Annotated in this window: 48 protein-coding genes and 1 riboswitch; of the genes, 42 read left to right on the top strand and 6 right to left on the bottom strand. The window is 71.7% G+C overall.

Annotated features, from left to right (window positions below; translation table 11 throughout):
- The 8 genes from pyrF to VFZ39_RS15880 form a co-directional block, all read left to right on the top strand.
- On the top strand, positions 1-456 hold a 456-nt coding region (gene pyrF, locus VFZ39_RS15915), incomplete at its 5' end, for an orotidine-5'-phosphate decarboxylase (RefSeq protein WP_330866765.1).
- Positions 453-905, top strand: a complete 453-nt coding sequence (locus VFZ39_RS15910) for a hypothetical protein (protein ID WP_330866764.1) — start codon at positions 453-455, stop codon at positions 903-905. The genes pyrF and VFZ39_RS15910, both read left to right, overlap by 4 nt.
- 125 nt (positions 906-1030) lie before the next feature.
- Positions 1031-1360: an integration host factor, actinobacterial type gene (gene mihF, locus VFZ39_RS15905; protein ID WP_330866763.1), complete on the top strand. Its 330-nt coding sequence runs from the start codon at positions 1031-1033 to the stop codon at positions 1358-1360.
- A gap of 21 nt (positions 1361-1381) precedes the next feature.
- Positions 1382-1975 carry a guanylate kinase gene (gmk, locus tag VFZ39_RS15900; protein WP_330866762.1) on the top strand — a complete coding sequence of 198 codons (594 nt, stop codon included), beginning with the start codon at positions 1382-1384 and terminating at the stop codon, positions 1973-1975.
- A gap of 27 nt (positions 1976-2002) precedes the next feature.
- Positions 2003-2335, top strand: a complete 333-nt coding sequence (rpoZ, locus tag VFZ39_RS15895) for a DNA-directed RNA polymerase subunit omega (RefSeq protein WP_330866761.1) — start codon at positions 2003-2005, stop codon at positions 2333-2335.
- Between the two features lie 111 nt (positions 2336-2446).
- On the top strand, positions 2447-3661 hold the full coding sequence (coaBC, locus tag VFZ39_RS15890) for a bifunctional phosphopantothenoylcysteine decarboxylase/phosphopantothenate--cysteine ligase CoaBC (protein ID WP_330866760.1): 1215 nt from the start codon (positions 2447-2449) through the stop codon (positions 3659-3661).
- 85 nt (positions 3662-3746) lie between these two features.
- On the top strand, positions 3747-4949 hold the full coding sequence (gene metK, locus VFZ39_RS15885) for a methionine adenosyltransferase (RefSeq protein ID WP_330866759.1): 1203 nt from the start codon (positions 3747-3749) through the stop codon (positions 4947-4949).
- A gap of 53 nt (positions 4950-5002) precedes the next feature.
- Complete coding sequence (locus tag VFZ39_RS15880) at positions 5003-7009, top strand: primosomal protein N' (RefSeq protein ID WP_330866758.1); 2007 nt, start codon at positions 5003-5005, stop codon at positions 7007-7009.
- A 22-nt stretch (positions 7010-7031) separates the two neighbouring features.
- Here the strand turns inward: VFZ39_RS15880 and VFZ39_RS15875 are convergent, their stop codons facing one another.
- Positions 7032-7868: an ABC transporter permease gene (locus VFZ39_RS15875; RefSeq protein ID WP_330866757.1), complete on the bottom strand. Its 837-nt coding sequence runs from the start codon at positions 7866-7868 to the stop codon at positions 7032-7034.
- On the bottom strand, positions 7865-8875 hold the full coding sequence (locus VFZ39_RS15870; protein ID WP_330866756.1) for an ATP-binding cassette domain-containing protein: 1011 nt from the start codon (positions 8873-8875) through the stop codon (positions 7865-7867). Before VFZ39_RS15870 ends, VFZ39_RS15875 begins: the two co-directional genes overlap by 4 nt.
- An 88-nt stretch (positions 8876-8963) precedes the next feature.
- On the opposite strand from VFZ39_RS15870, the gene VFZ39_RS15865 reads away from it, so the two are divergent.
- The 15 genes from VFZ39_RS15865 to VFZ39_RS15795 all read left to right on the top strand — a co-directional run bounded on the left by VFZ39_RS15865 (position 8964) and on the right by VFZ39_RS15795 (position 21485).
- Complete coding sequence (locus tag VFZ39_RS15865) at positions 8964-9716, top strand: TetR/AcrR family transcriptional regulator (protein WP_330866755.1); 753 nt, start codon at positions 8964-8966, stop codon at positions 9714-9716.
- A gap of 23 nt (positions 9717-9739) precedes the next feature.
- Positions 9740-10285 (top strand): peptide deformylase, encoded by a 546-nt coding sequence (gene def, locus VFZ39_RS15860; protein ID WP_330866754.1) that lies wholly within the window; start codon positions 9740-9742, stop codon positions 10283-10285.
- Between the two features lie 10 nt (positions 10286-10295).
- Positions 10296-11228, top strand: coding sequence for a methionyl-tRNA formyltransferase (fmt, locus tag VFZ39_RS15855; protein WP_330866753.1), 933 nt, complete (start codon positions 10296-10298; stop codon positions 11226-11228).
- Positions 11221-12543: an RsmB/NOP family class I SAM-dependent RNA methyltransferase gene (locus VFZ39_RS15850; protein WP_330866752.1), complete on the top strand. Its 1323-nt coding sequence runs from the start codon at positions 11221-11223 to the stop codon at positions 12541-12543. Before fmt ends, VFZ39_RS15850 begins: the two co-directional genes overlap by 8 nt.
- Positions 12544-12674: 131 nt before the next feature.
- Positions 12675-13640 carry a hypothetical protein gene (locus tag VFZ39_RS15845; RefSeq protein ID WP_330866751.1) on the top strand — a complete coding sequence of 322 codons (966 nt, stop codon included), beginning with the start codon at positions 12675-12677 and terminating at the stop codon, positions 13638-13640.
- 17 nt (positions 13641-13657) lie between these two features.
- Positions 13658-14620 (top strand): non-homologous end-joining DNA ligase, encoded by a 963-nt coding sequence (ligD, locus tag VFZ39_RS15840; RefSeq protein WP_330866750.1) that lies wholly within the window; start codon positions 13658-13660, stop codon positions 14618-14620.
- A gap of 9 nt (positions 14621-14629) precedes the next feature.
- Positions 14630-15289 (top strand): ribulose-phosphate 3-epimerase, encoded by a 660-nt coding sequence (rpe, locus tag VFZ39_RS15835; RefSeq protein ID WP_330866749.1) that lies wholly within the window; start codon positions 14630-14632, stop codon positions 15287-15289.
- Positions 15290-15438: 149 nt separating this feature from the next.
- A riboswitch (FMN riboswitch) is annotated at positions 15439-15583 on the top strand.
- Between the two features lie 78 nt (positions 15584-15661).
- On the top strand, positions 15662-16729 hold the full coding sequence (ribD, locus tag VFZ39_RS15830) for a bifunctional diaminohydroxyphosphoribosylaminopyrimidine deaminase/5-amino-6-(5-phosphoribosylamino)uracil reductase RibD (protein WP_330866748.1): 1068 nt from the start codon (positions 15662-15664) through the stop codon (positions 16727-16729).
- Between the two features lie 108 nt (positions 16730-16837).
- Entirely contained in the window at positions 16838-17467 is a 630-nt protein-coding gene (locus VFZ39_RS15825; protein WP_330866747.1) for a riboflavin synthase, read from the top strand.
- Positions 17464-18153 carry a nicotinamide mononucleotide transporter family protein gene (locus tag VFZ39_RS15820; RefSeq protein WP_330866746.1) on the top strand — a complete coding sequence of 230 codons (690 nt, stop codon included), beginning with the start codon at positions 17464-17466 and terminating at the stop codon, positions 18151-18153. Before VFZ39_RS15825 ends, VFZ39_RS15820 begins: the two co-directional genes overlap by 4 nt.
- Positions 18150-19394 (top strand): bifunctional 3,4-dihydroxy-2-butanone-4-phosphate synthase/GTP cyclohydrolase II, encoded by a 1245-nt coding sequence (locus VFZ39_RS15815; RefSeq protein ID WP_330866745.1) that lies wholly within the window; start codon positions 18150-18152, stop codon positions 19392-19394. The genes VFZ39_RS15820 and VFZ39_RS15815 overlap by 4 nt, the downstream gene beginning before the upstream one ends.
- Entirely contained in the window at positions 19391-19876 is a 486-nt protein-coding gene (ribH, locus tag VFZ39_RS15810) for a 6,7-dimethyl-8-ribityllumazine synthase (protein WP_330866744.1), read from the top strand. The genes VFZ39_RS15815 and ribH overlap by 4 nt, the downstream gene beginning before the upstream one ends.
- Positions 19877-19887: 11 nt before the next feature.
- Positions 19888-20151 (top strand): phosphoribosyl-ATP diphosphatase, encoded by a 264-nt coding sequence (locus tag VFZ39_RS15805; protein WP_330866743.1) that lies wholly within the window; start codon positions 19888-19890, stop codon positions 20149-20151.
- A 7-nt stretch (positions 20152-20158) separates the two neighbouring features.
- A complete protein-coding gene (gene hisG / locus VFZ39_RS15800; RefSeq protein ID WP_330866742.1) occupies positions 20159-21046 on the top strand; it encodes an ATP phosphoribosyltransferase in 888 nt (295 codons plus the stop codon).
- A complete protein-coding gene (locus tag VFZ39_RS15795; RefSeq protein WP_330866741.1) occupies positions 21030-21485 on the top strand; it encodes a PH domain-containing protein in 456 nt (151 codons plus the stop codon). The genes hisG and VFZ39_RS15795 overlap by 17 nt, the downstream gene beginning before the upstream one ends.
- On the opposite strand, the gene VFZ39_RS15790 is transcribed toward VFZ39_RS15795, so the two are convergent.
- The 3 genes from VFZ39_RS15790 to VFZ39_RS15780 are packed head-to-tail and all read right to left on the bottom strand — an operon-like array spanning position 21477 to position 23764.
- Complete coding sequence (locus tag VFZ39_RS15790; RefSeq protein ID WP_330866740.1) at positions 21477-22040, bottom strand: 4-amino-4-deoxy-L-arabinose transferase; 564 nt, start codon at positions 22038-22040, stop codon at positions 21477-21479. The genes VFZ39_RS15795 and VFZ39_RS15790 overlap by 9 nt on opposite strands.
- Positions 22041-22085: 45 nt before the next feature.
- Positions 22086-23315, bottom strand: a complete 1230-nt coding sequence (locus VFZ39_RS15785) for an amino acid deaminase/aldolase (protein WP_330866739.1) — start codon at positions 23313-23315, stop codon at positions 22086-22088.
- Positions 23315-23764: a hypothetical protein gene (locus VFZ39_RS15780; protein WP_330866738.1), complete on the bottom strand. Its 450-nt coding sequence runs from the start codon at positions 23762-23764 to the stop codon at positions 23315-23317. Before VFZ39_RS15780 ends, VFZ39_RS15785 begins: the two co-directional genes overlap by 1 nt.
- A 55-nt stretch (positions 23765-23819) precedes the next feature.
- Here VFZ39_RS15780 and VFZ39_RS15775 point away from each other — a divergent pair, with 55 nt between their 5' ends.
- From VFZ39_RS15775 to pheT, 10 genes are all read left to right on the top strand, one after another.
- On the top strand, positions 23820-24344 hold the full coding sequence (locus tag VFZ39_RS15775; protein ID WP_330866737.1) for an SseB family protein: 525 nt from the start codon (positions 23820-23822) through the stop codon (positions 24342-24344).
- Between the two features lie 273 nt (positions 24345-24617).
- On the top strand, positions 24618-25289 hold the full coding sequence (gene infC, locus VFZ39_RS15770) for a translation initiation factor IF-3 (protein ID WP_330866766.1): 672 nt from the start codon (positions 24618-24620) through the stop codon (positions 25287-25289).
- 89 nt (positions 25290-25378) lie between these two features.
- Positions 25379-25591, top strand: a complete 213-nt coding sequence (locus tag VFZ39_RS15765) for a bL35 family ribosomal protein (protein WP_330866736.1) — start codon at positions 25379-25381, stop codon at positions 25589-25591.
- 37 nt (positions 25592-25628) lie between these two features.
- A complete protein-coding gene (rplT, locus tag VFZ39_RS15760; RefSeq protein WP_330866735.1) occupies positions 25629-26012 on the top strand; it encodes a 50S ribosomal protein L20 in 384 nt (127 codons plus the stop codon).
- A gap of 17 nt (positions 26013-26029) precedes the next feature.
- The gene (locus tag VFZ39_RS15755; RefSeq protein ID WP_330866734.1) at positions 26030-26851 is read left to right on the top strand and encodes an RNA methyltransferase; all 822 of its coding nucleotides are present in this window, start codon (positions 26030-26032) and stop codon (positions 26849-26851) included.
- A 62-nt stretch (positions 26852-26913) separates the two neighbouring features.
- The gene (locus VFZ39_RS15750; protein WP_330866733.1) at positions 26914-27966 is read left to right on the top strand and encodes an ATP-binding protein; all 1053 of its coding nucleotides are present in this window, start codon (positions 26914-26916) and stop codon (positions 27964-27966) included.
- 62 nt (positions 27967-28028) lie between these two features.
- Positions 28029-28718, top strand: a complete 690-nt coding sequence (locus VFZ39_RS15745; protein ID WP_330866732.1) for a response regulator transcription factor — start codon at positions 28029-28031, stop codon at positions 28716-28718.
- A complete protein-coding gene (locus VFZ39_RS15740; RefSeq protein WP_330866731.1) occupies positions 28715-31354 on the top strand; it encodes a DUF4153 domain-containing protein in 2640 nt (879 codons plus the stop codon). Before VFZ39_RS15745 ends, VFZ39_RS15740 begins: the two co-directional genes overlap by 4 nt.
- 85 nt (positions 31355-31439) lie before the next feature.
- On the top strand, positions 31440-32543 hold the full coding sequence (gene pheS / locus VFZ39_RS15735) for a phenylalanine--tRNA ligase subunit alpha (RefSeq protein ID WP_330866730.1): 1104 nt from the start codon (positions 31440-31442) through the stop codon (positions 32541-32543).
- 4 nt (positions 32544-32547) lie between these two features.
- Entirely contained in the window at positions 32548-35028 is a 2481-nt protein-coding gene (gene pheT / locus VFZ39_RS15730; protein WP_330866729.1) for a phenylalanine--tRNA ligase subunit beta, read from the top strand.
- A 77-nt stretch (positions 35029-35105) separates the two neighbouring features.
- On the opposite strand, the gene VFZ39_RS15725 is transcribed toward pheT, so the two are convergent.
- Positions 35106-35894 (bottom strand): maleylpyruvate isomerase family mycothiol-dependent enzyme, encoded by a 789-nt coding sequence (locus tag VFZ39_RS15725; protein ID WP_330866728.1) that lies wholly within the window; start codon positions 35892-35894, stop codon positions 35106-35108.
- A gap of 119 nt (positions 35895-36013) precedes the next feature.
- On the opposite strand from VFZ39_RS15725, the gene argC reads away from it, so the two are divergent.
- From argC to VFZ39_RS15680, 9 genes are read left to right on the top strand one after another with little or no spacing between them, the layout of a single operon-like run.
- On the top strand, positions 36014-37042 hold the full coding sequence (gene argC / locus VFZ39_RS15720; protein WP_330866727.1) for an N-acetyl-gamma-glutamyl-phosphate reductase: 1029 nt from the start codon (positions 36014-36016) through the stop codon (positions 37040-37042).
- Positions 37039-38190, top strand: coding sequence for a bifunctional glutamate N-acetyltransferase/amino-acid acetyltransferase ArgJ (argJ, locus tag VFZ39_RS15715; RefSeq protein WP_330866726.1), 1152 nt, complete (start codon positions 37039-37041; stop codon positions 38188-38190). Before argC ends, argJ begins: the two co-directional genes overlap by 4 nt.
- Positions 38187-39116, top strand: a complete 930-nt coding sequence (gene argB / locus VFZ39_RS15710) for an acetylglutamate kinase (protein ID WP_330866725.1) — start codon at positions 38187-38189, stop codon at positions 39114-39116. Before argJ ends, argB begins: the two co-directional genes overlap by 4 nt.
- Complete coding sequence (locus VFZ39_RS15705) at positions 39113-40291, top strand: acetylornithine transaminase (RefSeq protein WP_330866724.1); 1179 nt, start codon at positions 39113-39115, stop codon at positions 40289-40291. The genes argB and VFZ39_RS15705 overlap by 4 nt, the downstream gene beginning before the upstream one ends.
- The gene (argF, locus tag VFZ39_RS15700; RefSeq protein WP_330866723.1) at positions 40288-41223 is read left to right on the top strand and encodes an ornithine carbamoyltransferase; all 936 of its coding nucleotides are present in this window, start codon (positions 40288-40290) and stop codon (positions 41221-41223) included. The genes VFZ39_RS15705 and argF overlap by 4 nt, the downstream gene beginning before the upstream one ends.
- Positions 41216-41779, top strand: a complete 564-nt coding sequence (locus VFZ39_RS15695) for an arginine repressor (RefSeq protein WP_330866722.1) — start codon at positions 41216-41218, stop codon at positions 41777-41779. The genes argF and VFZ39_RS15695 overlap by 8 nt, the downstream gene beginning before the upstream one ends.
- Complete coding sequence (gene argG / locus VFZ39_RS15690) at positions 41776-43206, top strand: argininosuccinate synthase (protein WP_330866721.1); 1431 nt, start codon at positions 41776-41778, stop codon at positions 43204-43206. The genes VFZ39_RS15695 and argG overlap by 4 nt, the downstream gene beginning before the upstream one ends.
- Positions 43206-44642, top strand: a complete 1437-nt coding sequence (gene argH / locus VFZ39_RS15685) for an argininosuccinate lyase (protein WP_330866720.1) — start codon at positions 43206-43208, stop codon at positions 44640-44642. Before argG ends, argH begins: the two co-directional genes overlap by 1 nt.
- A complete protein-coding gene (locus VFZ39_RS15680; RefSeq protein WP_330866719.1) occupies positions 44635-45210 on the top strand; it encodes a DNA-3-methyladenine glycosylase in 576 nt (191 codons plus the stop codon). The genes argH and VFZ39_RS15680 overlap by 8 nt, the downstream gene beginning before the upstream one ends.
- The last annotated feature ends 372 nt before the right edge of the window (positions 45211-45582 follow it).

Genomic DNA, 45582 nt, shown 5'->3' with positions numbered 1-45582 from the left:
GCGAGCCCGTTCCTCGGCTTCGGCTCGCTCGACCCGATGATCGAGACCGCGCGTCGCCACGGCGCCGGCGTGTTCGTGCTCGCCCTCACCTCCAACAAGGAAGGACCCGAGGTGCAGCACGCCATCGGTCCCGACGGTGGCACCGTGGCCGGTGGCGTGCTGGCCCGACTCGCGTCTCTCAACTCCGACGACGAGCCGCTCGGGTCGTTCGGCGCCGTCGTCGGCGCGACCGTCGGGGAGACGGGGGAGCGGCTCGCCATCAACGGCCCGCTGCTGGCCCCCGGGTACGGCGAGCAGGGCGGCGGTCCGGCCGACATCCCCCGCATCTTCGGCGCTGCGGCGCGCCACGTGCTCGCCAGCTCCTCGCGCGGCGTGCTGCGGCTCGGGCCGGACCCCGCCGCGATGACTGACGCCGTGCACCGTGCCAACGACGACCTCGCCGCGGCGCTGGCGTGAGGTTCCTCTTGACGGCACTGGTGCCCCTCCTGCTCACGCCAGGTCTCGCCGGCTGCGGCGAGAGCCCCGAGGACGTGCGCGCCGACTACTGCGAGCAGGTCGCCGAGCAGCAGGTCGAGCTCACCGAGCTGATGGCGCAGGAGGGGCCCGACACCTTGTTGCGGGCGCGGTCGGTACTCGGCGAGCTCGCCGAGGAGGCACCGCGCGACATCGCGGACGAGTGGGACCGGCTGCTCGACGCGCTCGACGGTCTCGGTACAGCCCTGGACGCGGCCGGGGTCGACGCGTCGACGTACGACGCCGACCAACCCCCAAAGGGCGTCACCGAGGACCAGCAGCAGGCGATCGCTCGCGCCGCGGACGAGCTCGCGGCCCGGGAGACGGTCGCGGCGTGGGAGGGCGTCAAGCAGCATGCGAAGGACGTCTGCCAGACGCCGCTGTACCAATGAGCGGCCGGTGACAGGTCGGGAGGGAAGCGGGCGACCCGGCGCCACATTGCCGCCCTCATCCGGAAATGACTAGATTGACCCGACACCCGCACCCACCCACCACCTGCCGAAGGAGTCCGCGACCCGTGGCCCTGCCTCCTCTGACTCCGGAACAGCGAGCCGCGGCGCTCGAGAAGGCCGCCGCCTCCCGGCGGGAGCGGGCCGAGGTGAAGAACCGCCTCAAGCACGCCGGAGCCTCGATCACCGACGTGCTCCGGGAGGGTGAGACCAACGAGGTGATCGGCAAGATGCGGGTCCTCGACCTGCTCCAGGCGTTGCCGGGGCTGGGCAAGGTCCGGGCGCGTCAGGTCATGGAGCGGCTCGGCATCGCCGAGAGCCGCCGGGTGCGGGGTCTGGGCGCGAAGCAGGTCGCCGCGCTGGAGCGGGAGTTCGGTCCCCGGGGCTCCGGCGCGTGACGGCTCCCGCCTCCGGGCACCGTGGCTGACGCCGGCGTACGCCGGAACCGGCTGGTCGTGCTCGCCGGCCCCACCGCAGTGGGCAAGGGCACCGTCGCGGCCGAGATCCGTGAGCACCACCCGGAGATCTGGATCTCCGTGTCAGTGACCACCCGTCGACCACGCCCTGGCGAGGTGGACGGGGTCCACTACTGGTTCGTGTCGGACGAGGAGTTCGACCGGATGGTGGAGGCCGATGAGCTGCTCGAGTGGGCGGTGGTGCACCGGGCCGCGCGGTACGGCACGCCGCGGCGGGCGGTGGAGGAGCGGCTCGCGACCGGGATCCCGTCCCTGCTCGAGATCGACCTCCAGGGAGCACGCCAGGTGCGCGAGACGATGCCGGACGCGCTGTTCGTCTTCTTGAAGCCACCGTCGTGGGAGGAGCTGGTCCGCCGGCTCACCGGGCGCGGTACCGAGAGCCTCGAGGAGCAGCGCCGCAGGCTCGAGACCGCGCAGCAGGAGATGGCCGCCGAGGCGGAGTTCGACGTCACCATCGTCAACCACGAAGTTCACGCTGCTGCGGAGGACTTGGTAGCCTTGATGAAGCACGATCAGCGGGAGTCCGCCGACTCCTGAATCCCCACTCTTCTGCGAGGCATACGCGTGTCCGGACCCACCATCGCCGCCGAGGGCGTCACGAACCCCCCGATCGACGAGCTGCTCACCAAGACCGACAGCAAGTACCAGCTGGTGCTCTACGCCGCCAAGCGTGCCCGCCAGATCAACGCCTACTACTCGCAGCTCGGTGAGGGCCTGCTGGAGTACGTCGGACCCCTCGTGGACACCCACGTGCAGGAGAAGCCGCTCTCGATCGCGCTGCGCGAGATCAACGCCGACCTCTTCACCTGCGAGGACGTCGACCCGGCCGAGCTGGCCGCGGAGGAGGAGGCCCGCAAGCAGGCCGCCCTCGAGGCGAACTTCGACGCGTCCGAGTGACCTGGCCGCTGCGCCATGACGCCCACGCCCCCGTCTGATGCCGAGGCCGCTCCCCCGGGTGGGGAGCGGCACTCTGCTCTCGGGGGGACAGAGCCCCTGCCATCTCAGGGCGTGAAGCCCCGGGTCGTGCTCGGAGTCTCGGGTGGCATCGCGGCGTACAAGGCAAGTGAGCTGCTGCGCCTGCTCACCGAGTCGGGCCACGACGTCACGGTCGTCCCGACCGAGGCTGCCCTGAGGTTCGTCGGTGCCCCGACCTGGGCAGCTCTGTCGGGCAAGCCGGTCCACACCGGCGTGTGGGACGACGTGCACGAGGTGCCGCACGTGCGGAAAGGCCAGGCCGCTGACCTGGTGGTGGTCGCGCCCGCGACTGCCGACCTGCTCGCAAAGGCCGCCCACGGGCTGGCCGACGACCTGCTCACCAACACGCTGCTGACGGCGCGGTGCCCGGTGGTGTTCGCCCCGGCGATGCACACCGAGATGTGGGAGCACGCTGCGACCGTGGCCAACGTCGCCACGCTGCGTGACCGCGGGTCGGTCGTGATCGAGCCGGCCGAGGGTCGGCTGGCCGGCGCCGACACGGGCAAGGGGCGGCTGCCCGACCCCGAGGAGATCTTCGAGGTGTGCCTCGACCTGCTCGACCGAGGCGCAGTGGAGCCCGACCTTGCCGGTCGGCACGTCGTCGTGTCGGCGGGTGGCACCCGAGAACCGCTCGACCCGGTCCGCTACCTCGGCAACCGGTCGTCCGGCCGGCAGGGCTACGCGCTCGCCCGCACCGCCGCCGCTCGGGGATCCGAGGTCACCCTCGTCAGCGCGAACGTGTCGCTGCCCGACCCGGCCGGCGTCAAGGTGGTCCGGGTGGAGACCACCGGGCAGCTGCGCGACGCTGTCGTCTCGGCGACGGCGACCGCCGACGCCGTGGTGATGGCGGCTGCTCCGGCGGACTTCCGACCGGTGACAACCAGTGACGGCAAGATCAAGAAGCCGGCCGACGGGTCTGCCCCGAGCCTCGAGCTGGTGCAGACTCCGGACGTGCTCGCCGAGATCTCGCACGACCGGGCCCGGCCCGGGTCGGTCATCGTGGGGTTCGCCGCCGAGACCGGTGACGAGACGGGCTCCGTGCTCGACCTGGCACGGGCCAAGCTCGCCCGCAAGGGCTGCGACCTGCTCGTCGTCAACGACGTCAGTGGGGGAGCGGTGTTCGGCAGCACGCACAACCAGGGCGTGATCCTCGCGAGGGACGGCGAGCCGGTCGAGGTGCCCCTGGGATCGAAGACCGCGCTCGCCCACCTGGTGTGGGACGAGGTCGTCCGCCGATTCGGCGCCTGAGACGTCGCTCTTGCATGCTGGACCCTCGATAGTCTTGATCGACACCACAGCAGGGCCCCTGCCCTCGACGGAGAGTGAGCGAGAAGTGGACGGACGCCTCTTCACGTCGGAGTCGGTGACCGAAGGTCACCCCGACAAGATCGCCGACCGGATCAGCGACACCGTGCTGGACTACCTCATGGAGCACGACCCCGATCCCGAGAACCTACGCACGGCCGTTGAGACGTTGCTCACGACCGGCCTGGTCGTGGTGGCGGGCGAGGTCCGCACCAACGCCTACGCACCGGTCGCGGAGCTGGTCCGCCAGGCGATCCTCGCCATCGGGTACGACTCGTCCCTCAAGGGCTTCGACGGCGCGACCTGCGGCGTGCAGGTGGCGATCGGCGGGCAGTCCCTCGACATCGCGGCCGGCGTCGACGCCGGCCACGAGTCCCGGGTGGGCGCCTCGGAGGACGACCTCGACAAGCGGGGCGCGGGCGACCAGGGCCTGATGTTCGGGTACGCCTGCGACGACACGCCCGAGCTGATGCCACTGCCGATCATGATCGCGCAGCGGCTCGCGCAGCGGCTGACCGAGGTCCGCAAGGACGGCACGCTCGCCTACCTTCGTCCCGACGGCAAGACCCAGGTCACCATCGAGTACGACGTCGACGACCGGCCGGTCCGGATCGACACCGTGGTGCTGTCCACCCAGCACGCCGAGGAGATCGACCACGCCACCCTCGAGAGCGACGTGAAGAAGCACGTGATCGATGCCGTCCTCGAGAGCTTCGACATCCCCTCGGAGGACTACCGGCTGCTGGTCAACCCCACCGGGAAGTTCGTGGTGGGCGGGCCGATGGGCGACGCCGGCGTCACCGGCCGGAAGATCATCGTCGACACCTACGGCGGCATGGCTCGGCACGGCGGTGGCGCCTTCTCGGGCAAGGACCCCTCGAAGGTCGACCGCAGCGCGGCGTACGCGATGCGCTGGGTCGCCAAGAACGTGGTCGCTGCGGGCCTGGCCCGCCGGTGCGAGGTGCAGGTCGCCTACGCGATCGGCAAGGCCGCGCCGGTCGGGGTGTTCGTCGAGACGTTCGGCACCGGCGTGATCCCCGACGTCGACATCCAGCAGGCCGTCCTGAAGTGCTTCGACCTGCGTCCGGCGGCGATCATCCGCGACCTCGAGCTGCTGCGCCCGATCTACGCGCTCACCTCGGCGTACGGCCACTTCGGCCGCGAGCTCCCCGAGTTCACCTGGGAGCGGACCGACCGCGCCACCGACCTCAAGGCGGCTGCGGGCGTCTGACCGGCTCCGGGGCGCGGGGTCGGCACGTCGGATCCCGCTGGTAGAAACACCACGTGAGCGACCAGTCCGAGATGCTGCCCGGCCTCCGAGCAGCGGTCGCGGACTCCAAGGCGAAGGCGGCCGCCACCCGTGCCCGCAAGGCGACCGTGGTCGAGCCGGCAGCCACCGACCCGGTCGCGCAGGTGCTGGTCGACGTCCCGCTCGCGCACCTCGACCGGCCGTTCGACTACCTCGTCCCGGCCACGGCGGCCGACTCGGCCGTGCCCGGGGCCCGGGTCAAGGTGCGCTTCGCCGGGCAGGACGTCGACGGGTTCCTGCTCGCCCGGACCGCCGCCTCCGAGCACCCTGGTCGACTCGCCCCGTTGCGCCGGGTGGTCAGTCCCGAGCCGGTGCTCGCCCCCGAGATCGTCACGCTCGCCGGCGCGGTCGCGGAGCGGTACGCCGGCAGCCGTGCGGACGTGCTCCGGCTGGCCGTCCCGCCGCGGCACGCCACAACCGAGCGCCAGTCGTCGGTTCCCCGCGACGAGCCGGTGACCGCCGACCCCGACGCGGCGGCCCGGGCCTGGGCCGGCCACGAGCCGGCGTCGGCGTACCTCGCGCACCTGGCCGACGGCGGCTCCCCTCGGGCGGTGTGGAGCGCGGCACCCGGCACCGACTGGCCCGCCGCGCTCGCCCAGGCCGCCGCCCACACGCTCGCGTCCGGCCGCGGCGCGCTGCTCGTGGTTCCCGACCACCGCGACGTCGCCCGGGTCGACGCCGCCCTCATCGACGCGCTGGGCGACGGCCACCACGTGACGCTCACCGCTGAGGTCGGTCCCTCGGCCCGATACCGGGACTTCCTGGCGGTGGCGCGCGGCCACCGGCGGATCGTCCTCGGCACGCGGGCGGCCGCGTTCGCCCCGGTCCACGACCTCGGACTGGTCGCGATCTGGGATGACGGCGACGACCTGCATGCCGAGCCGCGCGCTCCCTATCCGCACGCTCGTGAGGTGCTGCTCCTCCGTGCCGAGCAGCAGCAGACGGCACTGCTGGTGGGCGGGTTCGCACGCACCGTCGAGGCGCAACAGCTGGTGCGCACCGGATGGGCGCACGAGATCGTGGCGCCGCGCGCGGTGCTGCGCGAGCGGGTCACGGTGACGATCGCCGAGTCCGGGGAGCGAGAGCGCGGCGCACGCGTGCCGCGAGCGGCGTACGACGTGCTGCGCTCGGCCCTGGCGACCGAGCCGGTACTGGTGCAGACACCGCGAGGGGGCTACGCGCCGAGCCTCGCCTGCGAGCGCTGCCGCACCCCGGCCCGCTGTACCCATTGCTCAGGGCCGTTGGAGCTCGCCGGGCCCGCCGACCCTCCACACTGCCGCTGGTGCGGCACCCAGGAACCGGCCTGGACCTGCCCCGAGTGCGGTCATCGCGGCCTGCGCGCCCCCGTCGTCGGCGGTGGGCGCACCGCAGAGGAGCTCGGCCGGATGTTCCCCGGCGTACCGGTGCTCAGCTCCGGTGGCGACCGGGTGCGCGCCACGGCGTCCGGTGGCCCCGGACTGGTCGTGGCCACTCCGGGAGCCGAGCCGGTCGCGCCCGACGGCTACGGCGCCGTGCTGCTGCTCGACACCTGGCTGGCCCTGGGGCGCGCCGATCTGCGGGCCGAGGAGGAGGCGTTGCGCCGCTGGTGCAACGCGGCTGCCCTGGTCCGCCCGGGAGGCCGGGTGGTGGCGGTCGGTCCGCCCGAGCACCCGGCGCTGCAGGCGCTCGTCCGGTGGGACCCGGCCGGGTTCGCGGAACGTGAGGCGGCCCAGCGTGCCGAGGCGCAGCTGCCACCGGCGTACCGGCTCGCGACGATGACCGGCGAACCGGGGGCGCTCGACGACGCCCTCACGCTCCTCGGCGCACCCGAGGGCGTCGACGTGCTCGGCCCGGTACCCGTCGGCGACGAGGTGCGGGCGGTGCTGCGCACACCGCGGGCGGGCGGAGCAGCCCTCTCGCGGGCGCTCGGCGAGCTGCAGCGGGTCCGGTCGGCCCGCAAGCTCGACGCCGTGCGGGTGCAGGTGGACCCGCCGACGCTCTAGGCGATAAGCCCTGGCGAGCGGCTCACTTCGACAGTCGCTGGTACTTCCGCACGGCCAGCGGCAGGAAGATCGCGGTGATGATGATGGGCCAGACGACCGCCATCATCATGGCGTTCTGCTCGATCCAGCTGTCACCGAGCGGGACCGGGTTGCCGAACAGGTCGCGGGTGGCGTTGGCCGTCGAGGAGACGGGGTTCCACATCGCGATGAAGCCCAGCCAGTCCGGCATCAGCGACGGGGGAGTGAAGACGCTCGACAGCATGCCGAACGGGAACGCGACGGCGAACAGGTTCCCGGCCTGCTCCTGGGTAGGCACCATCAGCCCGAGGTAGACCCCGATCCAGATCAGGGCGAACCGCAGCCACAGCAGCAGCACGAAGGCGAGCAACGTGCCGAGGACGCCGCCATCGGACCGCCAGCCCACGAACAACGCGATCACGGCCAGCACGGCCAGGTCGATCGCGGCGCCGAGCACGTCACCGACCCCGCGGCCGGTCACGACCGCGGACCGCGCGATCGGCATTGACCGGAACCGGTCGGTGACGCCCTTCTCCTTGTCGATCACCATCGCGTACGCCGTGTTCATGAACCCGAAGGCCATGGTCATGGCGAACATGCCGGGCATGGCGAAGTCCTTGTAGTCCGCGCCGCCTCCGATGTCCATCGCCGAGCCGAAGACGTAGACGAAGAGCAGGACCGACACGATCGGGAAGCCGAGCTGCCACAAGATGATGGTCGGCTGCTGCCGGTAGTACAGGAGCTGGCGCCAGACCAGGCTCCAGCAGTCGACGACCGCCCACCGCATCCGGGACGTCATGCCCTGCGTGACGTCGGGGACGTGGATGCTGTCCGTGCTCATGCCGTCGCCTCCTGCCGCTCGGTGCTCGGGGTGCTGTCGGGGTCGACGGGGGAGGACTCCTCCGCCCGGTGGCCGGTGAGCTGGAGGAAGACGTCGTCGAGCGTGGGACGGCGCAGGCTGAGGTCGTCGACGGCCAGGCCTTCCGTGCTGAGGCGGGAGGCGAGCGCAGTGAGTGCCGCCACCCGATCGCCCACCGGCGCCACGACCCGCCTCAGGTCGGGGAACACCTCCGGCGCAGCGGTCGTGATCCCGTCGAACGCTGCCGCCACGCGGGCGAGGTCGGTGCCCGCGGCCGCCTGCACCTCGATCTGGTCGGCGCCGACCGTGTTCTTGAGCTCCGAGGGTGTGCCGGTCACGATCGTGCGTCCGCGGTCGATCACGGAGACCCGGTCGGCCAGCTGGTCGGCCTCGTCGAGGTACTGGGTCGTCAGCAGCACCGTCGTACCGCCTCGGACGAGCTCGCGGATCGCCGCCCACACCTCGTTGCGGCCGCGCGGATCGAGGCCGGTCGTCGGCTCGTCGAGGAACATGATGTGGGGCGCGAGGATCATGCTGGCGGCGAGGTCGAGCCTGCGGCGCATGCCGCCGCTGTAGGCCTTGACGGCCTTGTCGGCCGCGTCGGCCAGCTGGAACTGCTCGAGCAGCTCGTCGGCGCGGCGCCGCGACCCGCGCGCCCCGAGGTGGAACAGCCGTCCGAACAGCGACAGGTTCTGGCGACCGGTGAGGACCTCGTCGACCGCTGCGTACTGGCCGGCGAGCCCGATCCGGGCGCGGACCGCCTGCGGCTCGGTCACGACGTCGAGCCCCGCCACGCGCGCGGTGCCGCCGTCGGGGCGGATCAGGGTCGTCAGCACCCGGACGGCGGTCGTCTTGCCCGCCCCGTTGGGGCCGAGCAGGCCGTGGACGCTGCCGGAGGGCACCTCGAGGTCGAACCCGTCCAGCGCCGTCACCTCCCGGAACCGCTTGACCAGTCCGGCCGCCTCGATGGCGTGTCCAGTGGTGCTCATCCGACCCTCCCCGCTAAACTGCGTACGACGTACGAGCGATCAGCGTACATGCTACGCAGATCAGGCACCACCCATTTCCGGAGGCTCCGTGAGCGACCAGCAGCGCAGCGGCGAGGGCGACGTCCATCGCAGCCTCGCAATCATGTGGGCGTTCGCCGGGGGCACCGCCACGCGCGGCCCCAAGCCGCAGCTGAGCGTGCGGCTGATCGTCGACACGGCGATCCGGGTCGCGGACGCCGACGGCCTCGAGGCGCTCTCGATGCGCAGGGTCGCCTCCGAGCTGGGGGTGGGAACGATGTCGCTCTACCGCTACGTCCCCGGCAAGGCCGAGCTGTTGGACCTGATGCTCGACCGGGTCAACGAGCCGCCGGAGGACTGCACCTCACTGGGTGACGACTGGCGCACGGCGATGGAGACCATGGCACGCGGCCTCTGGACGCTCTACACCGAGCACAAGTGGCTGCCGTGGGTCGACCAGTCTCGGCCGGTGCTGGGCCCGAACGCCATGGCCTCGTTCGAGCTCGCCCTGGCCGCGCTCGCCGGCACCGGGTTCTCCGACCAGGAACGGGTGGCGGTCATCAGCCTGATCGACTCCTTCGTCCAGGGCGCTGCCCGGATGGTCAATGCGCCGGTCCTCGCCGAACGGCGGACCGGGGTCACCGACCAGGAGTTCTGGGCGGCCCAGGCTCCGGTGATGGAGGCGGCGATGCGGACCGGTGCGTTCCCGGAGATGCAGGGCCTGTCCGAGACGGCGTTCGCGCAGCCGCCGGAGGAGTTCTTCGAGTTCGGGCTGACCTGGCTGCTCGACGGCCTCGACGTCCAGGTCCGCAACCGCGGCTGAGGTCGCCCTCCTAGACTCACCGCGTGGCCATCCAACCGATCCGGCTCTTCGGAGACCCGGTGCTGCGGCAGCGCGCGATCGAGGTCGTGGACTTCGACCGCGAGCTGCACACCCTGGTCTCCGACCTCACCGACACCATGCTCGACGCCCCGGGTGCCGGGCTCGCCGCTCCGCAGATCGGAGTCGGGCTGCGGGTCTTCACCTGGTACGTCGACGGGGAGGTGGGTCACCTGGTCAATCCAGTCCTCGACCTTTCGGAGGAGGAGCAGTACGGCGAGGAGGGCTGCCTGTCGATCCCCGAGCTGAGCTTCGACTGCACCAGGGCGCTCTCCGTGGTCGCCCGCGGGTTCGACATGCACGGCGAGCCGGTGACGATCGAGGGCAGTGACCTGCTCGCCCGGGCGATCCAGCACGAGACCGACCACCTCGACGGCGTGCTGTTCATCGACCGGCTCGACGCCGAGGCCCGCAAGGTCGCGATGAAGGCGATCCGCGAGTCGGACTGGTTCGGGATGGACCAGCCCACCGTCAAGGTGAGCCCGCATCCCACCAACGGCCTCGGCCTGTGACCTCACGCTGATGCGCGTCGTCTTCGCCGGGACGCCCGAGGTGGCGCTTCCCTCCCTCGAGGCGATCGCTGCGAGCGGCCACGAGCTGGTCGCGGTCCTCACCCGTCCCGACGCGCCCGCGGGCCGGGGGCGGCAGCTGGTCTCCAGCCCGGTGGCGCAGCGTGGCGAGGAGCTCGGCGTTCCGGTGCTGAAGCCCGAGCACCCACGCGACCCCGCTTTCCAGGACGAGCTCCGGGCGCTCGCGCCCGACTGCTGTGCGGTCGTCGCCTACGGGGCGCTGCTGCCGCAGAGCGCGCTCGACATCGCGCCGCTCGGCTGGGTCAACCTCCACTTCTCGGTGCTGCCGGCCTGGCGTGGTGCTGCACCGGTCCAGCACGCGATCCTGGCCGGCGACGAGGTCACCGGCGCGACCACGTTCCGGATCGTGCGCGAGCTGGACGCCGGGCCGGTCTTCGGGGTGATGACGGAGACGATCCGCCCGCGCGACACCGCCGGTGAGCTGCTCGCGCGGCTCGCCGAGGGCGGCGCCGGCCTGCTGGTCGCCACGCTCGACGGTCTCGCCGATGGCACCCTCGACCCGCGCGAGCAGCAGCCGGACGGGGTGACGGTGGCGCCCAAGATCACGGTCGAGGACGCACGGATCGACTGGTCGGCCCCAGCGCCCGCGGTGGACCGACTGGTCCGGGCGTGCACACCGTCCCCCGGGGCCTGGTCGACGTACGACGGAGAGCGGCTGAAGCTGGGCCCGGTCTCCATCGCCGGCGACCACGACCCACTGCCACCAGGTGGGCTCGAGGTCACCAAGCACGCCGTGCACGTGGGGACGGCCACCGCTCCGGTACTGCTCGGTGACGTCAAGGCGTTCGGCAAGAACTGGATGCCGGCGGCCGACTGGGCGCGCGGGCTGCGCCCCCGGGCGGACGCTCGGCTCGGGGATGGCTGACGCGCCCCGGCTCGCCGCCTACGAGGTGCTGCGGGCGGTCCGGGTCGATGACGCCTACGCGAATCTGGCGCTCGCGCAGGTGCTGCGCGACCAGCGGCTGACGGGCCGCGACGCCGGCTTCGCCACCGAGCTCGCAGCGGGGACGCTGCGCGGCCTCGGCCTGTACGACGCCGTGATCGACGCGTGCCTCGACCGGGGCAAGGTCAAGCCCCGGGTCCGCGACGTGCTGCGGCTCGGCGCTCATCAGCTGCTCGCCATGCGGGTTCCCGCCCACGCGGCGGTCAGCGCCACGGTCGACCTCGCGCGGACCCGCACCGGGGCCCCGTCCGCAGGCCTGGTCAACGCGGTGCTGCGCCGGGTCGGTGAGCACGACCTCGCCGGCTGGGTCGACCGGGTCGCGCCGGACGCCGCCGCGGACCCGATCGGCCACCTCGCGGTCGCCCACAGCCACCCGCGCTGGGTCGTGGCCGAGCTGGCGAGCTCGCTCGGCGACCGGGCCGAGGAGCTGTCCGACCTGCTGGCCGCGGACAACGACCCGCCGGAGGTGGTGCTGGTGGCTCGCCCCGGCCGGTCGGACCCCAGCGAGCTGCCCGGCGAGCCCACCGCGTTCTCGCCGTACGGCGTGCGGATGAGCGAGGGCGACCCGCGGGCCGTGCCGGCGGTGGCCGAGGGACGCGCGGGAGTGCAGGACGAGGGTTCCCAGCTGGTCGCCGTGGCGGCTGCGGCCGCGCCGCTGGAAGGGCGCGACGAGCGCTGGTTGGACCTGTGCGCCGGCCCAGGTGGCAAGGCCGCGCTGCTGGCGGCGCTGGCCGCCCAGCGCGGGGCGCGGCTGGTGGCGAACGAGGTGCAGCCACACCGGGCCGACCTGGTCCGCCGCGCCCTGGCCGCCGCCGAAGGGGTCGAGGAGGTCACGACGTACGACGGGCGGCGACCGCCCTGGGCGGCGGGCTCCTTCGACCGGGTACTGGTGGACGCGCCGTGCTCGGGCCTCGGCGCGCTGCGTCGGCGACCCGAGGCCCGCTGGCGCCGGCAACGGGCCGACCTGGCCGATCTCGTGCCGCTCCAGCGCGCCCTGCTCGACTCCGCCCTCGACCTGGTCCGTCCGGGCGGAGTGGTGCTCTACGCGACCTGCTCGCCCGTCCTCGCCGAGACCGCCGAGGTGGTCGCCGACCTGACCGGACGGGGCGAGCTCGAGCCGGTCTCGCTCGAGGTCCCGGACGCAGCCGGGCCGATCCCGGACACGATCCAGCTGTGGCCGCACCGGCACGCGACCGACGCCATGTTCGCGGCCCAGGTGCGTCGTTCCGCCGGGTGAGCGTCACGGGAGCGTCAAACGTTGCCTATTTCGTTACGTAGATCCGAGGTCCGGCATGGACGCGCTGGGGCGCGTGCCGTTCAATGGACACAGTGGCCCGACTCGGCGGGCCACCAGGGGGAGGAAGGTAGATGCGACGCTGGACCGCCATCGCGGTGCTGGCCCTGGTTCTCGGGCTGGCACCCACTTCGGCGTGGGCGGACGAGACGGTCGTGGTCCCCGGCACGAGCCTTCCCGCATCCGGCACCTCGCTGACCTACTTCGGTTGCGTCGACCTGTTCCACGTCGACCAGCGGGGCCCTCAGGCGATGCTCAGGCGAGACGACGCGGCGCCGCTCGGCAGTCGCGCGGTCGACCTGACGTTGCCGGGCACGCAGACCGCCGCCGGCTCGGCCAGTCTCTTCTCCTCGGTGTCCACGGCCGTCTCCACCCTGGCCGTGCGCGGCGCTGACGGCGGCAGCACAGGCGTCGCGTACGTCTGGTACCTCGCACCCGGCATGGCCCGGGGCCAGGTGTGGTCGGGTCAGGCGAATCTGACCGCGGCACCCGGCTGGCAGCAGGTCGACACCTCGACGCTGACCTACCGGTGGACCCGGTACGACTCCGCCTCCGGCGCAGTCCGCGGCCGCGGAGGCTCGGCCACGATCGACGCCTTCACGGCCGCGCACGGGGACGGCCCGGGGTACGTGCTGGTCGGCTTCGGCTGCGACGGTCAGACCTTCAGCGTCGACGCGATCCGGACCGGGCTCCCCGGTTCCGTCACGACGTACGACCTCGACGGCTGGTCCGTGACCACCACGATCGAAGCAACCAAGGGTCATGTTCAGCCGGGCGAGCAGGTCGCGATCAGCGGCGTCTCGGAGGGGCTGGGCAGGGCCATGGGTGCGACGCTGACGTTGCAGGCCCGCCCCGAGGGAGCGGCGGAGTTCCACACCGTCGCCGAGACCGTCGCGGCCGCGGCTGACGGCACCGTCACGGCCACCGTCACTCCTGAGGTGACGACCGAGTACCGCTGGTTCTTCGCCGGGCGGAGCTACGCGAACGAGCACTTCTCCGGGATCGTGCGGGTCGAGGTGACGCCTGCCCCGGGCGGCTGACCGCTAACGTCGCGGGCATGGCTTCGCCGTTCATCGAGGTAGACGTCGACGACCGGGTCGTCAAGGTCACCAACCCCGACCGCGTCTACTTCCCGGAGTCCGGCGCGACCAAGCTGGACCTCGTCGAGTACTACCTCGCCGTCGGCGACGGCATCGTCAACGCCCTGTTCGAGCGGCCGTGCATGCTCCACCGCTTCCCCAAGGGTCTGGCCGGGGACAAGGTCCACCAGAAGCGGCTGCCCTCCGGTGCGCCGCCCTGGGTCGAGACGGTGCGACTTCACTTCCCCCGCTGGAACCGCACCGCCGACGAGCTGTGCGTGACCGAGCTCGGGGCGGTGATCTGGGCGGTCCAGATGTCGACCGTCGAGTTCCACCCGTGGAACAGCCGCCGAGCCGACACCGAGAAGCCCGACGAGTGGCGGATCGACCTCGACCCCGGCCCGCTGTCCGACTTCGCCCAGGTGCAGCGCGTGGCAGGCGTGGTGCACGAGGTGCTCGACGAGCTCGGCGCGGTCGGCTTCCCCAAGACCAGCGGCAGCAAGGGGCTGCACGTCTACGTCCGGATCACGCCCGACCACGGCTTCGCCGACGTTCGGCGGGCGGCACACGCCTTCGCCCGCGAGATCGAGCGGCGAGCGCCGGACGACGTGACCACCGAGTGGTGGAAGAAGAACCGCGACCCGCACCACCTGTTCGTCGACTACAACCAGAACACCCGCGACCACACCATCGCGGCGGCGTACTCCGTGCGCGGGCTTCCCGACGCGCGGGTCTCCGCCCCGGTGCGGTGGGACGAGGTACCCGACTGCGACCCGCACGACTTCACGATGTTCACGATGCCCGCGAGATACGCCGAGCTCGGAGACCTGCACCACGACATCGACGACCACGTCTTCGACATCGCGCCGCTGCTGGAGTGGGCGGCACGCGACGAGGCGGAAGGCGCCGAGACTCCGGCCGTGCCCGAGGAGGAGCCCTAGGATCGGGCCGTGGCCATCCAGATCACCCCGAGCATCCTGAACGCCGACTTTGCCGCGCTCGGAGCCGAGGTGGCGCGGATCCCCAGCGCCGACTGGGTGCACGTGGACGTCATGGACAACCACTTCGTCCCCAACCTCACGTTCGGCCCGACCATGGTCGAGGCGCTGACACGGGCTACCGACGTGCCGCTGGACGCCCACCTCATGATCGAGGAACCCGACCGAGAGGCGATGGCGTACGTCGAGGCGGGTTGTGGCTCGGTGACGTTCCACGTCGAGGCCGCGGCCGCTCCCGTCCGACTGGCGCGCGAGCTCCGCTCCCACGGGGCGCGGGCCAGCATGGCGCTCAAGCCGGCGACCCCGATCGACCCGTACGAGGACCTGCTGCCCGAGCTCGACATGGTGCTGCTGATGACGGTCGAGCCGGGCTTCGGCGGTCAGCGGTTCCTCGACCTGGTGCTGCCCAAGGTGCGGCGCGCCCGCGAGCTGATGGACAAGCATGGCGTCGAGACCTGGCTGCAGGTCGACGGCGGGGTCTCGCTCGACACCATCGGGCGCTGCGCCGAGGCCGGCGCGGACGTCTTCGTCGCCGGGTCGGCGGTCTACAAGGCCGACGACCCCGACGCGATGGTGGCGTCCCTGCGGGCTGCCGCCGAAGCTGTGGGCTGACCCTCGGCGGGCCTGACCCTGCCGTGTCGCCTACGGGTTCCAGCAGCCGACCTCATCACGACGACGAGCGCCGCGAGTAGTAGGCTCTTCCGCGCAGAGCAACTGTTGACTCAGCAACACGATGAAGCAGTACCACGATGAAACAGTGCTCGCGTGCTCTGGGGGCGGTGGAACTCCGCACCGGCGGTGACAGTCCGCGACCCGGTCACAGAACCCGACGAGGGGACGGTGGCCGGTTGACCAGGTGGAACTCCTGGACCGACGGTCAAAGTCCGGATGAGAAGCAGCACGCGGCGACAACGTACCCGTGCAGCGGGTGCGCGGTCACCCCTCCCGGAACCGTGAGCACCGACCGGACCGGGAGTGAGCGTCATGGCCTTCACCGAGGCGGAACGCGACGCGATGCGTCGCGCCCTGGTGCTGGCCGGTTCGCCTGGTGTGCCGCTGGGACCCAACCCCCGGGTGGGCTGCGTGCTGCTGGCCGAGGACGGCACCGAGGTCGCCGAAGGCTTCCACCGCGGCAGCGGTACGCCGCACGCCGAGGCCGCCGCCCTGGCGGTCGCCGGCGAGGCCGCTCGTGGGTGCACGGCCGTGGTCACCCTGGAGCCCTGCAACCACACCGGCCGTACCGGCCCGTGCGCACCGGCCCTGATCGACGCCGGCGTCCGCCGGGTCGTCTACGCCCAGCCCGACACCAACCCGCTGGCCAGTGGCGGGGCGGTAGCCCTCCGGGACGCCGGCCTCGAGGTCGAGGGCGGGTTGCTGCTCGACGAGGCGCGCGCCCTCAACCGGGCCTGGACGTTCGCCGTCGAGCACGGTCGGCCGTTCGTCACCTGGAAGTTCGCCGCCACCCTGGACGGGCGCAGCGCGGCCGCCGACGGGACCAGTCGATGGGTCTCCAGCCGGGCCGCGCGGCTGGACACGCACCGGCTCCGCGGGGAGTGCGACGTGATGCTGGTCGGAGCCAACACCGTGGTCGTGGACGACCCGGAGCTGACCGTCCGCGACGAGGTCGACCAGCCGCTGCCCGTGCAGCCGCTGCGGGTGGTGATGGGGGAGCGCAGCCTCGACCCGGGCCGCCGGGTGTTCAACGACCGCGCCGAGACCCTCCACCTGCGTACGCGCGACCCGCACGAAGTCCTCGCGACGCTCTACGCGCGCGATCTGCGCCACGTCTTCCTCGAAGGCGGGCCGACGGTCGCGTCAGCGTTCCTGCGTGCCGGGCTGGTGGACGAGGTCGTGGCCTACGTCGCACCGATGCTCCTCGGTGCCGGCTCCGCGGCGGTCGCCGACTTGGGGATCCACGCCATCAGCGATGCGCTGCACCTCCGCGTCATCGACGTCACCGTTCTGCACGGCACGGGGCACGACGGCCGGGGCGGCGAGGACACGAACATCCGACTCACCATGACGCCGGCGGTCGAGAGGTCCGGTGGTTGAGGTGCGAGGTGTCGAGGGGCCGGTGGTTGAGGTGCGAGATTTCGAGGGGCCGGTGGTTGAGGTGCGAGCGAAGCGAGCGTCGAAACCCCCGGCCGGAGGGGCGCGCTGATGTTCACCGGCATCGTCGAGGAGCTCGGCACGGTCGCTGCCGTCGAGGACCAGGGCGACGCGGTCCGGTTGACCCTGCGGGCACGCACCGTGCTCGAGGACGCCCGGCTCGGCGACTCGATCTCCGTGAACGGCTGTTGCCTCACGGTGAGCAGCCGGGACGAGAGCAGCTGGACCGCCGACGTGATGCAGGAGACGCTCGACAAGACCTCGCTCGGTGGACTGGTCGCCGGCGACCGGGTCAACCTGGAGCGGGCCGCGACGCTCGCCACCCGGCTCGGGGGTCACCTGGTGCAGGGACACGTCGACGCTGTCGGCACGGTCCTGGCCCGGCGGCCCAGCGAGCACTGGGACCTGGTCACGATCGGCCTGCCCGAACAGCTCGCGCCGTACCTCGTCGACAAGGGCTCGATCGCAGTGGACGGCGTCAGCCTCACCGTCGTCGAGGCCGGAGCCGACCGGTTCACGGTCAGCCTGATCCCCGAGACGCTCACACGCACCACGTTCGGGACCCGTGCCGTCGGCGACCCGGTCAACCTGGAGGCCGACGTCATCGCCAAGCACGTGGCCACGCTGGTCCGCGCCTACACCGACACCTATACCGGCACGCACACAGGAGGAAGCACATGATCGACTGGCTGCTGCACGGCACCATCCCCGTCGCCGGAGGCGAGCTCCTCGCCCGCGAGGTCGTCGGCAACCTGTTCGGGCTCGCCAGCGCGATCCTGGGCATGAAGCGGCTTGTGTGGGCCTGGCCGGTGGGCGTCGTCGGCAACGTGCTGCTCTTCACGGTGTTCGTGACCGGCGAGCTGAGCGGCGCTTCCTCCGACCCGTTGTGGGGCCAGGCGGGCCGACAGGTGTTCTTCATCGCGGTCTCGCTCTACGGCTGGTACCGCTGGAGCCGGTCCCGTGCGGCAGGCGGTGCCGCCGACGGCGGGGCGATCACGCCACGATGGGCCACGGCCCGCGAGCGACTGGCGCTGATCGGGCTCGCGGCGGCCGGGTACGGCGCGGCGTACCTGTTGCTGTTGCAGATCGGCTCGTGGGGTCCGCAGACCGAGGCGTGGATCTTGGCCGGCTCGATGCTCGCCACCTACGGGATGGCGCGCGGCTGGGTGGAGTTCTGGCTGGTGTGGATCCTGGTCGACATCGTGGGCGTGACCACGCTGGTCCGGGCCGGCTTCTACCCGACAGCCGCGATGTACGTCTTCTACGGCGGCTTCTGTGTCGTCGGCTTCATCGCCTGGTGGCGCGCGCAGCGGGCCGCCGAGCGGGAGCCGACCGGCCCGGACGCGGCGGAGGAAGTGGCTGCGTGACTGCCGAGCGTCAGGACGCGATCCGGCTCGACCCCGTCGAGCAGGCGATCGCCGAGATCGCGGCCGGCCGCGCGGTCGTGGTCGTGGACGACGAGGACCGCGAGAACGAGGGCGACCTGATCTTCGCGGCGTCGAAGGCCACGCCGGAGCTGATGGGGTTCACCATCCGCCACTCCAGCGGCGTGATCTGCGTGCCCATGCCCGCAGACATGCTCGACCGACTCGAGATCCCGCTGATGGCGCCGCACAACGAGGACCGGCTCCGGACCGCCTACACGGTCTCCGTGGACGCGCGCGACGGTGTCACGACGGGGATCTCGGCCGCCGACCGGGCCCACACCGCTCGGGTGCTGGCGGACTCGGCGACCGAGCCGTGGGAGATCACCCGGCCCGGGCACGTCTTCCCGCTGCGCTACCGGGAGGGCGGGGTCCTGGTGCGCCGCGGTCACACTGAGGCGGCGGTCGACCTGGCACGGCTCGCAGGCCTCACACCGGCAGGGGTGCTGGTCGAGATCGTCAACGATGACGGCACCATGAAGCGCGGACAGGACCTGCGCGACTTCGCCGACGAGCATCGGCTGGTGATGATCTCGATCGACGACCTGGTCCACTACCGCCGGCGCACCGAGGTGCTGGTCGAGCGGGTCGCCGAGACCCGGCTCCCGACCGAGCACGGCGAGTTCACGGCGTACGGCTATCGGATCACGGTCGACGGAGGTGAGCACCTCGCCCTCGTGCACGGCGACGTGACCGGCGACGAGCCGGTCCTGGCCAGGGTCCACTCGGAGTGCCTCACCGGGGACGTCTTCGGCAGCCACCGCTGCGACTGCGGACCGCAGCTGGACGAGGCGCTCCGACGGGTCGTCGAGGCCGGTCGCGGGGTCGTGATCTACCTGCGCGGGCACGAGGGCCGCGGCATCGGGCTGGTCGCCAAGCTGCAGGCCTACGCGCTCCAGGACGGCGGCCGTGACACGGTCGACGCGAACCTCGACCTCGGGCTGCCCGCCGACGCACGCCACTACGGCACGGCGACCCAGATCCTGCGCGATCTCGGCATCGGCAGCGTCCGGCTGCTGACCAACAACCCCGCCAAGACCGCCAGCCTGAGGGACTACGGTGTCCCGGTGGTCGAGCGGGTGCCACTCACGCCGCATCCCAACGACCACAACCTGGCCTACCTGCTGACCAAGCGCGACCGGATGGGACACGTCCTGCCCGACCTGGAGAGGGGGAGGTCGTGACCGGAGCGGGAGCGCCGGACCAGCGGCCGACCGACTGCCACGACCTGCGGGTGGCGATCGTCGCCGCGAGCTGGCACGCCACGGTCATGGACGGCCTGATCGGGGGCGCGCAGCGGGCCTGCCGTGACTACCAGGTGGAGGCGCCGCACCTGGTGCGGGTGCCCGGGACGTTCGAGCTGCCGGTGGTGGCTGACGCACTGGCCGCGCAGGGATACGACGCGGTGGTCGCGCTGGGGGTCGTGATCCGCGGTGGTACGCCGCACTTCGAGTACGTCTGCTCCGCGGCGACCGACGGGCTGACGAGGGTCGCGCTCGACCACCAGACCGCGATCGGCTTCGGCGTGCTCACCTGTGACAGCGAGGAGCAGGCGCTGGACCGGGCAGGACTCACCCGCTCGCGTGAGGACAAGGGGTACGACGCCGCGGCCGCCGCGCTGACCACCGCGCAGACGCTGCGCTCGGTCCGCCGGGGCTACGACTAGGATTTCTCCGCGTGAAGACGTTCGAGGAGCTGTGGACCGAGCTGAGCGACAAGGCCGCCTCGCGGCCGGCCGGCTCGCACACCGTGCAGCAGCTTGACGCCGGGGTGCACGCCATCGGCAAGAAGCTGGTCGAGGAGGCGGCGGAGTCCTGGATGGCGGCCGAGCACGAGTCCGCCGACCGCGCGGCCGAGGAGATCAGCCAGCTGCTCTACCACGCGCAGGTGCTGATGCTCGCCTGCGACCTGACGCTCGACGACGTCTACTCCCACCTCTGAGGCCCCGATGACCACACCAAGCACCGCGAGCACAACCCCGGGCGGCGACCGCCTGCTCCGGGTCGCCGTCCCCAACAAGGGGACGCTGTCGCAGTCGGCGCAGGAGATCCTGCGTGAGTCCGGCTACCGCCAGCGCCACGACGCCAAGGAGCTGCGGCTGCTCGACACCGAGAACGGCGTGGAGTTCTTCTACCTGAGGCCTCGCGACATCGCCCTGTACGTCGGTGAGGGCACCCTCGACGTCGGCATCACCGGCCGCGACCTGCTGCTCGACTCGGGCGCCAAGGCCGACGAGGTGATGGGCCTCGGCTTCGGTCGCAGCCGGTTCCGGTTCGCCGGCCCGACCGGGCGCTACACCGACCTCGGCGACCTCGCCGGACTGCGGATCGCCACGTCGTACGTCGGGATCGTGACCTCGTTCCTCGAGCGGAAGGGGATCGAGGCGACCGTGACCCGGCTCGACGGTGCGGTCGAGACCAGCATCCAGCTCGGCGTGGCCGATGTGATCGCCGACGTGGTCGAGACCGGGAGCACCCTCACCGCCGCCGGACTCGAGACCTTCGGCGACGTCGTGCTCGACTCCGAAGCGGTCCTCATCACCCGAGGGCAGGAGACCCCGGTCGGGTTCGAGGTGTTCCGGCGCCGGCTCGACGGCGTCCTGGTCGCCCGGACCTACGTGATGATGGACTACGACATCCCCGTGGCCAGCGTCTCCGACGCGGTCGCGCTCACGCCCGGCATCGAGAGCCCCACCGTGTCGCCGCTGCATCGCGAGGACTGGGTCGCGGTCCGGGCGATGGTCCCGCGAACCGGCGCCCAGCGCCTGATGGACGAGCTCTACGACCTCGGTGCGCGGGGCATCCTGCTCACCGACATCCATGCCTGCCGTCTCTGAGCCTGCCCTGCCCCACACCTGGCGGCCGCTCGGTGTGCGGCTGGCCGGCTGGCTCTTCGGCGGTGCGCTGCTGTTCGTGTGCGCGTTCGCGTGGTTCTCGTTCGACGAGGAGGTCCGCGACGCCTTCAGCCCGTTCCAGCGCGCGACGATCGTCGCGATGGGGCTGCTCCTGTACGGCGCGGGCTACGCGCTGGGACGCAGTCGGGTCCGGGCCGAGGAGACCGGGCTGGTCGTCGTCAACGGATACCGCCGCCACGAGTACGAATGGGCCGAGGTGCTGGCGGTCCACCTCGCCCCCGGGGCCCCGTGGGCGGTGCTCGACCTGGCGGACGGCACCAGCCAGTCCGCGATGGGGATCCAGGGCTCGGACGGTGCGCGCGCGCGGCGCGCGGTGGCCGAGCTGCGGCTGTTGATCAACCAGGGCTACGGCTCAGCCTGATCCAGCACCGTTCACCACGAGATCGGCTCGCTCGCGTGTCCGATGCGTGGCGAAGTGGAGCGCCTCGGCTGCGGCCCAGCGCTCCCAGAACGGCGCGAAGTCGTCTCCGTCGCGTGCGATGCCGCGACGCATCCGCAGGTCGTACGGCGCCTCCACCCACACCAGCACGGTGGTGAACGGCTCCGCGACCAGCGACCCGGACCCGACGCCCTCGACCACCAGTAGCGGCACGGGTCGGACCGTGACCTGCTCGCCCCAGCTCGACGCATGCCAGTCCCATCGGCGGTAGCGACCCTCGAGCCCCTGCGCCAACGGCGACAGCAGCGTCCCGAGCTGGCGGTCCACCGTCGGGAGTCCGTCCCAGCCCTCGAAGAGGTCGTCCATGTGCACGGCCGCGGCACCGGGCTGACGACGTACGAGCGCCTCGGCCAGAGTCGTCTTCCCCGAGCCGGCCGGGCCGTCCACGCACACGAGCCGTCCGGGTCCCAGGCTCGGCGGCCGTGAGAGTGCGAGGTCGAGCACCCTCGACACGTCCGTGGGGTCGAGGTCGGGCACGAGGACAGGCTAGGTCGCGGTCCGGGCGGTTGCCGGTCGAGACGGTCAGAACGTGAGGCCGTGGCCGCGGTAGGTCGAGACCCGGTCGACGAAGGCGTCACCCTCGAGCAGGTGGACGTCGTTGGTGTGCTCGAAGGGCTCGCCTGACTTGGCGTGCCGGAACCACACCAGGTCCCCGATCGCGAGACGGGCCGCGGCGGGTCCGGTGAGCGGCGTCTGCACCTCGCCGGCGCCCTCCAGCGCGGTCAGGTGGAGCCCCTCGGGCAGCCACGGGGTCGGTAGTCGGTCCCTGCCAGCGGGACCGGACGCCACCAGACCGCCGCCGTGGACCGTCGCGATCCCCGGGCCTGGTCGGCGGGTGACCGGCAGCGCGAAGAACGCCGCCGGCCGCGGCTCGAAGGACCGGTAGTGGTCGAACAGGGTCGGCACCAGCAGACCCGACCCTGCGGCGACCTCCGTGACGACCGGGTCCGCGGCGGTCGACTCGACCGAGCCTGAGCCACCGGCGTTCCAGAACTCCAGCTCCACCACACCGGTCAGCGCGTCCGAGACCTGCTGCCGACGCGCCTCCAGCTGGGACTGCGAAGCCTGCTTCAGGCCTCGGACGACCAACGACTTGGCACGCTGCGTCGGCACCATGTCGGGCAGGCCCGCGACCTGCCCCTCGTAGGTCATCACCCCGACCAACCGGAAACCACGCCGATCCACGACCCGACGTGCGAGGTCCCGAACGGCCGCCGGGTCGTAGAGCGGCGAGCGCTTGGGACCGACGTGCTGACCACCGATCCGAAGGCCCGCGTCGACGTCGATCGCCACCCGTACCGGCACCGCGAGCGAGTGTCGTACCGAGTCGACGACGTCGAGGTGGGCGAGGTCGTCGATCATCAACGTGATCGCCGCGGCGGCGGCGGGCGAGGCCACCAGCTGGGTGAGCGCTGGTCGGTCCACCGTGGGGTAGGCGACGACCAGATCGTCGCTGAGCCCCTGCTCGTGGAGCCACAGCGCCTCGCGGAGGGTGAACGCCAGCACGCCGGTGAACCCCGGATGCCGCAGTGCCCGCTCGATCAACGCCGGCACCCGAACCGACTTCGACGCCAGCCGCAACGGCTTCCCCGCAGCGCGTCGGGCCAGGTCATCGGCATTGGCGTCGAAGGCCTCGAGGTCGACCACCATCGCGGGAGCCGCAAGCTGCTCGGAGCCCGCTACGGCCGCGGTGAGCCGGCGGGCCAGCGCACTGCGCCCCGAGGACGCGGGCCCCGAGGAGGAGGGCGGCATCAGGTGATTCCGCGGCGCTTCAGGATCGCCTCGATGTCGGCGAGGTCCTCGTCGATGACCGGCTCGTCGCGCCGCGCGGTGCGACCCAGCGCGGGGCGCTCCTCGGCACCGGTCGCCGACCGCGGCTCCCGGGGCGATCCACCGCTTTCCCGCTGCCGCTCACGGAGCATGGCCGAGCCGCCGAGCAGCAGGACCGAGAGCCCGGCGAGCACGATGCCGGCCCAGACGATCGGGCTGAGCACCAGATGGGTGGCCCAGTCGGCCACCGAGCTGCCGATCTCGGTGAACATCTCCAGCGTGCCCGTCATCCAAGCCGCGGGCGGGAGCAGGGTCAGCCCGGCGCCCCGCAGGCCGGAGGCGGCCCCCCGGTGGCGGAACGCGTACCAGGTCCACGCCGCGCCGAGGGCGGTGAGCACCGCCGTCAGTGCGGCCCACGTCACCTCGTCCACGAGGTCAAGCCTGTCACATGGGTGGAGGCAGCTCGACGGGTGCGAGGATCGAGCCGTGGTCGGTCCCCAGGAGCCCTTCGACGGCACCCGCATCCCCGATCCGGGGTTCGCCGGTGACGACGGAACGGCCGACGCCGCGCTCACAGCCGCGCTCTCGGCGTACGACGACGGGGGCGGGGACCGTGCCGGGGTCCTGGCTGCGCTCGGCAGTGCCCGGCTGCTCGTTCCCGTCGTCGCGATCCTCGGGGAGGTCGAGCACGACGACCAGGGTCTCGCCCACGACAAGACCAGCGACATGGCGACCGTCCTGATCACCCGGCCGGACGGTCGGCGTGGCCTGCTCGCGTTCACCAGCGCCGCGAGCCTGGCCGCGTGGAGCACGGACGCCCGGCCGGTCCCGGTGAGCGCCGCCACCGCCGCGCAGGCGGCCATCCAGGAGCAGGCGGAGGCACTGGTGATCGACGTCTCCGGCCCGGTCCGCTACGCCCTGGAGGGCGACGACCTCCACGGCATCGCGGCGGGGTGGCGCCTGGCCCGGGTGGGCGCCCGCTCCGCTTGGATTCGACCCGCGTCGGAATGAACCGGTAGAGTCCGGCGTTGACCGATCAGTCCCTCACGGGACCGATCTGACAAGCGGAGACCAGCAGCGCCACGTCTCCCACCCGCATCGACCGCCACAGGTCGTCGGGTACCGGTCCCAGGGCGACCCGGTCGTCCTGGAAAGAGACACCCGCCGCGGCGATGTGTCGTGACTGGGCTTCCGCTTGTGACCAGCGGAAGCCTTCTTCGATTTCCGGGCAGTACCAACCGGACGTCGCGGGGTCTTCCGGACGCGAGAACCACTGGAGGACTTATCAGCACCGAGCTGCGTATCAACGAACGGATCCGGGTACCCGAGGTCCGTCTTGTGGGACCCAACGGCGAGACCGTGGGCATCGTCCCCACCGACCAGGCCCTGAAGCTGGCCCAGGAGGCAGACCTCGACCTCGTCGAGGTGGCTCCCATGGCCCGCCCGCCGGTCTGCAAGCTCATGGACTACGGGAAGTTCAAGTACGAGAACGCCCAGAAGGCCCGTGAAGCGCGTCGGAACCAGACCAACGTCGTCATCAAGGAGATGAAGCTCCGCCCGAAGATCGACCAGCACGACTACGAGACCAAGAAGGGTCACGTCGTGCGGTTCCTGAAGGCCGGCGACAAGGTCAAGATCACGATCATGTTCCGCGGCCGCGAGCAGCACCGGCCCGAGCTCGGCTTCCGGCTGTTGCAGCGGCTGGCCGAGGACGTCGACGAGCTGGGCTTCGTCGAGTCCGCCCCCAAGCAGGACGGGCGCAACATGATCATGGTGCTGGGCCCGCACCGCAAGAAGGCCGACGCCAAGGCCGAGGCCAAGGCGGAGAAGGAGACCCGGGCCGCCGCCCGCGCCGTCGAGGAGGCGGAGGAGCGCGCCGAGCGCGCCGCCCATCGCCCCGGCGGGAAGAAGGAGCGCGGCCGCTCCGAGAACCTCGATCCCGAGATCGAGGCCTGACCCAGCCGGCGGTTGAGGTGCGAGGCCGGCCCCCGCCGAGCCTCGAGACCTCCGGCCCATCACGGAGAAGAAGAAAGCGAAGAGAGAACATGCCGAAGAACAAGACGCACTCCGGTGCCAGCAAGCGCTTCAAGGTGACCTCCACGGGGAAGGTGCGCCGCCTGAAGGCGAGCCGCAAGTCCGGTGCGGCGTTCGCCTCCGCCCCGACGACGGGAAGCCGACGGATCCATCGCCGCAACCAGGGTGAGGTCGACGTCAAGAAGGCCGACGTCAAGCGCGTCAAGAAGATGCTCGGCATCTGAACCCCTCGGTCACCACAGCAACTCAAGGAGTAACGACATGGCACGCGTCAAGCGCGCAGTGAACGCCCACAAGAAGCGCCGCACCACCCTCGACCGCGCCGCCGGATACCGCGGCCAGCGCTCGCGGCTGTACCGGAAGGCCAAGGAGCAGGTCACCCACTCGCTGGTCTACTCGTACAACGACCGCCGCAAGAACAAGGGCAACTTCCGGCGCCTGTGGATCCAGCGGATCAACGCGGCCGCTCGCGCCGAGGGCCTGACCTACAACCGCTTCATCCAGGGCCTCAACCTGGCCGGCGTCGAGGTCGACCGCAAGATCCTCGCCGACCTCGCGGTCAACGACGCGGCCACCTTCTCGACGCTGGTCGAGACCGCCAAGGCTGCGCTGCCCGAGGACGTCAACGCGCCGAAGGCCTCCTGACCACCGGGCCAGGACCGGTGGTCGGGGAAGGCGGGCAGCCGCTGACCGCCCGCAGCGGCCGGGTCAAGGAGGCGCGCAAGCTCAGCCGCCGGTCGGTACGCACCGAGCGGCGGCTGTTCCTCGCCGACGGCCCGAAGGCGGTCGAGGGCGCGCTGGGTGCCAGGCTGCCGGGGGGTGAGGTCTGCGCGGTCGAGGTGTTCGCCACCGGCGCTGCGGCGCAGCAGTACGCCGCGCTGCGTGACGTCGCGGCCGACCTCGGCGTGGCCTGGACGCCGGTCGAGGACCACGCGCTCGCGACGCTGAGCGACAGCGTCACCCCGGCCGGCGTGGTGGCGGTGTGCCGGTTCCTCGACCGCCCCGTCGACCAGGTGTGGGAGAGCGCCGACCTGGTCACGATCTGCGCCGACGTACGCGATCCCGGCAACGCCGGCACCGTGGTCCGCACCGCCGACGCGGCCGGTGCTGCCGCTGTCGTGCTGGCCGGCCACTCGGTGGACGCCTACAACGCCAAGACCGTGCGGGCCAGCGTCGGCAGTCTCTTCCACCTCCCGGTGGCCCTCGCTCCCGACCCGAAGGTCGTCGTCTCGCAGGCGCGCGACGCGGGCTTGACGGTGCTGGCCGCCGACGGCGACGGCGAGACGGACCTGTTCGATGCCGACGACCTGCTGCGCAGGCCGGTCGCCTGGCTCTTCGGCAACGAGGCGTGGGGGCTGCCGGACGAGCTCGCGGCGCTGGCCGACGGACGAGTCCGAATCCCGATCGTGGGCCGGGCCGAGAGCCTCAACCTCGCGACCGCCGCGGCGGTCTGCCTGTACGCCACGGCTCGCGCGCGCCACTGACCCGCCGCCCACGACGCCGTGGCGAGCGTGCATGACCCGGTGTTCCATGGATGATGGGCCCCGTGACAGACCCGGGCTCTCCTCAGGCGCTGGTCGACGCGCTGCCCGACGGGGTCGTGGTGGCCGACGCCGCCGGTCAGGTGGTGATCGTCTCGGCGCTCGCCGGGCGGATGCTCGGCGCCGACCCGGCGACCTCGGTCGGCGCCCAGCTGGCCGACGTGCTCGCCCTGCAGGACACGGAGGGCCGCGACTGGTGTGCGGCGAACCAGCCCTACGGCGGCCTCACGAACCGGACCGGGATACCCGAGCAGTCGTGGTTGCTCCCCAACGGCACCGAGGTGCTGACCACCGCTCGGATCACCCGAGACCTGCGTGGGGGACCGGTCACGCAGGTCGCTGTCGTGATCCGCAGCGGACGAGGACGCGCGCACCTCGACCGGGAACGCTCGGACCTTGTCGCCACCGTCGCCCATGAGCTGCGGTCACCCCTCACCGGTGTGAAGGGCTTCGTGCAGGCGATGCTGAACCGCTGGGACAAGCTCACCGACGAGCAGAAGAAGCTCATGCTCACGACCGTCCACACCGACTCCGACCGACTCAGCCGACTGATCGCGGAGCTGCTCGACGTGGCGAGGATCGACACCGGCCGGCTGTCGCTGCACAGCAGGCCGTGCGACGCCGACCAGCTCGTCGGCCGGGTCGTGGAGTCGGTCCAGGCCGGAACCGCCCGCCCGATCCGGTACGACGTCGAGGACGACCTGCCGTCGATCGGGGCCGATCCCGACAAGTTCACCCAGGTAGTGACGAACCTGGTCGAGAACGCCGTCCGGCACGGCGCCGGCACCGTCTCGGTCACCCTGGAGGCGCTGCGGGAGGGCGCCGAGCAGTCGGGGATCCGGCTCGTGGTCGAGGACGAGGGGGACGGCATCCCCGACGAGCTGCGGCGACGAGTGTTCACGAAGTTCTGGACCAGTGGTGTCCGCGGCGGGTCGGGTCTGGGCATGTATCTCGTCAACGGGCTGACCCGTGCCCACGGCGGCAGCATCGTGCTCGGTGACGCCGATTCGGGCGGAGCGCGGGTCGTCGTCGAGTGGCCCGCCGCCCGGATCGGCTGATCTCCACAGAACCTTCACGAATCCTCCCCGCCATCCGGCGGTCGCGCTTCTACTGTCGTTCCATGGCCCCACGCACCGTGCTCGTGGTCGAGGACGACCGCGTCATCAACGACGCGGTCACGGCCCGGTTGCGCGGAGAGGGGTATGCCGTCGTCCAGGCGTTCGACGGACCGACCGCGGTGGACGCGTGCGCCGCGGCCGAGCCGGATGCCGTCGTGCTCGACGTGATGCTGCCGGGCTTCGACGGCCACGAGGTGTGCCGCCGGATCCAGGCCCAGCGCCCGGTGCCGGTGCTGATGCTCACCGCACGCGATGACGAGGCGGACGTCCTCGTCGGACTCGCGGTCGGCGCCGACGACTACCTCACGAAGCCGTTCCGGATGCGCGAGCTCGTTGCCCGGGTCGTTGCTCTGCTGCGCCGGGTGGAGCGGGCGGCGGAGCTCGCGGCTGCGCCGGACCATTCCCCGCTCACCTGTGGCGACCTGGTGATCGACCCGGCACGACGTCGTACCACCGTCGATGGCCGCGAGGTACACCTCACGCCGACCGAGTTCGACCTCCTCGTCTGCCTCGCTCGAGACGCGGGGAAGGTGCTGACGCGCGAGCAGCTGCTCGCCGAGGTGTGGGACTGGGCCGACGCGTCGGGCACGCGCACCGTCGACAGTCACGTGAAGGCGCTGCGGGCGAAGGTGGGCGCTGCCAGGCTGCGCACCGTGCACGGCGTCGGGTACGCCTTGGAGGCGGCCCCGTGACCGGGGTGACCTCCCGTACGGCTCCGATGCCGGAGACGGCCCGTCCGTTGGACGCGATCGGCTCGATCAAGGTCAAGCTGGGTGTCCTGGTGGCTGCGTCCGTGGTGGTCGCGGCCCTGATCGGAGCTGCCGGCGCCCGCTCCGGTGTCCCGCTGCTCCTGTCACTGCCGGTCGCCGTCACCCTGGCGCTCGGGGTCACCCAGCTGCTCGCGGCCGGGATGGTCGCCCCGCTCCGTGAGATGACCGCCGTCGCGCAGGCCATGGCGCGCGGCGACTACTCCGGCCGGATCGACACGCAGGCGACCGACGAGGTGGGCAGGCTGGCCGAGGCTTTCAACTCGATGGCGGACGACCTGGCCGCGGTCGACCGTGAGCGGCGAGACCTGGTGGCCACCGTGTCCCACGAGATCCGCACCCCGCTCGCCGGGCTCACCGCCCTGTTGGAGAACCTGGCGGACGGCGTCGTCCCGACCGACGGCCCACACCTGGCCGAGGCGCTGGAGCAAGCAGAGCGGCTGGGTGCGCTCGTCTCCGACCTGCTCGAGCTCTCCCGGCTGGACGCCGGGGCAGCCCGGCTCGACCTGCAGCCCGTGGTGCTGCGGGACCTGGTGGGCGCCACTGCCCGGGAGGTCTCGGCGAGCGGCCGCGACGTGAGGTTCGACGTCAGAGTCCCCGACGGTCTGGGGCTCACCGGTGACCCGATGCGCCTCCGGCAGCTCTTCACGAATGTGCTCGACAACGCGGCCCGGCACGGCCCCGCGGGTCAGACCGTCCTGATCACCGCGGGCGAGTCGGCAGGCGCCGTCTGGCTCGAGGTGGACGACTCGGGCCCCGGGATAGCGCCCGTCGACCGGGAGCGGGTATTCGAACGGTTCGGCACGCTGGCCGAGGGCCACGGAGGCGGCACCGGCCTCGGGCTGGCGGTCGCCCGCTGGGTGGCCTTGCTGCACGGAGGCAGCCTGCGCTTCGTCGACCCGGCTCCTGACCGATCCGGCGCGCGGCTGCGGCTGGAGCTGCCTGCCGTCCCATCCGCCCAGCGTGAGGAGGTCACGATGACCGTTCCCCCGTCCATCCCGCCCGCCTCGTCCACGTCCGTGTCGCAGTCTCCGGCGGCGCAGGTGCCGACCCGCGCGACCGGTCCGGTCTCAGTGCCACCGTCCGGCATGGGCACCCTCTTCGGGCGGTTCTGGCCGGAGCAGGCAGGGTTGCCGGGACTGCGCGTGGTGCTGCTCGCCGCCGGGGTCGGGATCCTGGCCGGCGCGATCATGGCGTTCACCCTGCCGGGCCTGTCATGGGTCGTCGTGCTGCTCGCGGCCGGTGGCACGGCGTACGCCAGCGCAGCCCGTCGGAAGGATCCGTTCGCGCTCGCCTGTACGGGGCTGAGCGTGCTGCTGGTGCTGCCCCTCATGTTGCTCGACAACGCCGGAATCGCGACATTGTGCGTGCTGGCGTCGTCGGCGGTGTTCCTGATAGGCGTCACGGGGGCCAGGACCCTCCCGGGCTTCGTCCTCGCCGGGCTCGCCCTGCCGCTGGCCGAGGTGCGAGGCATGCCCTGGCTCGGCCGCAGTGTCCGCGTGGCGGGGACCGGCGGCCGCACCTCAGCCGTCGCCCGTACCGTCGTCTGGTCCGCTATCGCTCTCGCCGTGTTCGGCGCCCTGTTCGCCTCGGCGGACGCCCTCTTCGCGCGCTGGGTGGACTTCTTCGTCCCGAACCTGAGCTTCGGAGACCTGGTCGTCCGCGGTTTCGTCGCCGTGATCGTCTTCGGGCTGACCCTGTCGGCGGCGTACCTCGCCCTCAACCCACCCGAGGTCGAGCCGGAGACGGCGCCTCCTCCGCCGCTGCGAAACCGCTTCGAGTGGCTGGTACCCGTCCTGGTGGTGGACGCGGTCTTCGCTGTGTTCCTCGCTGCGCAAGCGGCCGTGGTGTTCGGCGGGCACGACTACCTCGAACGCACCACCGGCCTCACGTACGCCGAGCACGTCCACCGGGGCTTCGGACAGCTCACGGTGGCGACCGCTCTCACGCTGCTCGTGGCGTGGGCGGCGGCCCGGCGCGCGGGGCAGGGCCGGACCGACCAGCTCTGGCTCCGGGTCGCGGTGGGGGCGCTGTGTGTCCTCACGCTCGTCGTGGTCGCCTCGGCGCTGTACCGGATGCACGTCTACCAGGAGGCCTATGGGTTCACGACCCTGCGGCTCGTCGTGGACGTCTTCGAGGGCTGGCTCGGCGTCGTCGTGGTGGCCGTCATGGTCCTGGGAGGGATGCGCTGGGAGCGGTGGCTGCCTCGGACCGCGCTGCTCACCGGCGCCGCGGCCCTGCTCGGGCTCGCGGCGATCAACCCGGATGCCTGGGTGGCCGACCGCAACATCGACCGGTGGGAGACGAGCGGCACCTTGGACGTCGACTACCTGACGTCACTCTCCGCGGACGCGGCCCCGATCATCGCCGACCGCCTCCCGCCTGAGCTAGCAGGCTGCGCGCTGCGGTACCTCCCGACGAACCAGCTGAGTGAGGAGAACAGCGACGGCTGGCTGTCCTGGAACCTCGGTCGCGCCCGGGCGGAGTCGGCGTTGGTCGACGTCCTGCTGCCAGCATCCGAGGACGTCACCGCCTGCCAGGACCTGCCCCCGGCCGACTGACGCGAGTCGGGGGTACGTCATCGCCGAGGGCGACCGGCATCCGACCGGTTCGTGCCGCCGGGCCGCCTCTTCCTAGACTTCCCCCATGTCCGGACCCAACACCGACTATGACCCCGTGCAGGTCGCGCCGCTCGACGAGGAGAACGTGGCCGCGATGCGCGACGCCGCGCTCGCCGCCATCGCCGAGGCCCGTGACCTGGCCGGGCTCAAGCAGGCGAGGCTGGACCACGCCGGGGACCGGTCACCACTCGCGCTGGCCAACCGGGAGATCAAGGCGCTGCCTCCGCAGGCCCGCAAGGAGGCCGGGCAGCGGATGGGCCAGGCTCGCGCCGCCGTCAACCAGGCGTTGACCGCGCGCACCGCCGTGCTCGAGGCGGAGCACGAGGAGCGGATGCTGGTCGAGGAGACCGTGGACGTCACGGTCCCGACCCAGCGCACGCCACGGGGGTCGCGGCACCCGATCACGCTGATGCACGAGCTGGTCAGCGACATCTTCGTCGCCATGGGCTGGGAGGTGGCCGAGGGCCCGCTCGTCGAGGCGGAGTGGCTGAACTTCGACGCCCTCAACCTCGGACCCGACCACCCTGCCCGCACGTTGCAGGACACCTTCTGGACCGAGCCGGCCGACCACCACGTCGTGCTCCGCACCCAGACCTCGCCGGTCCAGGTGCGCACCATGCTCACCCGACAGCCGCCGATCTACGTGATCTCGCCCGGCCGGGTCTTCCGGACCGACGAGTACGACGCCACGCACAGCCCGATGTTCCACCAGGTGGAGGGGCTCGTCGTCGACGAGGGCATCACCATGGCCCACCTCAAGGGCACGCTCGACCACTTCGCCACCCGGCTGTTCGGCGACGGGGTCACGACCCGCTTCCGCCCCTCGTACTTCCCGTTCACCGAGCCCTCGGCCGAGTTCGACTTCCTGTGCTTCGTGTGCCGCGACGTGCCCGGGGCCCGCGAGGAGTGCCGCACCTGCAAGGGCGAGGGTTGGATCGAGTGGGGCGGCTGCGGTGTGGTCAACCCGCGGGTGCTGACCGCCTGCGGCATCGACAACGATCGCTACACCGGGTTCGCGTTCGGCATGGGCATCGACCGGTCGCTGATGCTGCGCACCGGGGCGTCAGACCTGCGCGCCTTCTTCGAGGGCGACGTGCGGTTCTCCTCGGCCTTCGGAACGGAGCTCTGACCCGGTGAAAGCACCCGTCTCCTGGATCCGCGAGTACGCCGCGCTGCCGGCCGACCTCGACACCGACACCCTCACCGCGCGGTTGACCCTGCTCGGTCTCAAGCTCGAGGCGCTGCACCGCGCCGGGGACCAGATCTCCGGCCCCCTGGTCGTCGGTCGGGTGCTCACGATGGTCGCCGAGCCCCAGAAGAACGGCAAGACCATCAACTGGTGCACGGTGGACGTGGGTGAGGCCAACGGCACGGGGGAGCCGCAGGGGATCGTGTGCGGTGCCCACAACTTCGCGCCCGGTGACCTGGTGGTCGTCGTCCTGCCTGGCGGGGTGCTGCCGGGCGGGTTCGAGATCAGCGCCCGCAAGACCTACGGCCACGTCTCCGCCGGGATGATCTGCTCCTCACGGGAGCTCGGCATCGGTGACGATCACGAGGGCATCATCGTGCTTCCACCCGATGCCGGCGAGCCGGGGGACGACGCGTTCAAGGTGCTCGGGCTCGACGAGGAGGTCGTCGAGTTCGAGATCAACCCGGACCGGGCCTACGCCCTCTCACTGCGCGGCATCGCGCGCGAGGCCGCGCTGGGGTTCGACGTGCCGTTCACGGATCCCGCCGACCGCGAGGAGCCGACCTCCGAGGAGGCGGCGTACCCCGTCGAGGTCGCCGAGGACACGCGGTGCGACGTCTTCTCCGGACGCAGCGTGACCGGCTTCGACCCGTCCGCGCCCACCCCGGCCTGGATGGCTCAGCGGATCCAGCAGTGCGGCATGCGGCCGATCTCGCTGGCCGTCGACGTCACCAACTACGTGATGCTCGAGCTCGGGCAGCCGATCCACGGCTTCGACCGCGCCAGGCTGACCGGCCCGATCCGGGTCAGGCTGGCCGCGGAGGGGGAGCAGCTGCGCACTCTCGACGGCGTCGACCGCACGCTCTCGGCGGAGGACGTGCTCATCACCGACGACACCGGCCCGATCGGTCTGGCCGGGGTGATGGGTGGCGAGACGACCGAGCTCTCCGAGACCACGACCGACATCTTCATCGAGGCCGCCCACTGGGACCCGGTCCGGATCTTCCGGACCGCCAAGCGGCACAAGCTCCCGTCGGAGGCGGCCAAGCGCTTCGAGCGCGGCACCGACCCGACGATCACGCTGCGGGCTGCCGACCGGGTCGCCGAGCTGCTGGTGCGGTACGGCGGTGGCACGGTCGACCCAGGCGTGACCCACGTGGGCGCGCCGGCGCCGCAGCCGTCGATCACGATCGACGACGACCTGCCGACACGGGTGACCGGCATGCCGATCGACGCCTCGACGGTCGAGACCACGCTGAGGGCCATCGGGTGCGAGGTCGTCCGCGACGGAAACCGGCTCACCGCGACCCGGCCACCGTGGCGCCCGGACCTCACCGACCCCTTCGACCTGGTGGAGGAGGTCGCTCGGGTCGTCGGGTACGACCGGGTGCCGTCGGTGCTGCCCACGGCTCCGGCCGGGCGCGGCCTGACGCGCGAGCAGCGGCTCCGCCGCCGGGTCGGCCGGGTGCTCGCCGGAGCCGGGTACGTCGAGGTGATCGACTTCCCGTTCGTGGGCGAGGCCGACTTCGACCGGCTCGGGCTGCCTGCGGACGACGACCGGCGCACCGTGCTCCGGCTGGCCAACCCGCTCTCGGCCGAGGAACCGGCCATGACCACCACGCTGCTCCCCGGCATCCTCAAGGCGGCTGCGCGCAACGCCGGCCACGGCACGACCAGCTCGGCCCTGTTCGAGGTCGCCCCCGTCACCATCCCGCGGGGGAGCGGCCCGGCGCCGATCTACGGTGTGGACCGACCACCGACCGAGGGCGAACTCGACGACCTCCTCAAGGCGCTCCCGGACCAGCCGCTGCACCTGGCGGTGACCCTCAGCGGCGACCGGGAGCCCGCCGGCTGGTGGGGCGAAGGCCGACCCGCGACCTGGGCGGACGCGATCGACGCGATCCGGGTCGTCGCCGAGGCGCTGGACGTCGAGCTCACCGTCCGCGCCGCCACCCACGCGCCCTGGCACCCCGGCCGGTGTGCCGCACTGTTCGTCGACGGGCACGTCCTGGGTCACGCCGGCGAGCTCCACCCGAAGGTCTGTGACGCGTACGGCGTGCCACCACGCACCTCGGCCGCCGAGATCGACCTCGACGCCCTGCTGGAGCGAGCGGCCGACACGGTCGTCGCGCCGACGTACTCCACGTTCCCGGTCGCCAAGGAGGACGTGGCGCTGGTCGTCGACGCCGACGTGCCGGCCGCCGACGTGGAGGCCGCGCTGCGGGAGGGAGCCGGCGAGCTGCTGGAGTCGGTGCGGCTGTTCGACCTCTACACAGGCCCGCAGGTGGAGGAGGGCAAGAAGTCCCTCGCCTTCGCGCTCCGGTTCCGCGCCCTGGACCGCACCCTGACCGAGGAGGAGACCAGCGCCGCCCGCGCCGCCGCGGTCCGCGTCGCGGCCGAGCGCTTCGGAGCCGTCCAGCGCTGAGCCGTCACTTGGTGTTGCCTCAGGACGGCCGAGCCGTCACTTGGTGATGTCTCAGGACGGCCGAGCCGTCAACTTGCTCAATTGATCGGCTGGTGGATGACCTGCCGGAAGTGGTCGACGATCTTCAGGTCGCCGGCCAGGTGGATGTCGGCGCCGTCGCCGCGCCGCCAGAGCCGCTTCAGCAGCTGGTCGCTGCTGCCGCTGATGACGGCGTCGGGCTCGGCGTCCGGGGTTGCCACCACGTGGATGTCGTCCTCGTCGTGGTGCATGCCTTCGGGGTCCGTCCCGGAGAACCGCCCGAGCTGCACCCACACCGAGTCGCCGGTGTCCGTGACGTCGAGCCGCAGGTAGTGGGGGAGCGGGTTGAACTGTCCCCAGTCCGGGCAGCCGCCGTACATGACGTCGAGCACCTCCTCCACGCCGTCGGCGGCCAGCCGCTGGTCCAGGGGGCTGCTGGTGCCCGCCGCCTGCTCGGCGTCGATCCGGTGCACGAGCGCCTCGAGGCTCTGCCGACGGATGATGAAGCCCACGGTGTGGTCGTCCGACCAGGTCCACGCCGGCTCGGCCGGGTCGGCGTCCGCCAGCGACTCCCGCAGGGCGGTGGAGCGCTCGTCGAACGCTCCGAGGAGGTCCGCGTACGACGTGGGTCGCTTCGGATCGGGATAGTCGTCCGGCCCGTCAGGTCGGTGCTGGACGACCCAGGCCCAGAAGTCCTGCACCTCGGTGAGGTGCCACAACAGGTCGGTGGCGTTCCAGTCAGGGCAGCCGGGAACCCGAGCGAGCGGGTCGCAAGACGAAAGCACCTCGCGGAATCGTGATGATTCGGACGCGAGGTGCGAGAGGTAGTCCTCGGTGTCGAGCTTCATCCTCCGAGGTTAGGCTCACGCCGGCGCGGACGGAATGGGCCCGACCCCGATTTTCCACCGGCTGTCCCGGCCGTTCCCCAGCATGGCATGAACATACGTGATCATGTATGTTCATGCACATGTCCTTCACGGTCGCCGTCGCGGGAGCCAGTGGGTACGCCGGCGGGGAGGTGCTCCGTCTCCTGCTCGCCCACCCGGAGGCTGAGATCGGGTCGGTCACGGCAGGCGCCAACGCGGGCGAGCCGCTCGGTGCCCTGCAGCCGCACCTGCTGCCGCTCGCCGAGCGGGTCCTCGAGCCGACCGACCCGGAGATCCTGGCGGGGCACGACGCGGTCGTCCTCGCCCTCCCGCACGGGCAGTCCGGCCCGATCGCGGCCGCTCTGGGCGACGACACCGTGGTCGTCGACTGTGGTGCGGACTTCCGGCTCCGGGACGCTGCCGCCTGGGAATCGTTCTACGGCGGCACGCACGCCGGGTCCTGGCCCTACGGGCTGCCGGAGCTTCCCGGGCAGCGAAAGCTTCTGACCGGGGCGCATCGGATCGCGGTCCCCGGCTGCTACCCCACCGTCACGACCCTGGCTCTCGCGCCCGCACTCGCGGCTGGGCTCGTGGAGCCCGACGTCGTGGTGGTCGCCGCGTCCGGAACCAGCGGCGCAGGCAGAGCCCCCAAGGCCCACCTGCTCGGCAGCGAGGTGATGGGCAGCGCCAGCGCGTACGGCGTCGGGGGCGTTCACCGCCACACCCCGGAGATCGTCCAGAGCCTCACTCCGTTGGCGGACCGGCCGGTCAGCGTCAGCTTCACGCCGACCCTGGTGCCGATGGCGCGCGGGATCCTGGCCACCTGCTCGGCTCCGCTGCGCGAGGACATCGTCGCCGACGAGGCGCACGCGGCGTACGCGAAGGCCTACGCAGACGAGCCCTTCGTGCACGTCCTCCCACCCGGCCGGTGGCCGCAGACGCAGTCCGTGCTCGGATCGAACGCCGTGCAGATCCAGGTGACCGTCGACCGGGCCGCCCGTCGGCTGGTCGCAGTCGGTGTCGTCGACAACCTCGCCAAGGGCACCGGCGGCGCCGCCGTCCAATGCCTGAACCTCGCGCTGGGGATCGAGGAGACCACCGGGCTGACCGCCGTCGGGATCGCACCATGAGCGTGACCGCACCCCAGGGCTTCCGGGCCGCCGGTGTCGCCGCCGGGCTGAAGAGCAGCGGCGCGAAAGACGTGGCGCTGGTGGTCAACGACGGCCCCCGCCACGACTCGGCGAGCGTCTTCACCGCCAACCGCTGCAAGGCCAACCCGGTGCTGTGGAGCGAGCAGGTCGTGCGTGACGGCGTGGTCCGCGCGGTCGTGCTCAACTCGGGCGGGGCGAACTGCTACACCGGTCCCGAGGGGTTCCAGACCACCCACGCCGTGGCCGAGCAGGTCGCCGGCCACCTCGGAATCGGCGCCCTCGACGTGGTGGTGTGCTCCACCGGTCTGATCGGGCTCGCCAACGACCGTGCCGCGGTGCTGGCCGGGGCGGACGCGGCGTACGGCGCCCTCGACCCCGACGGCGGCGCCGAGGCGGCCACGGCGATCATGACGACCGACTCGGTGCCCAAGCAGGTCGTCGTCGAGCGTGCCGGCTGGACCGTCGGCGGCATGGCGAAGGGCGCGGGCATGCTCGCCCCGCAGCTCGCGACGATGCTGGTCGTCCTCACCACCGACGCGATCGCGAGCCCCGCCGACCTCGACCGCGCCCTGCGCGCCGCCACCCGGGTGTCCTTCGACCGGCTCGACTCTGACGGCTGCATGTCCACCAACGACACGGTGACGGTCATGGCGAGCGGTGCCAGCGGGGTCGCTCCGTCCCTCCACGACCTCACCGAGGCGCTGACGCAGGCCTGTAGCGACCTCGCCATGCAGCTCCTCGCCGACGCCGAGGGCGCCGACCACGAGATCGCCATCACGATCCGCAACGCCGCGAGCGAGGACGACGCGGTCACCGTCGGTCGCAGCATCGCCCGCAGCAACCTCTTCAAGGCCGCGGTCTTCGGCAACGACCCCAACTGGGGACGGGTGCTGGCCTCGATCGGCACCACCGACGCGGCGTTCGACCCGGCCGACCTCGACGTCGCCATGAACGGCGTCTGGGTCTGCCGGCAGTCGACGCCCGCCGCCGATCCCGCCACTGTCGACCTCAGCGGCCGGGAGGTCACCGTGACGGTCGACCTGAAGTCGGGCAGTGAGCGGGCGACGGTCTGGACCAACGACCTCACCCACGCCTACGTCCACGAGAACAGTGCCTACAGCTCATGAGCGAGATCCACGACCTCACGGTCCACCACGAGAAGGCCTCGGCCAAGGCCCGCGTGCTCGCGGGCGCGCTGCCGTGGCTGAAGCGCTACCACGGCAAGACGATCGTCGTGAAGTACGGCGGCAACGCGATGACCGACGACACGCTCAAGCGGGCGTTCGCCGAGGACGTCGCGTTCCTACGGTTCGCCGGCTTCCGGCCGGTGGTCGTGCACGGCGGCGGCCCCCAGATCTCGAGCATGCTCGACAAGCTCGGCATCGAGTCCGAGTTCCGCGGGGGACTGCGCGTCACCACGCCCGAGGCGATGGACGTGGTCAGGATGGTGCTCGTCGGTCAGGTCCAGCGCGAGCTCGTGGGGCTGATCAACGACCACGGACCGCTCGCCGTCGGACTCTCCGGTGAGGACGCCGGCCTCTTCACGGCCAAGCCCACCAACACGATCATCGACGGCGAGGAGGTAGACCTCGGCCTGGTCGGTGAGGTCGCAACGGTGCGACCCGAGGCCGTCAACGACCTGGTCGACGCGGGCCGGATCCCGGTGATCTCGAGCGTGGCCCCTGATGCGGGGGGCCGCGTCCACAACGTCAATGCCGACACTGCTGCCGCCGCGCTGGCGGTGGCGCTCGGAGCCGAGAAGCTGCTGGTCCTGACCGACGTCGAGGGTCTCTACCGCGACTGGCCCGACAGCGACGACGTGATCCAGGAGATCAGCCCGGAGTCGCTCGCCGAGCTGATGCCCACCCTCGCCAGCGGGATGGTGCCCAAGATGGAGGCGTGCCTCCGGGCGGTCACCGGCGGCGTGGCCAAGGCCACCGTGGTCGACGGTCGCGAGGCGCACTCGGTCCTGCTCGAGCTGTTCACCGACGAGGGCATCGGCACCCAGGTCCTGCCCGGCGTCGCCACCAAGATCCGGAAGGCACTCGCATGACCGGCCCGACCGTGCAGGACCGATACGCCGGCGCCCTGATGAACACCTTCGGGCCGCCACGCCTGACGCTCGTGCGCGGCGAGGGCGCCCGGGTGTGGGACGACGCCGGGCGGGAGTACCTGGATCTCTTCGGCGGCATTGCGGTCAACGCGCTCGGTCACGCCCACCCGGCGCTGGTCGACGCGGTCACCTCCCAGCTTCGGACGCTGGGTCACGTCTCGAACTTCTTCGCGACCGAGCCGCAGGTGGCGCTCGCCCAGCGGCTGCTGGACCTGCTGCGACCAGCCGATGCCGGTGGCCGCGTCTTCTTCGCCAACTCCGGCGCCGAGGCGAACGAGGCGGCTCTCAAGCTGACCAGGCGGACCGGGCGCACCCACGTGGTCGCGGCGGAGGGTTCCTTCCACGGACGCACCATGGGTGCGCTGGCGCTGACCCACAAGCCGGCGCTCCGCGAGCCGTTCGAGCCGCTGCCCGGCGATGTCACGTGGGTGCCGTACGGCGACCCGGACGCACTGTCGGCGGCGGTGACCGACCGGACGGCCGCGGTGGTGCTCGAGCCGATCCAGGGCGAGGCGGGCGTCGTCGTACCACCGCCCGGCTACCTGTCAGCCGCGCGAACGATCGCGACCCAGCACGGCGCGCTGCTGTGGCTCGATGAGGTCCAGACCGGGGTCGGCCGGACCGGGGAGTGGTTCGCTCACGAATCGTCCGTCCAGCCGGACGTGGTCACCCTCGCCAAGGGGCTCGGTGGCGGGATCCCGATCGGGGCGTGTGTCGGGCTCGGCGACGCGGGTTCGCTGCTGGGCCCTGGCGACCACGGCAGCACCTTCGGCGGCAACCCGGTGGCCACCGCCGCGGCGCTCGCCGTCATCGACACCATCGAGAAGGAGTCGCTGCTCCTGGCGGCCCGCGAGCGCGGCGCCCAGCTGACCGCTGCGCTCTCGGCGGCCGGGCAGGTCGTCGACGTCACCGGCCGCGGCCTGTTGCTCGCCGCCCGGCTCGCCGACGCGACCGCGCCGCAGGTCGTGACCCGTGCCCAGGAGCGCGGCTTCCTGCTGAACAACACCGGGCCCGACCGGCTACGGTTCGCGCCACCCCTGACCGTCACCGAACGCGACCTCGCGCGGTTCGCCGACGCGTGGAGCGACCTCGCCACCCTCGAGGAGCAGCCATGACCCGCCACTTCCTGGCCGACGACGACCTCAGTCCGGCCGAGCAGGCCGAGGTGCTCGCGCTGGCGACCCACCTCAAGCAGTCGCCGTACGACGCGACACCGCTCGCCGGACCGCAGACCGTCGCGATGATCTTCGACAAGCCCACGCTGCGCACCCAGGCGAGCTTCGCCTCGGGCATCGCGGAGCTCGGCGGCAACCCGATGCTGGTCGACGGGAAGCTGGCCGGCATCGGAGTGCGGGAGTCGGTCGCGGACGTCGCTCGGGTGCTCGGTCGACAGGCCTCCATGATCGTGTGGCGCACGTACGGCCAGGACCGGATCGAGGAGATGGCGGCGTACGCCGGGGTGCCGGTCGTCAACGCCCTGACCGACGACTACCACCCCTGCCAGCTGCTCGCCGACCTCCTCACGGTGCAGGAGCATCGTGGCACCCTCGCCGGCCAGACCGTGGCCTTCGTCGGCGACGGCGCCTGCAACATGGGCAACTCGTGGCTGCTGGCCGGCGCGACGGCCGGGCTCCACGTCCGGATCGGTGCGCCGGAGGGCTACACGCCCGGCCAGCCGATGGTCGAGCGGGCGGCCGCGATCGCGGAGACGACCGGGGGGTCGGTGGCTCTCGAGCCCGATCCCGAGCGCGCGGTCAGCGGCGCCGACGCGGTCGTCACGGACACCTGGGTCTCGATGGGCAAGGAGGAGGAGGCCGAGAGCCGGCTCGCCGTCTTCGGCGGCTACTCCGTGACCACGGACCTGTTCTCCCGCGCCAAGGACGACGCGATCCTGCTGCACTGCCTTCCGGCCTACCGCGGCAAGGAGGTCGACGCGGCGGTGCTCGACGGTCCGCGCAGCGTGATCTGGGACGAGGCGGAGAACCGACGGCACGCCCAGAAGGCGATCATGGCCTGGCTGCTCGCGAACAGGAGTCCTGATGACTGACGCCGCGCTCCGCCCCAGCACCAAGAACGCCCGTCACCAGCGGATCGTCGAGCTGGTCACCCAGCAGGAGGTGCGGTCCCAGACCGAGCTCGCCGACCTGCTCGCGGCGAGCGGGCTTCACGTCACCCAGGCGACGCTCAGCCGAGACCTGGTCGAGCTCGACGCGGTCAAGGTGCGAGGCCAGTCCGGCGCGCTCGTCTACGCCGTACCCGGCGAGGGAGGTGACCGTCGACCGTCCGCCCCGGCCGAGAGCGCCGCAGCCACCCATCGGCTGGCGCGCCTGTGCAGCGAGCTGCTGGTCAGCGCCGAGGCCAGTGCCAACCTGGTCGTCCTCCGCACGCCGCCGGGCGCCGCCCAGTTCCTGGCCAGCGCGTTCGACAAGGCCGAGATGCCCGACGTCCTCGGCACCATCGCCGGCGATGACACCGTCGTCGTGATCAGCCGGCAGCCGCAGGGCGGTGAGCCGCTCGCCCGCCACTTCCTCCGGCTGGCCGACTCCCACGGCACGGTCACCGGCACCCTCGTCTCCCACGACTCCGAAGGAAACCGTTCGTGAGCAAGGTCCTCGTCTCTCTCCCGGTCGGCGAACGAGTCGGCATCGCCTTCTCCGGCGGCCTCGACACCTCCGTGGCGGTCGCCTGGATGCGCGAAAAGGGCGCGATCCCGTGCACCTACACGGCCGACATCGGCCAGTACGACGAGCCGGACATCGGCGGCGTCCCCGGCCGAGCGCTCGAGTACGGCGCCGAGCTGGCCCGGTCCGTCGACTGCAAGCCGCAGCTCGTGACCGAAGGTCTCGCAGCCATGGTGTGCGGCGCCTTCCACGTCCGGTCCGGCGGTCGGACCTACTTCAACACCACGCCGCTCGGCCGGGCTGTCACCGGGACCATGCTGGTCCGGGCGATGCACGAGGACGGCGTGGACATCTGGGGCGACGGCTCGACGTTCAAGGGCAACGACATCGAGCGGTTCTACCGCTACGGCCTGCTCGCGAATCCCGACCTGCGCATCTACAAGCCCTGGCTCGACGCCGAGTTCGTCCACGAGCTCGGCGGTCGCGCCGAGATGAGCCAGTGGCTCTCCGCGCGCGATCTGCCCTACCGCGCCAGCCAGGAGAAGGCCTACTCGACCGACGCCAACATCTGGGGGGCCACGCACGAAGCCAAGACCCTGGAGCATCTCGACGTCTCGCTCGAGACGGTCGAGCCGATCATGGGCGTGAAGTTCTGGGACCCGTTGGTGGAGATCGCGACCGAGGACGTCACGGTCCGGTTCGACGGCGGGCGGCCGGTCGCGGTCAACGGCATCCGATACGACGATCAGGTGGCCCTGGTCCGCGAGGTCAACGCGATCGGCGGCCGACACGGGCTCGGCATGTCCGACCAGATCGAGAACCGGGTCATCGAGGCCAAGTCGCGGGGGATCTACGAGGCACCCGGCATGGCGCTGCTCTGGATCGTCTACGAGCGGCTGCTCAACGCGATCCACAACGAGGACACGATCGCGACGTACCACGACGAGGGCAGGCGCCTCGGCCGGCTCCTGTACGAGGGCCGGTGGCTCGACCCGCAGGCACTGATGCTGCGCGAGTCGATCCAGCGCTGGATCGCCTCGTTGGTCACCGGGGAGGTGACGCTGCGGCTGCGCCGCGGCGAGGACTACACGGTGCTGCGCACCGAGGGCCCTGAGTTCTCCTACCACCCCGACCGGCTGTCGATGGAGCGCACCGAGAACGCCGCCTTCGGTCCCATCGACCGGATCGGGCAGCTCACGCTGCGCAACCTTGACATCGCCGACTCGCGCTCGAAGCTGGAGCTGTACGCCCGGCAGCCGCTCGACGAGGGCCAGGTGCTGGTCGAGAACGGCACGCTGTACGGCGAGCTCGAGCCGGGCGGGTTCAGCCGGATCACGGCCAATCCGGCGGCCGCCGATGCCGAGGACGAGGCGCTGGACCACGCCGCGATGGAGTTCGGGACGGACTGATGACGGAGCGGCGCGGCACGAACGAGGGGAAGCTGTGGGGCGGTCGGTTCTCCGGCGGACCCTCACCGGAGCTCGAGGCCCTCTCGCGGTCCACGCACTTCGACTGGAGGTTGGCCCTCTACGACATCGCGGGCTCGCACGCGCATGCGAAGGCGCTGGCCGCGGCCGGGCTGCTGACGGCCGACGACGAGGCGGAGATCCACCGCGGGCTCGACGTGCTCGCGCAGCGCTTCACCGACGGCACCCTGCATCCCGATCCCGCGGACGAGGACGTCCACGGTGCGCTGGAGCGGATGCTCCTCGAGGAGGTCGGCACCGACGTGGGCGGTCGACTCCGCGCCGGCCGGTCGCGCAACGACCAGATCGCGACGCTGTTCCGCTCCTTCCTGCTCGATCACGCGACCACCGTGGCCGGACACGTGCTCGACCTCGTGGAGGCGCTGGCAGCGCAGGCTCGGGGCCACCTCGACCCCGATCGGCTGAGCATCATGCCCGGCCGCACCCACCTGCAGCACGCGCAGCCGGTGCTGCTGTCCCATCACCTGCTCGCCCTGGCGTGGCCGCTTCTGCGCGACGTCGACCGGCTGTCCGACTGGCGCCGCCGGACGGCCGCCGAGTCGCCGTACGGCTCCGGCGCGCTGGCGGGCTCGAGCCTCGGTCTCGACCCGGTGCTGGTGGCTGCCGAGCTCGGTTTCGAGGGATCGGCCGCCAACTCCCTCGACGGCACGGCCAGCCGCGACTTCGTGGCCGAGCTGGCGTACGTGACCGCTCAGATCGGCGTCGACGTCAGCAGGCTCGCGGAGGACGTGATCCTGTGGTCGACCCGGGAGTTCGACTTCGTCGTGCTGCACGACTCGTGGTCGACCGGGTCGAGCATCATGCCCCAGAAGAAGAACCCCGACATCGCCGAGCTCGCCCGCGGCAAGGCCGGTCGCCTCGTCGGCAATCTCGCAGGACTCCTCGCCACGCTCAAGGCACTGCCGCTCGCGTACAACCGCGACCTCCAGGAGGACAAGGAACCGGTGTTCGACTCGATCGACACCCTCGAGGTGCTGCTGCCGGCGGTCACCGGGATGGTCACGACGTTGCAGTTCAACACCGATCGGATGCACGAGCTGGCACCGCAGGGCTTCTCGCTGGCGACCGACGTCGCAGAGTGGCTGGTGCGCGAGGGCGTGCCGTTCCGGACCGCCCACGAAGTCGCCGGCGCGTGTGTCCGCACCTGCGAGGAGCGTGGCATCGAGCTGCACGAGCTCTCCGACGACGACCTCGCGGCGATCTCCCCGAACCTGACACCGGCGGTCCGTGACGTGCTGACCGTCGAGGGATCGGTCGCCTCCCGGAGCGGCCGAGGGGGCACCGCCCCCGACCGGGTGCGCGAGCAGCTGGCCGAGCTGGTGGCCGTCGTCCGTGACCACCGGGCGTCCCTTGGCTGACCTGCGCGACCTCCTCGACGGGCCGGTCCTCGAGGTCGCGCCCCGGCTGCTCGGCGCGGTGCTGCGTCATGGCGACGTGTCGGTGCGGCTCACCGAGGTGGAGGCGTACGACGGGCCCGACGACCCGGGCTCGCACGCGTTCCGCGGACGGACAGCCCGCAACCAGGTCATGTTCGGTCCGCCCGCGCACCTGTACGTCTACTTCACCTACGGGATGCACCACTGCTGCAACGTCGTAGTCGGGCCGGCCGGGAGGGCCAGCGCTGTGCTGCTCCGGGCCGGAGAGGTCGTGGAGGGCCTCGACGAGGCGCGGGCGCGTCGGCCCCGATCGACGGACCGCGACCTTGCACGCGGACCCGCACGCTTGTGCCAAGCGCTCGCGATCACGCGCTCGCATGACGGTGTGGACCTCACCCACGGGGAGCTGACGCTCACGCTCGGGGATCCCATGGAGCCGGTCGCGACCGGGCCGCGGGTGGGGCTGCGCGGAGCGCCGGATAGGCCGTGGCGGTTCTGGCTCCCAGGGGAGCGGACCGTGTCGACGTACCGCCCCGCGAAGCCGCTCTGAGGCCCTCCGGCCCGCCTCGGCGGGGGTCGCGCGGACCCGATTTTGGGGGCCGCGCGGACCGCTGCTAATGTTGCGTCCGCACGGCAGCCGCGAGGCAGGCGCCCGAGTTGACGGCGCCCAGCCCGCCCGGTAAGTTTGTGCAGGTTGCCCCTACGACAAGCCCGCGAGGGCTTGTCTCGGTGTGCGTGTGATGTTTGAGAACTCAACAGTGTGTTTTTGTCGATGGAATTGGTTTGTATGCCCTTGTCGGCTGCCATGTTGGTTGTGGTGGTTTGGTTTGGGTTTGTTTTTTTGATGACATGATTCTGGACAGTTTTTTGACTGTTGGGGTTTGTTGTTGTCAGGGTTTGGATTTTTTGTAGGTTTTCTATG

Source organism: Nocardioides sp., assembly GCF_036374615.1.
Classification (GTDB): Bacteria; Actinomycetota; Actinomycetes; order Propionibacteriales; family Nocardioidaceae; genus Nocardioides.
Note: the sequence above shows the minus strand (reverse complement) of the source record. Positions and strands in the feature narration are given on the sequence as shown.

Coding starts and splice junctions, on each gene's coding strand:
- pheS (WP_330866730.1), top strand. CDS start 31,440: ATGTCCGGACCCAACACCGACTATGACCCCGTGCAGGTCGCGCCGCTC.
- hisG (WP_330866742.1), top strand. CDS start 20,159: ATGACCACACCAAGCACCGCGAGCACAACCCCGGGCGGCGACCGCCTG.
- VFZ39_RS15725 (WP_330866728.1), bottom strand. CDS start 35,894: ATGAAGCTCGACACCGAGGACTACCTCTCGCACCTCGCGTCCGAATCA.
- VFZ39_RS15870 (WP_330866756.1), bottom strand. CDS start 8,875: ATGAGCACCACTGGACACGCCATCGAGGCGGCCGGACTGGTCAAGCGG.
- VFZ39_RS15695 (WP_330866722.1), top strand. CDS start 41,216: ATGACTGACGCCGCGCTCCGCCCCAGCACCAAGAACGCCCGTCACCAG.
- ribD (WP_330866748.1), top strand. CDS start 15,662: ATGGCCTTCACCGAGGCGGAACGCGACGCGATGCGTCGCGCCCTGGTG.
- VFZ39_RS15875 (WP_330866757.1), bottom strand. CDS start 7,868: ATGAGCACGGACAGCATCCACGTCCCCGACGTCACGCAGGGCATGACG.
- VFZ39_RS15745 (WP_330866732.1), top strand. CDS start 28,029: ATGGCCCCACGCACCGTGCTCGTGGTCGAGGACGACCGCGTCATCAAC.
- VFZ39_RS15765 (WP_330866736.1), top strand. CDS start 25,379: ATGCCGAAGAACAAGACGCACTCCGGTGCCAGCAAGCGCTTCAAGGTG.
- argJ (WP_330866726.1), top strand. CDS start 37,039: ATGAGCGTGACCGCACCCCAGGGCTTCCGGGCCGCCGGTGTCGCCGCC.
- argB (WP_330866725.1), top strand. CDS start 38,187: ATGAGCGAGATCCACGACCTCACGGTCCACCACGAGAAGGCCTCGGCC.
- VFZ39_RS15785 (WP_330866739.1), bottom strand. CDS start 23,315: ATGCCGCCCTCCTCCTCGGGGCCCGCGTCCTCGGGGCGCAGTGCGCTG.
- VFZ39_RS15705 (WP_330866724.1), top strand. CDS start 39,113: ATGACCGGCCCGACCGTGCAGGACCGATACGCCGGCGCCCTGATGAAC.
- rplT (WP_330866735.1), top strand. CDS start 25,629: ATGGCACGCGTCAAGCGCGCAGTGAACGCCCACAAGAAGCGCCGCACC.
- VFZ39_RS15795 (WP_330866741.1), top strand. CDS start 21,030: ATGCCTGCCGTCTCTGAGCCTGCCCTGCCCCACACCTGGCGGCCGCTC.
- VFZ39_RS15845 (WP_330866751.1), top strand. CDS start 12,675: ATGCGACGCTGGACCGCCATCGCGGTGCTGGCCCTGGTTCTCGGGCTG.
- VFZ39_RS15850 (WP_330866752.1), top strand. CDS start 11,221: ATGGCTGACGCGCCCCGGCTCGCCGCCTACGAGGTGCTGCGGGCGGTC.
- VFZ39_RS15820 (WP_330866746.1), top strand. CDS start 17,464: ATGATCGACTGGCTGCTGCACGGCACCATCCCCGTCGCCGGAGGCGAG.
- argC (WP_330866727.1), top strand. CDS start 36,014: ATGTCCTTCACGGTCGCCGTCGCGGGAGCCAGTGGGTACGCCGGCGGG.
- VFZ39_RS15825 (WP_330866747.1), top strand. CDS start 16,838: ATGTTCACCGGCATCGTCGAGGAGCTCGGCACGGTCGCTGCCGTCGAG.
- argH (WP_330866720.1), top strand. CDS start 43,206: ATGACGGAGCGGCGCGGCACGAACGAGGGGAAGCTGTGGGGCGGTCGG.
- ligD (WP_330866750.1), top strand. CDS start 13,658: ATGGCTTCGCCGTTCATCGAGGTAGACGTCGACGACCGGGTCGTCAAG.
- fmt (WP_330866753.1), top strand. CDS start 10,296: ATGCGCGTCGTCTTCGCCGGGACGCCCGAGGTGGCGCTTCCCTCCCTC.
- argF (WP_330866723.1), top strand. CDS start 40,288: ATGACCCGCCACTTCCTGGCCGACGACGACCTCAGTCCGGCCGAGCAG.